We start from the raw sequence: 41,011 nt of genomic DNA on the forward strand, positions 1-41,011 counted from the left end.
TACCCCCCTTTTTTTTCAACAGCCGGTTATGGCACAGGCACAAAAGACGGCGTCGTAAAAGCCGGGGCGGCAACGGGAGAAAAAACAGTCGCGGCGGCGGAGAGCGCCGCCGGCAAAAGGGAAAGATTCACTGACGGGGTTGTTAAAGGACCGCACCAGGGCGCGGCGGGGGGAGAAGTAGAAACAAATTTGTCGCCACCGACAAATCCCCCCTCACCCCCCTCCGCCACACTGCCGGCGGACAGGTTTGTCAAAGGGGGGGAAGCTGTGGCCCCCTCCTCGCTGATCGGAGGTTCCTCTACGAGATCGGGTGGGGGCGAAAGGGCGCCCTTATTTGGATCGATTGGATCGGCCATAAGAGTGAATGATTGGAATATCACCCTTTATCGGCCGAGGGCAAAAAAAGTTGCCCCCTTTTTTGCCAAAAAAATTATTGCTAACGTTATAAACGTTAGGTATCTTAACGTTATGGACGTTAGGGAAATTAACAACCTTTTAAGCCGGGGGGAAATCGACCGGCCGGGGCTTATGCCTCATCTGGCCGAACTGGAGGCCAAAACGCTCCGTTTTCGGTTCGAGTTCGGCCTCGATGAACTCCCCGTTCAGCCCGGCCTTATCACTATCCGCGGCCCGCGGCAGTACGGAAAAAGCACCTGGCTCGAACGGGAATGCGTCAACACGATCCGAAAATTCGGCAAAGGCTCGGCCTGTTATTTGAACGGCGATGAGATCGTCTCGCCGGAGCATTTCGGCGAAAGCCTTTTGGAGGTAGGCCAACTCTATCCTGCCGGGACGCAGGTCCGGCGCCTTTTTATCGACGAGGTCACCGCTGTTTACGGCTGGGAAAAGGTCATTAAAAAAATCCTCGACCGCGGACATTTGCGGGATGTGCTGATTGTCACCACCGGCTCCCGCGCCGCCGACTTGCGGCACGGCTCGGAGAGGCTCCCCGGACGAAAGGGAAAACTGGCCAAAAGCGAATACCTTTTCCTCCCCGTTTCGTACCGTCAGTTTCACGCGCAGACCTCGGACAAACCGGGCCCAAAAACCTGGATCGCCTACCTCTTGACCGGAGGTTCCCCCGTTGCGTTGAACGAAATGCATCAGTCCGGGCGTCTTCCCGAATATTTCATCCAGTCGATCCGCGACTGGATTTTCGGTGAAATCGTCTCGTCGGGACGGTCGCGGATCGCCCTTTCCAATCTTTTGGCCATCCTTTTCAAGCAGGGGGGCAAACCGGTCGGCTTTGCCAAGCTGGCCCGCGAGTCGGGCATGGCCAACAACACGGTGGCCGCCGGCTATATCGAGCAGTTGGGCGATCTGATGTGTGTCCTTCCCGCATGGCCCGTCGATGGAAACAATTTTCTCCCCCAGCTCCGCAAGCCGTCCAAATTCAATTTTATCAATCTGGCGGCGGTTGTGGCCCTCCATCCGGCGGGGATCCGCGCTGTTTCAGACTGGGAGGCCCTTTCTGAGGAGGAACAGGCCGTTTTTCTGGAGTGGGGGATCGCCCAGGAAATCTGGCGGCGCTCCGTGCTGGCCGGCGTTGAAAATCCGGAGGCGATTCATTTCTGGCAGTCGAAGGAGCACGAAATCGACTTTTTCACGCCCGCCGGGGAATTTGTCGAGGTCAAACGGGGGGCGTCCGGTCCGATGGATTTTGCCTGGTTTCCGAAGATATTTCCCAAAAAAAAGCTCAACGTCGTCTGCGCCACCCCTTTTAAGTCGTCAGCTGTCGAAGGGATTGCCCTTGAGGACTTTTTTTTAAAAGACCGGTGATCCCGGCGATCACAACTCTATCCCGGCAGGCGGCGGGAAAAGGCGGGACTTTGTCAACAGCCGGTTACGGCACATAACCGGGATTGACCCGTACTTCCCCTTCAAGATTTCCCGTCTCACTAATCTCCTCGGCGCGCACGATTCCGTTTTCAACGACAAACCGGTATTTTCCCCAGACCACCGTGCGTTGAAAATAGCCCGCCAGCCACACAAAAGGGAAAAGAAGGTCGGCGATCAGAACCGAGAAGAAGTAGAGAAAAGGAATGCCTTGCCGATAGATAACCCGATCGAGAAAAGAAGGCATGACGGTTCGATAAGCAATCACCATCAGCAACATTCCCCACGAATAAGGGCTTCCCGGCTCCAAAAACAAAAGAAGGAGGGCAAACAGGGACTGGCAGGTCAAAATAAAAAAATGATACGCAACAGGAGAGGCGACACGAACCGCCACCATCCACCGGAGAGTATGCCCCGCATGGCCGATGATGCCCTGGTTTCTTTCGTGCGTCCGGATGAGATACGGGGCCACTCGGGTCTTGTACCCCGCCAATGCGAAAAGTTTGGCCAGTTCCTGGTCGGTCGTCAGTTTGCGGGCAATCGCCTTGAACCCCCCTGTTTTCAGATAGGCCTCGCGGCGGAAGGCCATGGCCGGGCCAATCCCCACGGGAGTCAGATATTGAAACAAGACGTCCACGAGCGGAATCATCAGATTGTAGGTGAGCGTATTGGCATACCCCGCCCATCCCCTGGCTCCCACCATCAAGGGAACCGCCGACACAAGGCCAACGCGCCTGTCTTCCAGCGGTTTGATCAGTTGACGGATATAGTCGGGCGTAGCAATGGTGTCGCTGTCGCTCAAGACAAGAATCTCCCCCGAGGCCTCCAAAAAGGCATTGTAAAAGTTGCAGACCTGCCTGTTGGGGCCCAATTGCGAGGGCCTGACGACAAGTTTTATGGGACAGTGGGGATGATTGTCCATGAAACGTTTCAGGAGGGGAATCGCCGGATCGTCGCCGTCCAGAACGGACAGAATCAACTCATAATGGGGGTAATCGATCCGCGTGAAACTTTCGAGATTTTCGGCCAACCCCTCTTCAACGCCGTAAAAGATCTTCAGGATGGAAACACGGGGGGAAAAAACGGTTTCCTTTATTTTTCGGCGGCGGAAAAAAAAGAGAAAATTTGCAAAGGCGACAGACCAGGCAAAAAGATTCACCAGAATGAGGGAGAAAAGGATTTGGGAGGGGGACAGCATGAATCGAAAAATTGGTGCGATTCGACCACACCAGGCGGGCTTAGTCAAAGGATAAAAAAATTAATAAATTCAAGCCCTGTTTATTTCCGGAAAATTTTCGGCTTCAATTTTTTTGCCTCGGCAATAAAAAAATGCTGCCAGTCGCTGTCGTTGAGTTTTACAATCATGTTGAAGGGTCAGGATTTTCGATTCCATAATTTTGCATGTTTCACTCGGTGGTGAAACACCGACTGCAATGAAATACGCCACCTTCTTCGATGGGACGAATTTCACAGCAAGAGAAATGACAGGAAACGGCGGCGATCGGGATCGAGTTGAAGTTCCTTCCAGTAACGGAGGAGTTGTTTTTTCGAAATTTTGGAACGGGCCAATCCAAAATTGACCTTTTGTTCGAGTTCAAAAAGCGCGGCTCCCTTCCTTGAATGGTCCCTTAATTTTTTGATGTCGCAACTCCAATTATGCACAAAATCATTATAATCCAACCCCGCCGATTCGCAACGGGTATTATCACCGGCGGCCGGGCCGTTTGAAAGATCCCCTTTCATAAGGGAACCGAAAAAGCCATTACAGGCATGAAGGGTTGCGCCTCGAAGATGGGTGCGAAAACCGGGGTAAAAGCCGGAGCGGTTGCGACAATGGCTCCGAGCGGGACGGAAAGATTCACCGACGGAATTAAAGGAGCACACCAGGGCGCGGCCATACCGCCCGAATAAAGTTCCAACCCTGTTGCAAGGGGGCCGCTGTTCATCCCGCTTGCAATGACCGGGTCAGGGACCACACCGGCAGACAATGTTCCCGGAAAAACGGGGCGTAATGCGGCGGGCGGCGGACCGGCCTTCTTCTCCGACAACTCATCAATCATCGGTTCGTGATCCTCCGTATCTCCTTCGCCGCCGATGATGTCGGGATTGGGATCCGATTCAGGATTCAACGGATCAAACTGCGGATTTCGGGCCCAAATTGCTTTCAACTTTGTTATATCAATTGCCAAATGAGTTTCATATTTTTTGCCGGACCTGAATGTATCGCGGTAGATACCCCCAGGAAGATTCCCAACCCCCACCACACCCATAACAGCCCCATTGACCGTGGCATTGGCAAAAACAACATCGTCAACCCCTTCCTGATTAACCAGTTGTCTCAAGAGCAACAGATCAAAATCGTGTCGGGACACATCGCCGACAAGATAGCGCCGTTCAACTAATAAAAGAAACTTTCCCGGGGGACGCCTGCCGCTTCTACTGTTTTCCAGAATAGTTCTTCCCACAATTTCACCGGTAGCCGTATTCCGCAGGTTGGCCACAAAAATGCTCGGATGAAGGGCCCGCGCGACGGGCTCGCCGTCGGAATTGAAATCACCCGCCGCCGAAAGACGCTGGCAGGTACGAAGGGGATATTCACCCGCCAAGGCGATGTCCGCAAGGCTGTCGGAAATCGTGAGTTCAAAATCGGCCGTTTCAACCTGCCGCGATCCCCCGCCTGCTTGAGTTTTGGCAATCTGGTCGATGTTGTGCAAAATTTCCCCGATGTGGGGATAGTCGGCGTTGACCTCCAAGGCGCCGATCTCCTTTTTCCACCCGTCGAGCCGATCGACCGGAATCGGCTTGCCAAGACGCAGGGTAATTTCGATATTTTGAACGACGGCCTTAAGCCTGTCATTCTCGATCTCGCCGCTCTTTTCAACCCCCAGGTGTTCCAGGATGCTATGGAGAATCTCCAGAAATTGCCCGGAAAGCTGTTCCCCGCCGATTTTCAGGGAGGCCACTGCGCGACCGGGCTTAAGCCCCTCCTTCTTCAACTTTTTATCCTTAACGAGGGCGGCTAAATACCGGATGACGATTTCTTTTCCGATTTCGGTCTGGAAAAAATAATACCCCATCAGTGTCAGAAAAAGATTATCCTTTCGCAAGACCGACTCGGGGTCGGCGTACGTGGCCCTGATTTTCCTTTGAAGTCTGACGGGGAGTTTACAGGCGGCAAAAAAATAATCCAAGACCATCTGATCAAGACGCTCTCCCATTTCTCTAAAGTTCGCGGCGTTAAGGAATTCCTTTTTTCCGCAGGCTGTGCGCCAAAGAGCGATCTGGGTCGTTAATTCATGCAACGGCAATTCGGATAAGACCCTCTGGATGTTGGCCAGCATGCGCGAAAACCGGGCAAAGGCAAGCACGGTGTCGTTGCGATCGGACCGATTGGGCTGGTTCCGGTCGATGGAGGGGATCACGGCGTTAAGAAAATCACCGATTTCTTTACTGCCATAGCGGTGGTCTGGTAGATCGCCCATCCGGAGGGTGACAAGCATGAATTCGGCAATATCGCGCCGCGTATCGCGCGTATTCGACCCTTTGGGGATATGGTTGACCAGCCAGTTCAAATGGTTGCGCATTGCTTCGAGGGGAAATACGGCAATCATCGCCTTGAGCGTTTCAATACCGGGGTTGTAAATGACAAATCGTCTTAAAGTTTCGGCTGGCCCTGGCCACATATCATCATCTGCATAATATCCCCTTCGTTCGATCACTGCCTCAACCATGACCTTCTCAACAGCCCATGAAAGGAGCCTTTGATTTTTAAGGGCGAGGACCTTTGCGGACGGAAGCCTATTGACAACGGAATTGAGCCCGTTGGCAGGTGAATAATATCCTGTAAATTCTTTCAGGAGATCGAAATCTTCCTCCGCGGTTTGATTGATCAGCGCCACAAGAAGGGCCGCCCCATTTCATGCTCCTGCCCCCCAGGAGAGGTATGAATAAAGCTCATCATGTCGATTGTCATTGATCGCTGTTTATTCATAACCAGTCCGGCCTCAAGCAGACGGGCAATTTTTTTGGCCAGAACGGGGTGCTTGCCCAGCAGGGGATGTTGCCGAATGCGCGGTGACAGACCCGATAGTGACTCCTGCTCCAAGCGAATAAACACTTCGGGTAATAGCAGGCGACGCAAGGCCGTTGCTGTGAGCCTGACTTCGTTACGTATGATTAAAACAGGCGCGTTTAAGTGCAACAAACGATCGAACCCAAAGAGCCTCCTACAAAGCTGATCAATTGAAGCATTGGGATCAATGTTTCTTCTAAGACGCGAATTGCCGAGAAGCTCAAGCCAGGTGTCGTTGTTGTAAATATGCAGGTTTTCCTCCGGAATTCCCACCTCCGCCGCATCAGCCTCATCCGGCGGCGGGACATACTCAAAAAACGAGACGATCGCGCGCCGGATCACTTCCGACAAATATCTTGTTCTGACCTCTGCCGGCCCTTCCCGCATGGCCTTCTGTGCCAGCCAGTCGATAAAATCGCCGAGTTCAGCGGTATAATCACGACGCGGTCTCGTCACTGATGAATCAGACCGGGTCAGGACGGAACCGATGCCCGGTTGGCCAAAAGACCCTTCGCCTCTCTGCAACAGTTCCCGAAACGCCCGATAGTCCGCCTCGATCTGGCGGACCATTTCCGGATCGAGCCCCTCTTTGGGCGTCTCTTCGACAAACCGGCGCACCTCCCCTTCATCCAACGGGGCTTCGGGAGACAAACCGAGAGACGCACGCAACAGCGCCTGCTGGTCGGGATTTAAATGCAGTTCAGGCATAAAAGTGAATTGTCCTGAATACCCCCCTTTATCGGCCAATGGCAAAAAAAGTTGCTAACGAAATTGAGGTGGCAGTAAATTTGGGAGAGATAGTAATTTGGGGAAAAACCGTTATTTAAGAGGATCTATCTTTTCCAATGGTTGTTGTCTCAATGTTTTCATTGTAAAACATGGAGACGATAATTCCGTAGAAACGGCTGATTTCAGGCATGGTGATGATGGAGGGTATTCACCTTCTCTTTCCATCGGGCAAACACCCCCTTACCCATAAGAGGAGACAAATCGACCTCGCCTTCCGCGCCATCGGAGAACTTGACCCATATTTTATACCGGGCCAACGGTTTTACATCAATAGGCCTATACATAGTTTTATTCTACCGTATATCTCCCAAATTTCAAATGCCAATTTCAGGGAGGAAATTGATGCCGTTCACCGTTATATACCGACAATATCGGCCGGTGGCAAAAAAAGTTGCTAACGAAATTGAGGCGCAGTAAATTTTTGGAGGGACAGCAATTTTTGGAATTGTAGTGGTTGACACTACAATAGTTTGGCGATATCCTGACAACAAGTTGAAAGAAATCCGATTCGACTGGGACCTGTGGAACGTCCAGAAAAACGAGCAAAAACACGGGGTGTCCGCCCTTGAGGCCGAAAGCTGTTTTTACGATGACAAGGCAAGGATCTTTGAGGACTTAAAGCATGCCACCCGAAACGAGAACCGATTTGTGCTCTACGGCAAGGGGCTGGAAAACAGGGTTTTGATGGTCGGCTTTACTCTTCGGAAATCGAAAGTGCGGATTATCACCGCCCGACCGGCCTCCCGAAAAGAAAGGAAGGTTTATGAAGAAAAAACTTCGCGAAATTAAAGATTATGACGAACAGGATACAACGCCGTGGATTAATCCTTCAAAAAATCTTTCCCTCAAGGAACTGGGGCTAAAACTCCCTCCGGCGCCTCCCACGCAGGTGATTTCAATTCGTCTGCCTACCTCCCTGCTGAATGAATTGCGCGCCAAAGCCAGCGCCGAGGATATTCCCTATCAGGCCTTGATCAAACATCTCCTCTCCAAGACCCTCAAGAAGGCGGCGTAATCAACTGCCGTAGCCCCGCTAAAAAAAATTCTCCCGCCACAACTGGAACATCAAAAGGGAAAAAAGCGGCTTTCGGTTGTTCTTTTTTCCGGAAAGATGCCCCGCGACAAGCCGGTCGATATAATCGGCGTTGAAAATCCCCTCTTCTTTTATCTTTTCACGGTTCAAAAGCGAGGTGAGCATTCCCTTCAATTCCCGGCGAAGCCAGAGGGCAATTGGAATGCCAAAGCCCTTCTTTTTCCGGTGAATGATGGGGGAAGGAAGAACCTTTTCAAGCGCTTTTTTGAGAATATATTTTGTCGCGCGCCCCTTCAGTTTCATTTCGAAGGGAAGTTTCGAGACGTATTCGATAAGATTGATATCCAGAAACGGCGCCCGCACCTCCAGGGAGGCGGCCATCGAGGCCCGGTCGGTTTTGACCAGGATGTCGCCGCACAGATAAAATTTCTGATAGAAATAGAGGACCCGGTCGCCGGGATGGGATGAACGGCAGTTTTTCATGACATCGTCCACCAGCCGTAAAGGATTTCGGGAGATATTTTGATTCAAAAACAATTCATCCTGTTCCTCCTGATGAAACGCCCCCAGCCAGACCTGATTCCGGATGACCGGCGGAAAACAGGCGCCGTAGAGAAACTGCTTTGCCATAAATTCCAAACTCATATCTTTCCGCGAGACCGGGAGTGCATTGGCGACGCGTGTCACCGCACGTTGCGCCATTTGCGGCAAACGCGTAAACCAGCGGGCCATGCGATCGGCGTAAAACGTGGGATAACCGGCAAACAGTTCATCCCCTCCGTCCCCCCCCAGCACCACCGTCACCGTTTGACGGGTGAATCGGGAGAGCAGATAGGTGGGAATAACCGAATAATCGGCAAACGGCTCATCCAAAAATCCCGCCACCTCGGGAAGGATGTCAATCAACTTTTGAGCACTCAAGGTCTGAAAGTGATGGTCGGTAGAAAAATGTTTGGCGACAAAAGACGAATAGGCCGATTCGTCAAACGACGGTTCGTCGAAATTGATGGAAAAGGTCTTGATGTCTTTTCCGCTTCGATGGCGCGCCATGAGGCCCACGACGGCGGAGGAGTCGATTCCTCCGGAGAGGAAGACCCCGAGCGGGACGTCGCTGATCATCCGGTATTCGACGGCGCGATCGAGAAGTTTCATGATTTTTTCACAGGCCTCGGCCTCTCCGACTTCACACTTCTCGTCGGAGAGGGGGACATCCCAGTATGGTTTGATCGTCAGACCCGTTTGATCGTAAACAAGAGAATGCCCGGCCGGTAATTTCCTCACGCCGCGGAAAATGGAATAGGGAGCGGGGACATATTCGTACTGAAAATAGTGGCTTAAGGCTTCCTGATCCGCTTCGGATTTAAAATCGGGATGCCCCTGAAAGGCCTTGCATTCGGAGGCAAAGGCGAAGTGGGAGGGCGCATCCCAGTAGTAGAACGGCTTTTTCCCCATCCGGTCACACGCGGCAAAGAGCCTTCGCTCCTTGTTGTCCCAGACGGCAAACGAGAACATTCCATTGAGCCGCTTAAGACATTTTTTTCCCTCCATCGCATAAAGCGTCAGGAGAACTTCGGTATCGGAATGAGTCTGAAACAGGACCCCCTGTTTTTCCAGATCCGAACGGATTTCCAAAAAATTGTAAATCTCCCCGTTGAAAACAATCGTGTACCGTTTGTCGGGGGTCTGCATCGGCTGATGCCCCGAGGAAAGATCGATGATGGAGAGGCGCCGGTGGCCCAGGCCGACAGACCCCTCCACAAAATAGCCTTCGTCGTCGGGACCGCGGTGGGCGAGACGGCGGTTCATTTTTTGCAGGATGGCAAGATCAACAGGACGGTCGTACTTGTGTAGAATGCCCGTGATACCACACATTAAAAATTCACCCTCTCCTGCACCAGATAAACCGGCTTTCCCTGCGACTCGTGATAGGTCCGCACCAGCAGTTCGGCGATCAGCCCCATCATGACGGAGAGGATGCCCACCACCGAAAGAAAGACAGCCAAGAGGAGCAGGGGATTCCGGTGGGCAAAAACATGATCGGCATATTTCTGGTATAGCACGAAAACTCCCAGAAGAACGGCCGCCCCATTGAGCAAGAACCCCATGCCGCCGAAGAGGTAGAGGGGCGTCGTGGCAAACGAGCCAAGAAACTTGACGGTCAGAAGATCAAGCAGAACCTTGAATGTTCGGCTCAAGCCGTATTTCGATTTTCCCTTTGTCCGCGGAAAATGGTTGACGGCGATTTCGGTGATCCTTGCCCCGGCCAGTCTGGCATAAGCCGGAATAAAACGGTGCATCTGGCCGTAAAGGGTAAAACTGTCCACAAAACGGGCCTCGTAGACCTTGAGGGTGCATCCGTAATCTTTCAACCGACAGCCGGTGATCCGGGAGATGAGGGAATTGGCAAGCCAGGAAGGGAGGCGACGGGTGATGAGGGAATCCTTGCGTTTTTTTCGCCAGCCCGAAACACAGCCGTAACCCTCTTTCATTTTTTCCAGCAGGGCCGGGATATCGTGTGGATCGTTCTGGTTGTCGGCATCCATGGTAAGGTAGACGCGCCCCCGCGCCTCTTTGAATCCCGCCGACATGGCGGCCGTCTGGCCGAAATTGCGGGTAAAGCGGATGATTTTGAGATGGGCATCTTTTTCGGCCAATGTTCGAAGGATCTCGAAACCGCGGTCGGAGGACCCGTCATCGACGAAAATAATCTCGTACGAGATGCCCAGTTTCAAAACAACTTCGGAGATCCGCCGGCAAGCCTCGGCAATGTTTTCCGCCTCGTTGTAGAACGGAACGATCACCGAAAGATCGAGATCTTTTCTGTTTTCCATAGGGAGAGGAAGCCCTACCAAATTGGTTGCAGTGAGACAACTGCTTTGGTAATCCCGCCTTATGAACGTGCTTGTTACGGGAGCCGCCGGATTTATCGGCTCCCATCTTTGCGAAACGCTCCTTCGCGCCTCTCATCGTGTTATCGGCATCGATAATTTCAACGATTTCTATTCACCGGCGTTGAAGCGGCAAAATCTGGAAGAGATCAAAAAAACAGCCGAAAAAACTAAAAACTTTTTCCAGTGCTACTCCGGTGATATTTGCGATACCGCTATGCTGGAGAGTCTTTTTACCGAGCACAAAATCGAGAGCATCATTCATCTGGCGGCCATGGCTGGGGTCCGGCCGTCGATCCAAAATCCCGTTTTATACGAACGGGTCAACGGTCTCGGCACTGTGAACCTGTTGGAGGCCTGTAAAAAAGCGGGGGTTAAAAATTTCATCTTCGGTTCTTCTTCTTCCGTCTATGGCCTCAATAAAAAAATCCCCTTTGTCGAATCGGACCCCGTCCTTCTTCCCTACTCTCCGTATGCGGCAACCAAGCGGGCCGGTGAGCTGACCTGTCATGTCTATCACCTCCTCTATCGAATGAATATCGCCTGCCTTCGTTTTTTTACCGTCTATGGTCCGCGTCAGCGCCCCGATCTGGCGATTCGCAAATTCACCGAGTTGATGTTCCAGGGCAAATCGATTCCCATCTACGGCGACGGATCATTCGCCCGTGACTTTACCTATATCGACGACATCATCGATGGCGTGGTGAAAAGCATCGACTGGTGCCTTAAAAAGACGGATAGGCCGAAATACGACATCTTCAACCTCGGCGAATCGGCGACGACCAGCGTTTTGGAACTGATCAAGCTCTTGGAAGAGGCTACGGGTATTACGGCCAAAAAGGAGTTTCTTCCTCCCCAGCCGGGGGATGTGCCGATCACTTACGCCGACGTCGCCAAATCGAAGAACATTCTCGGTTATAACCCCCGGACCCCGATTCGGGAGGGAATTAAAAAGTTCGTTGAATGGTATCGAAAAGCGGGGGTCTCACCGGCTTGACAATCGGCCATAGAACCCGTAAATCCCCTTCGCTGTGTCCATATCCGCCAATCAACTGCGTCCCGGGAACATCATTCAACATGATGGAAAACTGTGGCTTTGCCTTGAATCGGTCCACAAAACGCCGGGAAACCTTCGCGCCTTTATCCAGGCCAAGATGAGAGGCGTCAAGGATGGCGTCCAGAAGGAATTCCGCTTTTCCTCCACCGAAATGCTCGACCGCGTTTCGCTTCGCGAGCGGGCGATGCAGTTTCTTTACGTCGACGGCGATTTTTACAACTTCATGGACAACGAAAACTACGAGCAGGTCCATCTCTCCAAAGACCTGGTCGGCGAGGCGGCCAACTATCTTCTCCCCGACGCACAGGTAAAAGTCACCTTCTTTGAAGAAAGCCCCATCGGCATCGCCCTCCCCCCGGCCATGGATTTCACCGTGACGGAGGCCGAGCCGGGAATGAAAACCGCCACCGCCTCCGCCTCGTACAAAAACGCCAAGATCGAAACGGGGGTTGCTGTCAAAGTACCCCAGTTCGTCGAGGCGGGCGACCGCATCACCATCAACCCGGCGACGGGAGAATATCTTGAACGCGCAAAAAACAAATAAAGGAGAGTCCCTTCTCTTCCTCTTTCTCCTCTTCCTGTCCCCTCCCGCCTTCAGCCAAGACAAACTCACCATAGCCTTCATCTATCCCGGCGGTGAAGGATCATCGGCGGACGCCCAGCCGATTCTTGACCGTTTTTTCGATCACGTCCAAAAAAACGGGGGGCCCGCCCTGACAGGGGCCTACTACCCGACACTGGAGACGGGGCTGTCGGCGGTCAAGTCGGGGAAGACCCAAGTGGGAATTGTGAGCCTTGAAACCTGGCTCACCTGGAAAAAAAGCGTCCCGATGGAAATCATCCTGTCCACCCTTCCTGCCGCCTCCAACAACCCGAGGGAGCGGTATTTTTTTATGACCACGGCGGCAAATCCGGAAATCATCGAGCCGGCCAGGGCGCCGGTTGCCTACGCCTCGCGGCCGGTGGATCCGGTTTTTTTCAAATCGATTTTGATGACCAACATCCCCGCCGAATTTCAGGCCGATTTTAAATTGCGGACGGCACAAAACCTCTTAAGCGAGCTGAAAAAAATAGCCGCGGGGGAAACTCCGGGATTCGCGCTTCTGGATAATTTTGAATATGCGTCGCTGAAAAAATTAAGGGGCTCGGCCCCGAGTCTCGACTGGGTGAAGGATTTAAGACTCATCTATTCCTCGCCGCTGGTTCCCGCCTCTCCGGTTGTTTTGTTCACACCCATCCCCGAAGAGGAAAAAGAAAAACTCGCCTCCGCCCTTTTGTCTCTTCCCAATTCGCTGGAGGGAAGAGAAATCCTGGCAAATTTAAGGTTGAGAGGTTTTGCCAAGCCACGGATTGAAGAGTATCAGGCCGTGGAGGCAAGTTTTGAGAATGCACGGCTTGCCGCCCCCAGTATTCCCGCAGAATCCCCCAATTGAGAGAGGCGGATCTCCACGCGGGAAGCGGTAACGGCATAGGTTCGGCGCGAGAGTTCTTCTTTGGCGGGGGGGAGCCAAAGGTCGGACGAAAAGATCAGCCCCCCTCCCAGAACGATCCGGTCGATGCCGGTCACATTGGTGAGCGAGGCCAGCCCGATTCCGAGATAATAGCCCATCCGGTTTAAGATTCCCCGCGCCGCCTCGTTCCCCTTTTTTGCCTCATCCGCCAGTTTTCCCGCGACTGTGGAAGGGTCCGCCTCGAGCAAAAGGTGAAGACCGGCTGATCCGGGGATTTCGTCGTCGGCAACCGCTTGCCGGACCATCCGGTTGAGCGCCGTCGCCGACATGAAGGTTTCAAAACAACCCCGGGAGCCGCAGGTACAGAAGGGCCCTTCCGCATCGATGACCATGTGGCCGAACTCGCCGGCAAATCCGCACGGACCGTGATAGATCCGGCCGTCAATCACGATTGCCCCTCCGATGCCGGTGCCGAGGGTCAGCATTAAAAAATCGGGCCAGTCCCGCACCACCCCCAACCAATGCTCCCCCACGGCAATGAGATTGGCATCATTGTCGACGACAACGGGCCGATTCAGCCCCTCTTCGATCCGCCGTTGAAAATCGACATCCTTCCATTGCGGGTAATGGGGAGAGGCGTAGACAATCCCTTCATCCGCCGAAACAATTCCAGGAAGCCCCACACCAATACCCGACGCCTTGATCCCCGCCCCTTTTTCGAGGGATAAAATTTCCCTCTCGATCAGGGAAACAATTTCTTCCGGTTTGCGATGCGAGCCGACAAGCGCCTTTCTCGCGCCGGAAACTTTCCCTTTCCGGTCAACCAGCGCCATCCGAAGATGCGTTCCGCCGACATCGATGCCGATAACGAAGGTCATAGAAATCACACCACCTGATGGGCGGCTTTGAGGATCAATGGGACCAAAACCGCCAGCAAAACCCCGATGAAAAAGACAAACCCCAGACAACAGACAATAACCGGGATCAGGACCGTCAGAATACTCTTCCACCAGGGGCAGTCGTGCAGTTCCTTGAGGCCGATGGCCAAAAGGATCATCTGGTAGATCCCCGCCAACCCCCCGACAATCGGGATGATCACAAAAAGCTGGGCGGTGGCGGCGTATGAGACGGCTTGGAGTGTGGCGTTGAAGCCGTTTTTTGTCCCCTTCAAGATCCAGAGAAAAAAATGATTGATGGCGGCGGACACGAAAACACCGATAAGCGAAAAAATCGGCACGAGAAGAACAATCGCCCCCAACACAAGGGGGATCACAAGGCCGGAGGCAAAATCCCCGACCCGAATCGATTGAAAAAGAGCCCCAAAAATCGCCGGCTCTAAAAAGACAAAAAGGGCCTGATACCCAACGAGAACCAAAGCCCCGACGGTCTGGGCGATAACAGTATAGACCGCAACCGGGAAGAGACGATCACTGACCTTAAGATGCTTAAAAAACAAAACCGGGGAGACGACAATTTCCTTGGCCGTCAGGACAAACGCCTGCAGAGGCTGACGGCGATAGTTTTGTTCCCACTCGGTGGGGTGGCGTTCCATTGTCATAAAATCTGTTTCATCATAGCCGACACAATGATAGATTTAAATAAAATTCATGCCCACCTTTCAGGTCAGACGATCGGAAATCGACAAAGGGCTCTTCACCCTTGCCGGGAGAGAGGCCCATCATTTGACGCATGTCCTGCGAGCCGCCCCCAGAGAGCTTTTGCGCATCACCGACAGAGAGGGAAATCTTTTTGAGGCGCGGGTGGTGGAGGTTGAAAACGGCGTCACCCTTCAGGTGGAACGCCCCCTTCCGGCTCCCCCCCTTCCTTGTCCGGTGCATCTCTTTCTCGCTCTTTTAAAGGCCGAAAAGATGGAGTTTGTGGTGCAAAAGGCGGTTGAGCTGAACATCGAGTCGGTTCATTTTGTGATCCCAAAAAGATCAATCGTCCGGGAAATTTCCCCCCAAAAGTGGAAGCGCCTGCGGACGATTGCCTTCGAGTCGGCAAAACAGTGCGGCCGTCTTGCGGCTTTAAACCTGGTGGAACCTCTGCCGGTTGACGGACTGATGGAGCGATTGCAAAAGTCGATGTCCCATTTTATTTTCAGGGAAAGCGGGGATCGCGAGACCGTCCGTAATCTCCTGAAAAAGTACGATGTAAGCCCCCCCTACGGCCTCTGGATCGGGCCGGAAGGGGGGTGGGAAGAAGAGGAAATCCAAACGTCGCTTCGACTTGGCTTTCTACCGGCCACCCTTGGGCCTTTGACGCTTCGGGCCGAAACGGCGGCGATTCACGCGATCAGCTCGGTTTTGGCCCTTGCCTTTTGAAATATGACCCTTGTCATCGCCCATCGCGGCTCCCGCGCCCATGCACCGGAAAACACCCTTCTGGCCTTTCAAAAGGCCCATGAACAGGGGGCTGACGGGATTGAGCTGGATGTCCACCGGACCGCCGACGGCACGGTTGTGGTCTATCATGACGACCGGATATCGGATGCGGCCGAGCGGACCCTCCCCATCCGCGCGACAAAGTGGGAGATCCTCAAAAAAATCGTCCTGCCGCAAAATCAAACGATCCCCACCTTGCGCGAGGTCTTCGAGCAGTTTGGACAAAAATTTTCGGTCATCAATGTCGAAATAAAATCGACCGGCTATTTTACCAACGGCATCGAGAAGGCGGTGCTCGATCTTGTTTGCCGGTTCCATCTGGAAGACCGTGTGATCATTTCGTCGTTCAACCCTCTGCATCTTTGGCGCATTTGCCGGATGAACCGCCGCGTCCGGACCGGGCATCTGATCTGGCCGCCGCAGTGGTTTGCCCGTCGCCATTTCTGGACACGCCTTTGCCATGTTTATTCCGTCAACTTGGAACACGAATGGGCCGCCAACGGGCATCTTGAGGAATTCGCGAAGCTGGAAAAGAAAATATGGATCTGGACGGTGAACAAGGAGAATGAACTGCGCCGGTGGTTTACGAGGGGGGTGGATGCGATTATCACCGACGACCCCCTGCGGGCGTTGAAGATTCGGAAACAAATCTCTGCATCTTTGCCTTTATAGCACCCTACAAAAAAGTCGTGACTTTTTTGTAGTTCCATGTAAACTAAAAATCATACAGGATATGCGCTCCATCAAACCGGAAGTGGAAGCCACATTAACCGATGACCGGAAGATGGCCTTTATTGCCGGGCCCCGTCAGGTGGGCAAAACCACCTTGGCCCAAGCCATGCTGGCCGGAGGCCCCGGGGATGAAGGCTATTACAACTGGGATATCGAAACCCACAAGAAAATGATCCTGAAGGATCCGGTCTATTTCTGGCAGGCCCCTCCCGACACTCCGCCCCAGCGGATTGTTTTGGATGAAATTCACAAATATCCGAGGTGGAAGCGGTTTTTAAAAGGGCTCTTCGACGCCAACCGCAGGCGCGTGGAAGTGCTGGTCACCGGAAGCGGTCGGCTGGATGTCTATCAAAGGGGGGGCGATTCCCTCTTTGGGCGATACCACCTTTTTCACCTCCTGCCGTTTTCCGTCGGGGAGCTTTTGAAACGCGATGGCCCCCCTCCCTCTCCGGACGATTGTTTGGGCCGGTTTTTTGATTCTTTGCCTTCTCCCGCCACGGACTACTTCGAAACCCTCTGGAAGTTCGGCGGATTTCCGGAGCCCTTTTTCGCCGCCGACGACCGCAAGCTCGTCCAATGGCAAAACGACCATCGCCAGCTGGTCTTGCGCGAAGACTTGAGGGATTTGACCCAGGTGCGGGAGCTGGGACTGGTGGAATCGATGATCCATCTCCTTCCCGAACGCATCGGCTCTCCCCTCTCGATCAATGCCCTCCGCGAAAGCCTCGGGGTTAATTTTAAAACGGCGCAAAACTGGATCAAATCGCTGGAGCGGCTCTATTACCTGTTTTGCCTGCGCCCCTACAGCGCCCGGCTCGACCGCGCTTTAAGGCGCGAGGAGAAGGTTTATTTTTTCGACTGGTCGGTTTTGGAAGATCCGTCAAAACGGTTCGAAAATATGATGGCAGTTCATCTGTTGAAGGCCTGCCTCATCTGGACCGACGCAGGCTACGGACAATTCAATCTGCACTACGTCAGGGACAAGGAAAAGCGGGAGGTCGATTTCGTGATTACCAGCAAAAACAGGCCGTATCTTCTTGTTGAGGCAAAACTGTCGGAAACGGAATCGGACCGTTCTCTCCTTTATTTTCTGGAACGGTTGAAGCCCCAAAAGGGCGCCTGCCAGATCGTGAGAAACGGAGAAGCAACGCGACTGGTTCAAAGAGGTCCTTTGAATATCGCTTCTGCCCCGCGCTTTTTGGCGGCTTTTCCCTGACAAGCCCAAAAAACCGCCTTGGCAATCTGTAAAACCCTGTGGTAGACAGGTCACAAGTCATATGTCGGGACACTCGAAATGGGCGACGATTAAACGGAAAAAAGGGGCGGCGGATGCCAAGCGGGGTCAGCTTTTCACTAAGCTCATCAAGGAAATCACCGTGGCCGCCCGGGCGGGGGGCGGCGATCCATCCGGAAACCCGCGGCTTCGCACCGCCATCGCCATCGCCAAGGCGGGCAGTATGCCGGGCGACAACATCGAACGGGCGATAAAAAAAGGGACGGGAGAGCTCGAAGGGGTCAATTATGAAGAGGTGACCTATGAGGGCTATGGACCGGCAGGGGTCGCAATGCTGGTTACCTCACTCACCGACAACAAAAACCGGACCGTGGCCGAAATCCGGAACCTTTTTTCCAAAAACGGCGGCAACATGGGGGAGTCGGGCTCCGTCGGCTGGATGTTTGAAAAAAAGGGGGTTCTGAATTTCGACAAAAAAACGGTTATCGAAGATAAACTGATGGAGGCGGCCCTCGACGCCGGCGCCGAAGACATTCAAGATGCCGAGGATTCCTGGGACGTTGTGACATCGCCCGCCGACTTTGAAAAGGTGAAAGAGGCGCTCGAAAAAGCCGCCTTCAAGCCCCTCTCGGCCGAAATTTCCATGATTCCCAAAAACACAATCCGCATCGAGGCCGAAGATACCGCCGCCAAGATGCTACGGCTCATGGAGGCGCTCGAGGAACACGACGATGTGCAAAAGGTTTACGCCAATTTCGACATCCCCGCCCAAATCCTCGAAAAACTGTCGGTAGCTTGACTGTCTTTTAAGCGAACCATCGGGCTTTGCCCGTGGTGAGCGCGGGGTTTGGGGCCACCTGCCCGCCGGATTGGCAGGCGGGTTTGAGGCCCGAAATAGATAAACGCGAGTAGCATCAAACGGGCCGAAAGGGCCCCAAGTAAAATGATCATCCTGGGAATCGATCCTGGAAGCCGTATCACCGGATTTGGCCTGGTTGAAAAACAAAAAAACAACGAAGTCAGACACATCGAAAACGGCGCCATTTATTGCGCCGAGGCCCCCTCTTTTGAAGGGCGCCTGGTGCTCATCTTCGAAAAGATCCAGTCGCTCATCAAAGACTTCCGCCCCGCCGCCGTGGCGGTGGAAAATATTTTCTATTCCAAAAATGTCAAAAGCACTCTAAAATTGGGGCACGCCCGCGGGGTGGCGCTGGTCTCCGCCTCTCTTCTCCGGACTCCCGTTTTCGAATACACCCCGTTGCAGGTAAAACAGGCGATTGTCGGCTATGGCGGGGCCTCGAAAGAGCAGGTGCAAAAAATGATCAGGGTTCTGTTGAACCTTCCGCAGATGGCGGAAGAAAACGCCTCCGACGCCCTGGCGGTGGCGATTTGTCACGCGAATACGATGCAGATTAAAGGCTAAAAACGTGCTTACGTTTTGTACGTGCTTACGTTTTTAACGTATTAAACGTATGAACGTATGAACGTAAACACGAAAAAATGATCTCCCAGTTAAAAGGCATCCTTTCCCATAAATCCCCCGACGGGTTGACAATCGACATCAACGGCGTTGGCTACGACGTGACTGTCCCCCTGACCACGTTCTATCGTCTGCCGGAGACGGGGTCGCCGGTCATCCTCCAGATTTATACCCATGTCGCGGAAGGGGCTTTGGCCTTGTTCGGCTTCTCCGATCTTCATGAAAAAAATGTCTTCAAAAAACTGATCGGCGTTTCGGGCATCGGGCCAAAGCTGGCGCTCACGATCCTTTCCGGTCTTCCGGTGCATGAACTGATGGAGGCCATCGCCCGCGACAATCTCGTCAAATTGACCGCCATCAACGGCATCGGCAGAAAAACGGCGGAAAGGCTGATCATCGAGCTCCGCGACAAGCTGGGGCCGCTCTCTTCGACTTTTGCCGCTTCAAGCCCGGCTCCGACGGCAACGGGCAATGGAAAAACCTGGGAAGAGGCCCTTTCGGCGCTTGTCAATCTTGGTTATCATCGCGTCGTTGCCGAAAGGGCGTTGGGACAGATAAAAATCCGTCCCGATTCCAGTCTTGAAAACGTCCTGAAGGAATCGCTGGGGGTACTGGCAAGATAAAATGGCACAAAGAACCAATACAGATTTGCACCTCGAATCGACCGATGATGACCGGGCCTTCGACTTCTCCCTCCGCCCCCGGAATCTCTCGGAGTATATCGGCCAGGAAAAGGTCAAGGAAAAACTCGCCATTTTCATTTCCGCGGCGAAAAAACGGGGGGAGGTGCTTGACCACTGCCTCTTCTGCGGGCCTCCCGGTTTGGGAAAAACCTCTCTGGCCCATATTATCGCGAGGGAGATGGAGGCGCCGATCAAGGCCACCTCCGGACCGGTGCTGGAGCGGGCGGGAGACCTCGCGGCCATTCTCACCAACCTCGAACCCAATTCGGTTTTGTTCATCGACGAGATTCACCGCCTGAATCCGATTGTGGAGGAGATCCTCTATCCGGCAATGGAGGATTACCAGCTCGATATCCTGATCGGCCAGGGGCCGAGCGCAAAATCGATCAAACTCACTCTTCCCCGCTTCACCCTGGTGGGGGCCACGACACGGGCGGGGCTTCTCACCTCCCCTTTGCGCGACCGTTTCGGGATTGTGGAGCGCCTCAACTTCTACGAGCCGGATGAACTGAAAAAAATCCTCGCCCGTTCGGCCGGCATTCTCGGCATTCCCGTCGATGACGAGGGCGCCATGGAGATCGCCGCCCGTTCGCGCGGCACGCCACGGATTGTCAACCGCCTTTTGCGCCGCGTCCGCGATTATGCCCAAGTGAAGGGGAACGGGGCCATCGATCTTAACGAGGCTCAAAACGGGCTTAAACTTCTGGAGGTCGACGAAATGGGGTTTGACGCGATGGACCGGAAAATTATGCTGACCATCATTGAAAAATTCAAGGGGGGCCCCGTGGGCATCGAGGCGCTGGCCAGTTCGATTCACGAGCAAAAGGATACGCTCGAGGATGTCTACGAACCGTATCTTTTAAGCCAGGGTTTCATCGACAGGACCCCGCGGGGGCGGGTTGCAACCCGCAGTGCGTTTACGCACTTCAACAAACAGCCCCCCGCAGAGGATGGAACGAGAAATTTGTTCGCTTAATTGTCATTCCCGCGCAGGCGGGAATCCAGTTTTTTCAATCACTTCTGGATCCCCGCTTTCGCGGGGATGACATAAAAGACAAGTTTGTCAACCCGCTAAAATGAAGTTAATCGAAAAACGCGACACCAATTTCTTTTTTTACGGACTGGCTGTCGCTATTTTTTTCATTTTTCTGGTCTTCACCGTCACCGGTCAGGACGGCCTCGTCCGATTGATCCAGCTCAAACGGATCAAGCAGGAACTGGCGTCCGAATTGCACTGCGTCAGGAGCAGAAAAGCCTCAAGGACCTGAAAGTCATCGAACATCTGGCCCGTAAATCACTGGGGTTGGTTTATCCCGAGGAGACGGTTTTCGTGTTTGACAAAGGGGCCGGCCCATAATACTACTCCGCCATCCGGCAGTTGTTTGCCGGTTTTAAAGCAACAATCATCAAAGAAGGAGAATTGGAAATATGGCTCGCACGAAAGGACGCGTTAAGTGGTTTAACGATGCCAAGGGTTTTGGCTTCATTGAGCAGGATGGGGGCAAGGATGTTTTTGTCCACTATTCCGCCATCGCCGGGGAAGGCTACAAGTCTCTCGCCGAAGGGCAAGAAGTTGAATTCGACCTCACCGAAGGGCCCAAAGGGCCGCAGGCGCAAAATGTCACAAAGGTCGGGGCGTAAGGCGGCAGGGCCCCTCCAATAATGCGTGGCGGGCACAGCGCCAACCAAATGGTCTGAACGGACCTTCAAATGGTTCGCAAACTTCTTCGCAAAATGCGCAACTCATGAGAGTTGGGGTAGCTATTCCCCAATCCCGTAATCTTTCAATTTCTTGAAGAGGGTCGATTTGGCAATTCCTAAAAGATCGGCCGTTTGCGCCTTGTTCCCGCCGGTCTTTTCCAGCGCCTCCAGAATTTTGTATTTTTCCACCCGATCGAGGCTCATCCGTTCCGCCTCCCTCCCCGGATCGCCGCCGATAAGCTCTATATGCTCCGGTCTGATGACCGGACCGTCGCAAAAAACGAGGCTCCGCAAGACCACATTTTTGAGTTCACGAACGTTTCCGGGCCACGAATAGGCGGCCAGCTTGCTTAAAACCTCGGGTGAAAGGGAAAGGGGCGATTGGGGAGATGCCTGACGGAGAAAATAATCGGCCAGAAGGGGAACATCGTCCTTGCGGTCCTTGAGAGGGGGAACCGACAGAGGGATGACAAAAAGGCGAAAAAACAAATCCTCCCGGAAGGTCCCCTTTTTTACCTGCTCGGAGAGGTTTTTGTGCGTGGCGGCGACAATCCGGACATCCACCGGAATTTCCTCATCCCCTCCCACCCGCCGGATGGCCCTGTTTTCCAAAACCCTTAAGAGTTTCGGCTGGAGTTCCAAGGGGAGTTCCCCAATTTCATCCAGAAAGAGCGTTCCGTTGTTGGCCTGCTCGAAGGCGCCGGCCCGCCGGGCGACAGCCCCCGTAAAGGCCCCTTTTTCATGCCCGAAAAGTTCACTTTCAATCAGATGGACCGAAATGGCCCCGCAGTTTAAAATCACATACGGCTTGTCCCGGCGGGGTGAAAGCTCATGGATGGCCCGCGCAACCAACTCCTTGCCGCTCCCCGTTTCGCCGTAAACGAGAACGGTCTGGTCGGTTGGCGCCACGCGGGCGATCCGGCTAAAAAGGAGGCGCATCGATTCGGTCTGCCCCACCAGGCCGCAGAAATGGTTTTGGTCCATCGGAAGCACCGCTTCATCCGCGCCGGCGTCGTCGAACCGGACGCGGGTTTTGCCGATGACAAACTCGATCGGGCGCTTCAAGGCGGCGCGGTTGATGCGCACCTCGCCGACCCAGGTGCCATTGGTGGAATTGAGATCCTCCAAAAAAAAGCCGCCGCCGTCGGGGACAATCCGGCAGTGACGGCCGGAGACGTATTCATCGTCGATGACGATGTCGCAGGAGGCGTTTGACCCGAGGACTACCTTCGATGACGGCAGATCGACCCGCCGGGCCTCCCCCCCCTTTTGGGTGATGACCAGACAGGGTTTGCTGACGATAAATTTGTCCTTTTTCGGATCGAATTTTAAAATCCGCGTGTCCGGTCGGTCCGAGATCCGGGTGATGCAGGTCTCCACCTCGCGGTCGAACTCCCGGTCCTGCCGCGACTTGAGGACAAACAAAAGCCCCCAGTCGCCGATCCGGATTTTCTGGCCGCTTGAGAGTTTTGCCTTCTGGACCGGTTTTTTGCCGAGAACAGTCCCCCCCTTGCCGCGGTTTTCGACAAACCAGGCCTTGTCCTCACAGGTAATGACCGCATGGTCGCGGGAGACACTCTCATCGGGGAGGACCAGATCGTTCTGCGGCGACCGGCCGATGGCAAACCGCGCCCCCGTAAACGGGACGCGGAAGACCGTTCTTCCCTGTTTGGAGACAACGAGTTCCGGCATATTATATATTCAAACTTACTCGATCGCCCGTCTCTACCCCGCTTTCATCGGCAAAACCGGCCTTCACTTCGAGCACGTAGCGAAACACCGAAGTCGGCGTGATCAGCTCTTCGGAAAAAGGTTCGGTGTTTTCCGCCACATAAATGATTCGGTGGTTTTCGTCGATGAAAATAATGTCGAGCGAGAGCGGCGTGTCCTTCATCCAAAACGAGGTCAGCGTGTTTTCGTCGAAAATAAAAAGCATCCCGTCCCGGTCGCTCAAGTCGGTGCGGTTCATGAGGCCGGTCGCCCTTTCGGCGGCCGTGTCGGCGATTTCAACGGCAAATTCGGTGGAACCGGAGCGGGTAATCACGGTTACGGTATCCGGGGTTGTGCCGTTGTCGCCGCAACCGGATTGACATGACCCAAAAATAAAAAGAACAAGAAAAATTCCGAGTATTTTGCTCATGGTGAGCTTTTCGAACCATTTGGAATTTGGCCTTTGGAATTTGGAATTTCCTCGCCCCCTTCCCCATTCTCCTCCTCCTTCTCCACAAGGGTGGCCGCAGAGACCACCTTCTCGCCCGGTTCGCACTGGATGAGGCGCACCCCCTGGGTGTTTCGCCCCATGGTGGAAATCTGCCGGACATGGATGCGGATGATCTTTCCCAGATCGGTGATGAGCATTGCATCGTCCGATTCAAGCACCTGCAGGGTGGCGATGACGAGGCCGGTCTTTTCGGAGGTCTTCATGGTGATGATGCCGCTTCCGCCGCGCCCCTGAATGCGGTATTCGCCGGTGTCGGTCCGCTTCCCGTACCCTTTTTCGGAGACGGTGAGAATGGTCGCCCCCACATTCACCAGACTCATCCCCACGACCCGATCCTTTTCAGACAAAGAAATGCCGCGCACCCCTCCCGCCGCCCGCCCCATCGGCCGCACCTCTTCCTCCTTAAACCGGATGGTCTGCCCCTCGGAGGTGCTCAAAAGAATGTCGCGCGTGCCGTCGGAGAGGGTCACGCCGACCAGTTCGTCGCCCGGTTCGATGGTGATGGCGATGATCCCGCCGGCCCGCGGATTGGCATAGGCCGGCAGGGCGGTTTTTTTGACCGTCCCGTTGCGGGTGACAAAAAAGACATATTTACCTTCATCGAAGTCCTTTACCGGGAGAATTGTGGCCGGCTTTTCATCCGGCTCGAGAGCGATAAGATTGGAAATGGCCTTCCCCCGCGTGGCGCGCCCCGCCTGCGGAATCTCATGGACTTTGAGCCAGTGAACCCTTCCCCGGCTGGTGAAGATCAAAATATAACTGTGCGTGGAGGCGACAAAAAGTTGCTCGACAAAATCCTCCTCGCGCGTCGTCATGCCTGTTTTTCCGCGTCCGCCGCGCCTTTGCGCCCGGTAGAGGCTGATGGGATTCCGCTTGATGTAGCCAAGATGCGACACGGTGACCACCATGTCCTCCTCCTGGATCAAGTCCTCCACCGCGAACTCCCCCACCGCCCCCGCCACGATTTCGGTCCGGCGTTTGTCGCCGTATTTCTGCCTGATCTCGTTCAACTCGGCGACAATCAGGTCGGCGATCAGCTTGTCGCTCGCCAGAATTTCGCCAAGCTGTTTGATGAGCGCCAAAACTTCTTCGTATTCCTGGACAATCTTGTCGCGTTCGAGGCCGGTCAGCCTCTGCAGACGCAGATCGAGGATCGCCTGCGCCTGGATGTCGGTCAGCTCGAAATTTTCCATCAGCCCCCTTTTGGCATCGGGGGGATTGGGGGATTTCTTGATCAGCTCGATGACCCGGTCGATGTTTTCGACGGCGATTTTCAGGCCCTGAAGAATGTGCGCCCGCCTTGAAGCCTCGGAAAGTTCAAAGGCGGTCCGGCGGGTGATGACCTCCCTGCGGTGCTCGATGAAGATTTTTAAAAACTCGCGGAGGCCAAAAATTCGAGGCTGGCCCGAGACGATGGCCAGCATGATGATGCCGAAAGAGGATTGCATGGCGGTGTGCTTGTAGAGCTGGTTCAGGACAACCGCCGCTACCGTCCCCTTTTTTAACTCGATGACGACCCTCAAGCCCTCGCGGTCCGACTCGTCGCGCAGATCGCCGATCCCCTCGATTTTTTCCTCGTTGACCAGTTCCGCGATCGATTCGATCAACCGCGCCTTGTTCACCTGATACGGCAGTTCGGTGACGACAATCGCCTCGCGCTCCCCCTTGGCGATTTTTTCGATGATCGTCCGGGCCCGCATCTGGATGACCCCCCGGCCGGTCCGGTAGGCTTGGCGGATCCCCTCCCTGCCGTAGATAAAACCGGCGGTGGGAAAATCGGGGCCAGGAACGATTTTCAACAATTCGTCTTCGGGGAGATTCGGGTTTTCCACCAGTTTCACCAGCGCCTCGACAATTTCGCTCAAATTGTGCGGTGGAATCCGCGTGGCCATGCCGACGGCAATGCCGTCGGAGCCGTTGATCAACAGATTGGGGACGCGCGTGGGGAGGACAACCGGTTCGGTCGTGGAGTCGTCAAAATTGGGGACAAAATCAACGGTGTTTTTATCAATGTCGGCCATCGTCTCTTCGGCCAAGGGGGTCAAGCGACATTCGGTGTAGCGATAGGCGGCCGGCGAGTCGCCGTCGATGGAGCCGAAATTCCCCTGCCCGTCGATGAGCGGGTAGCGCATGTTCCATTCCTGCGCCATCCGGACCAGCGTGTCGTAGACCGCCGTGTCGCCGTGGGGATGATATTTCTTGAGGACCTCGCCGACGACGCCGGCGCACTTGGTATAGCGTTTGGAGGAGAGAATCCCCTCGCGGAACATCGCATAGAGGATTCTGCGGTGAACCGGCTTCAGCCCGTCGCGCGCGTCGGGAAGGGCCCGCCCCACGATCACGCTCATGGCGTAATCGAGGTAGGAACTTTTCATCTCCTCCTCGATGTTGACGGGGACAACTTCTTTGGAGACAACCATGGATGGAACCTACTCTGCAAATACCGATAAATCAAGTCTCGGCGGACACAAAAAATTTCATCGCCCGCTCTTTTCGCCTTGACATTGTTTGGCGGCGAGCTATCATGCCTTCGCGTAAAAAATCAGCCACTCCCCGATGATGCCCAATTTTTCAGCATTTCCCGTCATCCAATCGATAATTAATAACGATATAGACTGCAAAAGCTTGAAAAATGCACATCGGCGGGTTGTCTGTTTAGAAATATTTAAAACCATCGCACTCATTTCCGGAGCCGGCGTTCTTAAAGTCTTCTCCGGAGATGGGTGATCTTTAAAGTCACCTTAAGGAGGTAGACCATGACAAAATCAGAACTGATCAGCTCGATCGCCCGAGACAGCAAGAGCTCCAAGGCGCTTGCCGAAAAGGCGCTGAACGCGGTCACCGAAAACGTGGCCAAGTGCCTTAAAAGAGGGGACAAAATCACCCTGACCGGCTTTGGAACCTTCGCCACGGCAAGAAGAAAGGCCCGTGTCGGCAGAAACCCGCAAACCGGCGCCGAGATTAAAATCAAGGCGGCCCGTGTCCCCCGGTTTAAGGCGGGCAAGTGGCTCAAAGACCAGGTTGCTTAATAGAACCGATTCGCTTATAAAGAAGGCAGTCCGCCTCCGGTGGACTGCCTTTTTTTTTAAGCGAACCGTCGGGCTTGCCCCGCGGTGAGCGCGGGGTTTGGTCCGCCACAAAGTTTGGCGGACGAAATAGATCAACGCGAGTAGCAACAATCGGGCCGAACGGGCCCCAAATAAAATGATCCCAAGAAAGAAAGAATTTGAGTGGAAAGAGGGGAGCCATCTTGCCCCCGGCGACTACGATCCCCTCGGAAATGTCCGTGATTTGGGTTTTTCCAAGCTGGCCGACGGCATTTACGCCGATCCGGTCCGGCGCAAGGAACAGAGGAAAAAGAAATTGACCCGTCCTTTTGTCCCCAAGCCTGCGGGATTTTTCCTTGAGGAGTCGGAATCAGGCCTCCATCAGGAAATCACCCCCTCCGAGGCGGCAAGGTATATTCACAAGGAGGAAAAAGGGATCCGGGGAATTTTAAGATTCACCAAACCGGCAACGCCGAAGGGAAAAAAGAAATCCCCGACCGGCAAAAAATAGCATGTCCTTCGAATATTGCCTTAAAATCACCAAAAACCACTATGAAAATTTTCCGGTCGCCTCGCTCGCCATCCCCCGGAAATACCGGCCGTTTGTGGCCGCGGTGTACGCTTTTGCCCGCGCGGCGGACGATTTTGCCGATGAAAAGGAATTCGAGGGAACGCGCCTCGACCGGTTGAACGAGTGGGACGAAAAACTCAAAAATTGCGCCGGGGGCAAGGCCGATCACCCTGTCTTTGCGGCGCTGGGGGAGACGATCCGCAAATTCAACCTCCCGGTCTCCCTTTTTTCCGACCTGCTTGCCGCCTTTAAAATGGATACCGTCGTTTCGCGCTACGAAACATTCGATCAGGTGCTCAATTACTGCAGGCACTCGGCCAATCCGGTCGGCCGGATTATCCTCCATCTCTTCGGCTTTCCGGCCCCCCGCCTTTTGGAATATTCCGATTTCATCTGCACCGCCCTTCAGTTGGCCAATTTCTGGCAGGATGTCGCGGTCGATCTGGAAAAAGACCGCATCTACATCCCGCGCGAGGATTTTGTCCGCTTCCGTTACTCGGAGGAGGAGCTTAAAAAAAAGGTTGAAAACGACAATTTCCGCCGGTTGATTCTTTTCCAGGTGGAACGGACAGAGGATCTTTTCGACAGGGGCAAGTCCCTTTGCGGAAAAATTCCGGGGCGCCTCGGGTTTGAATTGCGCCTCACCTGGCTGGGGGGGGCAACCATCCTGAAAAAGATTCTGGCCTTAAACGGCAATATGCTGTCAAACCGGCCGAAGCTGACAAAGAGGGACCTCCCCTCCCTTCTCTTCGGCGCCCTGCAAAAAAGGACTTTTGGATAATCATTGCCATGATTCAGTCTTCCGCCACCAAACCCTTCGCGCTTAATTCCGAGGACGCCAAAACCATCACGGCGCGGAGCCGTTCCAACTTTTCCAGCTCCTTTTTCTTCCTGCCGCCCGAAAAGAGGCTGGCGATTCAACGGGTATACGCTTTTTTCCGCGTTGTGGATGATGTGGTGGATGAAGAGGCCGACCCTGGCCGCCAAAAGGAACTGCTCGATTCGTGGAAACGAGAACTGGTTAAAACCTATGAGGGGATAACGATTGTCCCCCTCCTCAAGGAACTAAAGGCCAGCATCGACCGTTTCCGGATTCCCCGCGACTATTTTCTCAAGCTCATCGAAGGGTGCGAGATGGATATCACCAAAAAGCGATACGAAACATTTCGGGAACTCCATGAATATTGCACTCTTGTCGCCTCGATGGTGGGGCTGGTCTGCATGAAAATATTCGAGTATCACGCCCCCGCCGGCGAAAAGGCGGCGGTGGATCTGGGGATCGCGCTCCAGTTGACCAATATCATCCGCGATGTGGGGGTCGATCTGGAATCCGGGCGGATCTATCTGCCGCAGGAGGAGTTGAATCAATTCCGGGTCGGAATCGGCGATCTCGCCGCCAAAAATCCCGGTCCCGGTTTTTTCCAGCTGATGGAATTTCAGTATCGCCGGGCCCTGTCCTATTACGAAAGCGGCATGGCGGAGTTTAAAAACGACACGGATAAAAAACTCCTCGCGGCGCGGATCATGGGACATGTCTATCGCCGCCTCCTCGAAAAAATCAGGCGGAAAAACTACCCCGTCCTTGACGCGCGGGTGCGCTTGAATTTTGCCGAAAAAATCGCCATTCTCATTCCCATCCTGTATCGGCATTACTTGAGCTTGAGATAGACGTAACAATTCGGTTTCGGGTGGATGTCTTGAGGTTCCGGCGGCTGTTTGAGCGCACCTTAAAAACATCGCCAACCGGAACAAACTAAGCCCTAATCAGCAACTCAAGTGGCGATTAGAAAGACCGCGAGTTCCGCCGGAACCGAAAGCAGACACCGAGACTGAATTGTTACGTAATAGATGTCGATGCCCAAAAATGGAAAATCAGTTGGAATCATCGGAGGCGGATTTGCCGGCTTGAGCGCCGCCGTCTTTCTGGACTCGGCGGGCTTTGACGTCACCTTGTTCGAAAAAAAACCGATTTTGGGCGGCCGGGCGTATGCCTTTCTCGACCGAAAGACCGATACCTGGGTGGACAACGGCCAGCACCTTCTGATCGGGGCCTACCACGAAACGCTCAAGCTCCTGGAAAATATCGGCGCCACGCGGCATCTTTTTTTTCAGAAGGCGGCAGACGTCCCCCTTTTTTCAACAGACAACCGGATGGTTCACTTCAAACCCTTAAACCTCCCCCCTCCCTTCAACATCCTTGCCGGCCTGATACGCATGCCGATTTTTTCGCTGGGGGAAAGAATTCATTTTTTAGGGCTCGGCCGGGAACTGCGGCGGCTTAAAAAGGGCAAACCGCGCGTTTCCCTCGACCAAACGGTTAACGACTGGCTTGGCGCCTTAAACCAGTCCGAGAACACCCGCATCAACTTCTGGGATCCGCTGACGCTGGCGGTATTGAACGATGATCCCGATGTGGCCGGCGCCCGGATGTTGGCGGCGGTCCTGGTAAAGGGTTTTTTGGGGGGCAAAAAGGATTCCCGCCTGATCCTGCCGAAGGAAAACTTGAATGAGTTGCTGGCCAAGCCGGCGCAGGCCTGTCTGGAACTGCGGGGGCAAAAAATCCGTCTGGGGGAGGGGATCGCCAAAATACACATCCTGAACGATCGGATTCAGGGGCTGGAAACCGACAAGGGCGAAATTTTCAGGGCTGATGATTACATGAGCGCCGTCCCTTTTTCGGTCCTTTTGCGCCTGATTCCTCCCGGATTTGTCGAAACGGAGCCCTATTTCGCCAATCTGAAACTCCTGAAATCATCGCCGATTGTGTCGATTAATCTCTGGTTCGACCGCGATATTCTTCCTCATGATTTCATCGGAGTTGCGGGGCGCCGGGTGCACTGGTATTTCAACAAGAACCGGATTTATGATGTAAGCCATCCGCCGTATCATTATATGGGGGTGGCGAGCGGCGCCTATTCGCTGGTCGACAAATCGAGGGAAGAAATCCTCGAAATGACGTTAAAGGAACTGAATGAGGCGGCTCCCGCCTCGGCCTCGGCCCATCTGATTCATTCGCTGGTCAACAAGGAACGAGAGGCCACCTTGTCCCCGCAAGCCGGCTCCGAAAAATTCCGCCCCAAACAGAAGAGCCCTTTTGCCAACCTTTATGTCATCGGCGACTGGACCGATACGGGCCTACCCGCCACCATCGAATCGGCTGTCTTGTCCGCAAGACTCGCGGTCAATGATTTGGAGCGTCTCCTTTAGAATACTGAAGCGGGTGCCACCTGCGGGACATGATAGGGACCGTAGCGTGATTGGCTATGATTTTCTGATTGGCAACAACCGTTTTCTGATTTGATGCCGGTCAATCACAACGACTGCCTTGCCGATCTCTGCCGGTTTAATACGATCCAAAACCCGCGCAAGGAGAATGCGTGTTTCTTCTTCACTGTAATTTCCCCCTCTGAAAAGAATCAAACCGGGTGTTTCCACTTCCAGTTGTGCAAACAGTCTTGGAAAGTCAAGATCGGCCGTAATGACAGTCCGATTTTCACGGCGAGCGCGATCCAGGATCTGATCATCGGGAGATGTCATCAAGCCAACTTCCACAGCGTGAACGGCATCGTGCTTCTGGTCTCGAAGCCATTTGGCCAGCTCAGGAGAGAGAGGCATGTCGATGAGAAATTTCATCGGTAATTTCGATTGTTTCGTCTTCAGCCAAAGAAGCGGCAAAGTTCAAGGCCTCGGCAATATCTCCGTCCTCGAGGTAGGGATAGGCTTTCATGATGGATTCTTTCGTTTCACCTGCCGCCAATAAACCGAGCAGACGCGAAACTGGAAATCGCAGATTCCGGATACAGGGCTTGCCCGTGCAAACTTTTGGATCGAATGTAATACGGGCAAATTTCACATGTTAATACTAACAGCACGGCGCTTATACCGTCAATGTCGATTTATGCCCGGTGGGTTTTCTATATTCTCGACGCAAGGGATAACATAGTATTCAAATCCACCATCTGTTGATGGCAAAGGAATTCCTGCCAGGATCCAAAAAAAACTTTTCGGATATTGTTTCTCTGCCTTTACGCCAACACTGCACGTCGAGTCACCTGGACGGAATGTTTTGACTTGTATGTGTGCAAACTTCGTCCCGGCTTTATCGCTACAGAGAATATCGGTGTTGGGGCAATTTCCTAAGGTAACTACGGCGCTCCAACCACGCCGACATAGCTCTCCAGCTACAAAAAATTGGGATGCATTGCCCCGATGGGACTTGTCCTCTTTTTTATTATTTTCCCCCATGACAAGAATCTCCCCCCTTTGGTTTAAAAGTGATTTAATTCTCTACTTTTTTCACCGATTCCCGATACCTGCAATACTCATACTCAGGATCTGCTTCCGGGAACGTATCATGCGCGAGACAGGCATGGGCCTTGAGAATCGCCGGCCCCACCCAATCATCATCCCCCTTGTAGTCAAGCAACTGGATGTCAAAGGTTAACCGCCCATCGAACCGCTCCGGTGTTTTGAGGACGTTGACGTAGACAAAATAGCCGGTCTCCTCCACGTCAAACCCCATTCCGCGCAAGAGCCACTGATAAATTTCCATCTGCCGCTTGTAGCCTTCCTTCCATTTGCGGATCGAACAGATTTCGTTTTCTGGCCTGTAGCGGCATACGCGCATCTTAGCACACCATCTTCGGCAACGTGAGAAAATTACCGCGCCTTTTTCCATTACCCTGTTGGCCATAAATAAAATCGGGCCAAGTCGTTATCTTATTCGGGGAACGGTTTATCTCTTTGAAACATGCGTGTTACCACGTCTATTTTGAGCTTGGGGCCGCCCGCCGGTCGAACTCGTCTTCGATATCGCCCACCAGTTCCTCAATCACATTTTCCAGCGTGACCATCCCGGTAACCTGCCCCGGCCTTTTTTCCACCATGGCGATATGGACCTTGCGGGTCTGAAATTCAATCAGTGCGGCCTCCAGCGTCTTGTCCTCGCCAAAAAACAAAAGCGGCCGGGCCAGATCGAACAGGTTGATAATCTCCCCATGCTCCAACTGCCAGATGACATCCTTCATGTGGACAAAGCCAAGGATCTTTCCTTTGTTGCTCTCCCGGAGTGGAAAACGGGTATGCCCGGATTCTTTGGCCCTTTTCAAGTTTTCTCCAATCGACTCATCCAGATAAAAACAGACGACCCGCTCGATCGGCACCATGATGCTTCGGACCGTCTTGTGGGAAAATTCCAGGGCGTTGTCCAGAAGGAGCCACTTGCGGACATTGATGGTCCCCTCCTCCAGCGAATCCTCGACAATCAACTTCAGTTCCTCCTCCGTATGGGCCCGGGCCGGGCCGCCAATCGGCTGGATCCGGATCATTCGAAGGATGCCGTTTGAAAGGGAATTCAGTATCCAAAGAAAGGGGAAAAACACGAGGTAGAAGACCCTCAAGGGAACAGCCACGAGCAGGCACACTTTTTCGGCGGTCCGAATGGCGATGGATTTGGGGACCAGTTCCCCCAACACAATGTGAAGCGCCGAGATGAAAAGAAAGGCAACCATGAGCGATGCCGAGCGGAGGGTCACCTCCGAGAGATGCGCACCGAAAAAATTCAGAAGCCCGCCGATAATGAGCGAAAACGCCGGCTCGCCGATCCAGCCAAGGCCGAGGCTCGCAAGAGTGATTCCCAGTTGCGTGGCCGAAAGATAGGCATCGAGGTCGTGGACGATTTTTTTTGAGAGGCGGGCCAGCGGATGCCCCTTTTGGGCAAGAATCTCCAGCCGGGTGGCCCGGATTTTCACAATCGCAAACTCGGCCGCCACAAAAAAAGCGTTCAGCGCAACAAAAACCAACGCCAGAGCGGCATACCAACCGGTTCCTTCGGAGACATTAAAATGGGGCATCGTGCGACTATATACGGAAATTCATTGTCTCGCAAACAAAGAGAGTCCCTTTGTCTTCACAATTTTCGTAAGCCGCTCTGGTTTAGATTGTCTCGCCGGCAGATGTCGCTGGCGGGAACGAAAATTGCTCCGTCAAAAGGACTCTCTTTGTTTGCTCGCGATATTTTGTTTTAGGAGGGGGGTAAAGCCGCTCGCGGCAATCCTTGAAACCGCGAGCGGCTCGGAGGGTAAAGGAGGTATGAAACGTGTGTTTCAACCTGCACCCCCTAATAGTGCAAAGCGCATGCCAAAAGGGACAAAATTGGGGAAATATTTAACTAGCTGAATTTATTTAACTAATCTTGAAATTACCTCAAGGGATTCGACCCTTAAATGGAGGTAAATGGGGGGTGGATTACCCCATGGGGGAATAAAAAACCCCTCCCGACTTCAAGCCGGAAGGGGTTTTCAAAATTCCTGCGCGAAACCTGCGGTATCAGCAATCGTAATAGAGATGGAACTCGTACGGCACCGGGCGGAGCCGGACCGGGTTGATTTCCGTATCGATCTTGTAGGCAATCCAGTTTTCGATGAGATCCTGCGAGAACACGTTCCCCTTGAGAAGGAATTCGTGGTCGCGCTGGAGGGCGTTAAGCGACTCCTCGAGACTGCCGGGGGCGGAAGGAACTTTTTTGAGTTCCTCGTGGGTAAGGCCGTAGATGTTTTTATCCAGCGGCTGACCCGGATCCATCTTCTTTTCGATGCCGTCAAGACCCGCAAGCAACATCGCTGCAAAGGCAATGTAGGGGTTGCACGACGGATCGGGCGTCCGGAACTCCAGCCGCTTTGCCTTGGGCGAAGCCGAATACATCGGGATGCGGACAGCAGCCGAACGGTTCCGGGAGGAATAGGCCAGGTTGATGGGGGCCTCAAATCCCGGGACGAGACGACGGTATGAGTTGGTCGTCGGACAGGCAAACGCACAAATGGCGGATGCGTGCTTTAAAATACCGCCGATATACCAGAGGCCCATCTGGGAAAATCCGGCATATTTGTCCCCCGCAAAAAGCGGCTTGCCGTCCTTCCAGATCGACTGGTGGGTGTGCATCCCCGAACCGTTGTCGCCGAAAATCGGCTTCGGCATAAAGGTGACCGTCTTGTTGTGCCGCTTGGCCACATTTTTGAGAATGTACTTGTACCACATCATCTTGTCGGCCATGTTGACCAGCGAATCGTAAACGAGATCGATTTCGCCCTGCCCCGCCGTGGCCACTTCATGATGATGTTTTTCAACGGCGATCCCCACCTTTTCCATTTCGAGGATCATTTCGGAGCGGATGTCCTGCAAGGTATCGGTGGGGGGAACCGGGAAATAGCCTTCTTTATGCCGCGGCTTGTAGCCCAGGTTCGGCTCCTCGCTCTTGCCGGTGTTCCAGACCCCTTCGCGGGAATCAATGTGATAGTAGCCTTCGCGGGCGTTCTGGTCGAAGCGGATGTCGTCGAAGATGAAGAATTCCGCCTCGGGGCCGAAGTAGGCCGTATCGCCGATGCCGGTGGACTTGAGATAGGCCTCGGCCTTTCCGGCGATGCCGCGCGGATCGCGGCCGTAGGGTTCGCGGGTGATCGGGTCGACGATGTTGCCCGCCAACGACATGGTTTTTTCGGCACAGAACGGGTCGATGCGGGCCGTTTGCGGGTCGGGCATAAGCAACATGTCCGATTCGTTAATGGCCTTCCATCCGCGGATGGAGGAACCGTCGAAACCGTTTCCTTCGGAGAACAAATCCTCGGTCAGCTCGGAGAGCGGCAGGGAATAGTGTTGCCAGGTTCCGATCAGATCGCAGAATTTCAGATCAACAACCTTGACTTTCAAATCTTTCGCGAGCGCGATGACTTCTTTGGCTGTTTTCATAAATACTCCTTGGATCGATTGTTGTTAATAATTAAGCCGGCGCGCCCTTTATGGACGCGCCGGCCGTCAATACCGTAAAAACAATTCACTTGTCCAGCGGTTAAATCGCCGCCTCACCCGCCTCGCCGGTGCGGATGCGGACGATCCCTTCAACCGACAGGACGAAAATCTTTCCGTCGCCGATGGAGCCGGTGTGGGCCGTCTTCTGGATTGTCTCGATGATTTTTTTCACCTCGTCATCCTTGACAATCACTTCGAGCTTGATTTTGGGGAGAAAATCAACCACATACTCCGCCCCCCGATACAGCTCCGTGTGCCCCTTCTGACGACCGAAACCCTTCACCTCGGTCACGGTCATCCCCTTGACCCCCAGGGAAGTCAGCGCCTCTTTGACCTCGTCCAGCTTGAACGGTTTGATAATGGCTTCAACTTTTTTCATAGGTTTCTCCTTTATTATACGTGTGACGCCGGCTGAAAATCGGGATAGGCCACATTGCCATGTTCCCCCCAGTCAAGGCCTTCTTCCTCCTCTTCGGCTTTGACCCGGATTTTCAGCACCAGCTTGATGATCCCCCAAGCAACGAGCGCTCCGGTAAAGGTAAAGGCCCCCACCGCCAGGACGCCGAGCAGTTGGGCGTTGAAAAGGGTCCAGCCGCCGCCGAAGAAGAGGCCGTTTCCGGTGGCCGTCGCGACAATTTTATCCTGGGCAAAAAGACCGAGCGCCAGCGTCCCCCAGATGCCGTTCACCAGATGAACCGAGAGGGCGCCGACCGGATCGTCGATTCTGATTTTATCGAAGAAAAGAACCGCCAGAACTACCAAGACGCCGGCAACCGCGCCGATCCAGAGCGAACTGGACACGCTGACAAAGGCGCAAGGGGCGGTGATTGCCACCAGCCCGGCCAGAGAGCCGTTTAAAATCATGGTGAGATCGGGCTTTTTGAGGACAACCCACGAGGTGACGCATGCCGTGAGAATCGCCATGGCGCAGGCCATGTTGGTGGTCAGGGCGATATGGGCGATATCGACCGGTGCGGCCCCCATGGTGCTCCCCGGGTTGAAACCAAACCAGCCAAGCCAGAGAATGAGAGCCCCAAGCGTGGCCATGCCGAGGTTGTGGCCCGGGATTGGATGCACCTTGCCGTCCTTGAATTTTCCAATGCGGGGTCCCAAAATAAGAATTCCCGCCAGTCCGGCCCAGCCCCCCACCGAATGGACGACCGACGAACCGGCAAAGTCCCACATCCCTTTCGCGGCAAGCCATCCCCCTCCCCAAATCCAGTGACCCGTTACCGGATACATGAAGGCGACCAAGATAAACGAGAAGACAATGAATGAAATGAACTTGATCCGCTCGGCAACACATCCCGACACGATCGTGGCCGCCGTTCCGGCAAAGACCAGCTGAAAGAAAAATTTCGCGTAGAGCGGTATGCCGGTCCAGGCAATGGAGGAATAGGCCCCCTGATAGGCATCCCCCGTCGCCGGCGAATTGTCGGCCCCACCGATAAACCACAACCCTTCACCTCCGGCAAAACCGGTTCCGTTGCCGAACATGATCCCCCAACCGACGACATAGAAGGCCACGCTGGAAATGGCAAAAACAATGAAATTTTTTGCCAGAATATTCGCGGCATTCTTGCTCCGGCAAAGCCCGGCTTCAACCATCGCAAAACCGGCGTTCATCCAGAACACCAGAAAAGCGGTGACCAACGTCCAGACCGTATCCAGCGCAATTTTCAAATCCCCCACCTCCTGCGACCAGCTGACCGCCGGCGACATGAGAATGAGAAAAGTCAAAAACAAAAATAGTTTCCGTCGCATAGGACTTTCTCCTTTTCTTCAATTTTTTGTGAAAGACAAATAAACACACCACCCCTTTAAGGGACTACCCTCCTCCAGATTGGGGAGAGGGGAGCAAGTTCTGTGCCAAATACAGAAAAGAGTCAACTCCATAATTTGGCTTCCGATTTAATTTTAGACAGATGGATTCAAGAGACCAAGATTTATGCACCTGCCGAATATTTGGGCATTCGCTCTTTCGATTTGATCGCGGCATATCGTCGTGTTATGCCAAAACTTAAAATGGCTCACATTATTATTGACGGTTACAACCTGATCCGCCGCTCACATTCGTTGAGCCGGGCGGAGGCGGTTGACTTGGAGCGCGGACGGCTGGAGCTTTTGAAAAAACTTGCCGCTTGGCGGCAGACAAAGCATCACGCCGTCACCGTGGTGTTTGACGCAGGGGAGACGTTAAACCTTTCGGTTGAAGAGGATCGCTTTGCCGGAATTCGCATCCTCTACAGCAAGGGAGGCCAGACCGCCGACAGCGTAATGATTGATCTCGCCCGGAAATTAAGGGAGCAGGCGATTGTCGTCAGTTCCGACAATGAAATTTTGCAGGCCGCCAAGAGGTCCGGATGTTCTTTCCTTTTGGCGGAGGAATTTGAACGGAAATTGAATGCCGTAGGGGCGTCCGCCAATAAGTCGTGGCGGACGCCCCTACCAGAAACGGATCGAGACAGACCGGACGAAAACCGCCCCCTCAACAAGCGATGGATGACGATGAAAAAAGGCCCCGCTAAAAGACTTCCAAAAGCAAAAAGAAGGGCAATGGCGCGGTTGCGGGATTTATAGGTGAATGGGTGACGCAACAATAATAATTAGCTGACCACGGTAATAACTCGCAACATTCCCACGCGTCTGCCGATAACTATATCAGCAGTAATCCTTGGGGGTTTGGGAAAGATAAAAGAGGTCAATCAGTGTTTCAGCTGAAATCATTAGCGATTTCATTATTAATCATTTTTTGTCTGTCATTTACTTACTGCGGTTCGGAGGGAACCGACGAAGGGGCCTCGGGCTCGTATTCAGCCGAGGATCCCTCCGCTTCGGATACGGCAGGCGATACCGGTAATCTGACTGGTTCCCCCTTTGAAGAGACCGAATCGGGTGAGCCCTTCGAATGGGGCAAATTCATCCGCGCCCCGTATCAATCAACCGAAATCACCGAACTCCCCCTTCCCGTTTTTCTCGCCTGGTTTTCCGACGGCGAAAAGGAAGAGGTGCTCGAAGGGATTGCCATCGCCAACGAGGCGGTGGGGTTTGAGGTCTTTGAGGTCGTGGATTCGTGGATTTCCACCGCCCGCGTCATTTACAAGGTTGACGATATTGATTTTAACGATGATGAGGTCTCCGGTGTTTCCGGCTTTGACAGCGTTGTCGGCTACACCTACAACCGCAACGTCTATATTAATGATAAGTATGACGCCGGCCGGGTGGTCACCGATTTTGCCACCGAAATCCGCGCCGATTACGTAAACCACTGGGTGGTGGCCCACGAGCTGGGACATGCGATGGGGATTCAGGCCCATTCCCTGATCGACTACGCAAACGACACCCTCCTTCCGCTGGAGGAAAATTCCCTCATGGGTTCCGCCATCACCTTCGACCCGGCGATGGACGACTACAATTACATGATGCGAATGCAGGGGGAGATTCTTCTGGAATACATGGAGGGGGATTAAAACTTGACTTCCCCGGAACAACCAGCCTAGTTAAAAAACCGATCAAAAAAGGGGTCAATAATGGATTTCTATGAGCGGCCCAACTGACCTTCTTAAAAAAATTTTTGACCCGTTCTACGACAAAGACAGTGACGGCGACTTTGACATTGACGATGCAAACCTTCTAACTGACAACGCGATCGCACTCCCCTTCATTTCAGAATCTTCAGCAGATATCTACGTCGTGGGCACTGATACAATTAAGGATTATCTGGATGATCACATACTCAACACGGTCACATCTCCCACGATTTATTCCCTGCCGAAAAACCTAACCTCGGCTTACTGGTCGCTTTATCAAAATAATTCGCAAGATGTCGATGCCCTTAAGACCGAGCTTTCACGGCTCATTGAAATAGACAGGGGAATAGCCACGGCAATAGCCACGATCAAGTCCGCCGTTGAGAGGCTGGAACAAAGGGAATCGGGAGAGAAAATCGCAGAAGCTCTCGAAATCATTACCAAGCAATGGCCTAACCTTGATCCGGTCGCAAAAGATGAAGGTTCGGCCTCGAAAGATGAATCAAAAGTCTATTCCGATTATATCAACATCCTTGCCCGGAAACGGATCCTCATCTATCTCGACCGCTTTGGTTTATTGGACCCGGACATGGCGCCTGTCAATCTGGTCCATCGGATCACTGTGGGCAACGGCTCTGTCCAGATCGATCAGACCAATTACCCCGGCACGGAAGGGGAGAAAATCCCTGACAAGATCATAAGAGAAATTGGAAAGATCACAACACAAACAGGCAATGAAACATACCCGCTTCAGGGCAAATGGGAGATATTTTTCGCCTTGCATGAAAAAACCCCGAATTACACAGAAGCCCTTACCGCAGTGGATAAGCTGTTTAAAACCGAATCCGAAACCAATCCATGGTCGGTGACTGACGGTGATTTTGATAAAAATCCGGCACGTTATTTAAGGTGGGCCACACTGAATCTTGTCATGGCCTATCTGGATCTGAAAGAAAACAAAAAACAAAAAGATCCCGATCTTGATAAAAAACGCCTTGAGTTCCTAAAACACCTTAACTTCCTGATAGAAAAGACAAAGACTCACCGCATCAGGGACAAGGACTCCGGATTATTCAAAAGCTACGAAGATTTTTGCCGCAAGCTGATCCTTTTGACCGGGCTTATCCAATTCGGCCAATCGACAAAAACCAACGATCAAATCGAGGCGATTCATCTCATATCCTCACGGCTGGAACAACTCTACGGAAAAGACAATCAACAATATAAAGAAGATGCCCACGAACTGACCTACTACAACCTGGCCCCTTTTCTTGAAGAATTCAACAATACAAGCCTCGATCAGAACTGGGCCGACAAACTGATTTCCCAGTCAAGCCGTTTAAGTCAGGTAAGCGGGTTTGACCGGATTGATCGGTCTCTGACCTCGTTACAAGATAAGCAGGACCTCCTGCGCAGTGAATATCAAAAGACAAATAGTCGGCTCGAACAGTTGGAGGAGCGCTCTGTCACAGAGTATAACGCCGCCCTGAGTGATGCCGGCCATTTTTCCGTCACCTCATTGGCGGCCAAGATCGCCTTTTCGCGCCTCATCAGTCAAAAGTTGTCGCTTGTTAGATTGCACAATGATTCCACAAATTCTTTGACACAAAACACCCCACAACATCGTGACGTTGTCATCGATGTCGCCGGGAAAGTTGTAAAACAAGCCGTTATCACTATTGAAAGCTCCAACAAGGAACACATCAACAGTGTGAGTAAGCTGAAAGAAGTGCTTAACGCCACCCTTGAGCTAAAAACGGTTTCAGAAGACGATATCGAAAAAATTTCAGGCGCGCTTAGGGCTGTTTTCGACGATTCGGGCGTCAAAAACGACCCGAATGCTCTGGCGGTGCTCGCCGATTTAAAAAAAGTTGAATTTGCCGTGGGTTGTTATGATTTTTACCTAAAATTCAACGAACTCATCAGAATTTTCGAAGATCTGCAAAGAGCCTATACAGATTATACCGAAAAGATATCGAGTACTTTTACAAAAAATGCCGGCACTCTTGATCCTCATACCCTTATTCAGACTTGGAATGAACATAAAAAAGACCTCACAAAATCGGAAACGCAAATCGTCACTCAGCTTGATGGCATAGAAAAAAAGTTGAATGAGATGGGCCAGGCCATCCCAAAACCGCCGGAAAACACCAGCGATGAGTCTTTATCCGGTTTTACAAGCGGCCTCGAAAAGACAGTGGATGATATTAAAACCTCGGTGAAATACGCGCGGAAGATCATCGACAACATTTCCATAAGCAAAATTGACGAACAAGTGGTGAACCCAATCGAAAGGAAACTAACAGAGCACGGCAATGTCTCATTGTTATTGGGCATCCCGAATTCGGGAACCCCTCGAAGCCTGGGCCGCCTGGGTTATGAGGTAACTTCTCCAAATTCAGGGCATGTCATGATCGATGGGGCGGTTTTGTTTTCATTCGACAAAGACTTTATCTCGGGCGCCGAAATCGGCGGGACGGTGCTGTTTGGTGATCCTGC

43 protein-coding genes are annotated in these 41,011 nt (G+C 53.3%); 23 read left to right on the top strand and 20 right to left on the bottom strand.

Going from position 1 to position 41,011, the window contains the following annotated elements:
- Nucleotides 1-26: 26 nt before the first annotated feature.
- Nucleotides 27-356 carry a hypothetical protein gene (locus tag HYU99_00810; GenBank protein MBI2338896.1) on the bottom strand — a complete coding sequence of 110 codons (330 nt, stop codon included), beginning with the start codon at nt 354-356 and terminating at the stop codon, nt 27-29.
- Nucleotides 357-468: 112 nt separating this feature from the next.
- Between HYU99_00810 and HYU99_00815 the strand changes: the two genes are divergently transcribed.
- Nucleotides 469-1,779 (top strand): ATP-binding protein, encoded by a 1,311-nt coding sequence (locus HYU99_00815; protein MBI2338897.1) that lies wholly within the window; start codon nt 469-471, stop codon nt 1,777-1,779.
- Nucleotides 1,780-1,843: 64 nt separating this feature from the next.
- Here the strand turns inward: HYU99_00815 and HYU99_00820 are convergent, their stop codons facing one another.
- The 5 genes from HYU99_00820 to HYU99_00840 all read right to left on the bottom strand — a co-directional run bounded on the left by HYU99_00820 (nt 1,844) and on the right by HYU99_00840 (nt 6,981).
- Nucleotides 1,844-3,034: a glycosyltransferase gene (locus HYU99_00820; protein ID MBI2338898.1), complete on the bottom strand. Its 1,191-nt coding sequence runs from the start codon at nt 3,032-3,034 to the stop codon at nt 1,844-1,846.
- Between the two features lie 269 nt (nt 3,035-3,303).
- On the bottom strand, nt 3,304-3,579 hold the full coding sequence (locus HYU99_00825; GenBank protein ID MBI2338899.1) for a hypothetical protein: 276 nt from the start codon (nt 3,577-3,579) through the stop codon (nt 3,304-3,306).
- Nucleotides 3,576-5,735: a hypothetical protein gene (locus tag HYU99_00830; protein MBI2338900.1), complete on the bottom strand. Its 2,160-nt coding sequence runs from the start codon at nt 5,733-5,735 to the stop codon at nt 3,576-3,578. Before HYU99_00830 ends, HYU99_00825 begins: the two co-directional genes overlap by 4 nt.
- Nucleotides 5,726-6,616: a hypothetical protein gene (locus tag HYU99_00835; GenBank protein ID MBI2338901.1), complete on the bottom strand. Its 891-nt coding sequence runs from the start codon at nt 6,614-6,616 to the stop codon at nt 5,726-5,728. The genes HYU99_00830 and HYU99_00835 overlap by 10 nt, the downstream gene beginning before the upstream one ends.
- A 203-nt stretch (nt 6,617-6,819) precedes the next feature.
- On the bottom strand, nt 6,820-6,981 hold the full coding sequence (locus HYU99_00840) for a DUF2442 domain-containing protein (GenBank protein MBI2338902.1): 162 nt from the start codon (nt 6,979-6,981) through the stop codon (nt 6,820-6,822).
- Between the two features lie 208 nt (nt 6,982-7,189).
- Between HYU99_00840 and HYU99_00845 the strand changes: the two genes are divergently transcribed.
- Nucleotides 7,190-7,486 (top strand): BrnT family toxin, encoded by a 297-nt coding sequence (locus HYU99_00845; protein ID MBI2338903.1) that lies wholly within the window; start codon nt 7,190-7,192, stop codon nt 7,484-7,486.
- Nucleotides 7,461-7,712: a hypothetical protein gene (locus HYU99_00850; GenBank protein ID MBI2338904.1), complete on the top strand. Its 252-nt coding sequence runs from the start codon at nt 7,461-7,463 to the stop codon at nt 7,710-7,712. The genes HYU99_00845 and HYU99_00850 overlap by 26 nt, the downstream gene beginning before the upstream one ends.
- Nucleotides 7,713-7,730: 18 nt before the next feature.
- Here HYU99_00850 and asnB read toward each other — a convergent pair whose 3' ends face one another.
- Nucleotides 7,731-9,602 carry an asparagine synthase (glutamine-hydrolyzing) gene (asnB, locus tag HYU99_00855; GenBank protein ID MBI2338905.1) on the bottom strand — a complete coding sequence of 624 codons (1,872 nt, stop codon included), beginning with the start codon at nt 9,600-9,602 and terminating at the stop codon, nt 7,731-7,733.
- Complete coding sequence (locus HYU99_00860) at nt 9,602-10,561, bottom strand: glycosyltransferase family 2 protein (protein ID MBI2338906.1); 960 nt, start codon at nt 10,559-10,561, stop codon at nt 9,602-9,604. The genes asnB and HYU99_00860 overlap by 1 nt, the downstream gene beginning before the upstream one ends.
- Nucleotides 10,562-10,622: 61 nt before the next feature.
- On the opposite strand from HYU99_00860, the gene HYU99_00865 reads away from it, so the two are divergent.
- From HYU99_00865 to HYU99_00875, 3 genes are read left to right on the top strand one after another with little or no spacing between them, the layout of a single operon-like run.
- Nucleotides 10,623-11,615 carry a GDP-mannose 4,6-dehydratase gene (locus HYU99_00865; protein ID MBI2338907.1) on the top strand — a complete coding sequence of 331 codons (993 nt, stop codon included), beginning with the start codon at nt 10,623-10,625 and terminating at the stop codon, nt 11,613-11,615.
- A 34-nt stretch (nt 11,616-11,649) separates the two neighbouring features.
- Complete coding sequence (gene efp / locus HYU99_00870) at nt 11,650-12,219, top strand: elongation factor P (GenBank protein MBI2338908.1); 570 nt, start codon at nt 11,650-11,652, stop codon at nt 12,217-12,219.
- Nucleotides 12,197-13,108: a PhnD/SsuA/transferrin family substrate-binding protein gene (locus HYU99_00875; GenBank protein MBI2338909.1), complete on the top strand. Its 912-nt coding sequence runs from the start codon at nt 12,197-12,199 to the stop codon at nt 13,106-13,108. Before efp ends, HYU99_00875 begins: the two co-directional genes overlap by 23 nt.
- Here HYU99_00875 and HYU99_00880 read toward each other — a convergent pair.
- Together HYU99_00880 and HYU99_00885 are read right to left on the bottom strand one after the other, a co-directional pair.
- Nucleotides 13,036-14,004 (bottom strand): ROK family protein, encoded by a 969-nt coding sequence (locus tag HYU99_00880; protein MBI2338910.1) that lies wholly within the window; start codon nt 14,002-14,004, stop codon nt 13,036-13,038. The genes HYU99_00875 and HYU99_00880 overlap by 73 nt on opposite strands.
- 5 nt (nt 14,005-14,009) lie before the next feature.
- Complete coding sequence (locus HYU99_00885) at nt 14,010-14,684, bottom strand: YIP1 family protein (GenBank protein MBI2338911.1); 675 nt, start codon at nt 14,682-14,684, stop codon at nt 14,010-14,012.
- A gap of 49 nt (nt 14,685-14,733) precedes the next feature.
- Here HYU99_00885 and HYU99_00890 point away from each other — a divergent pair, with 49 nt between their 5' ends.
- From HYU99_00890 to HYU99_00930, 9 genes are all read left to right on the top strand, one after another.
- Nucleotides 14,734-15,450, top strand: coding sequence for an RsmE family RNA methyltransferase (locus HYU99_00890; protein MBI2338912.1), 717 nt, complete (start codon nt 14,734-14,736; stop codon nt 15,448-15,450).
- 3 nt (nt 15,451-15,453) lie between these two features.
- Entirely contained in the window at nt 15,454-16,182 is a 729-nt protein-coding gene (locus HYU99_00895) for a hypothetical protein (GenBank protein ID MBI2338913.1), read from the top strand.
- 61 nt (nt 16,183-16,243) lie between these two features.
- Entirely contained in the window at nt 16,244-17,458 is a 1,215-nt protein-coding gene (locus tag HYU99_00900; protein MBI2338914.1) for an ATP-binding protein, read from the top strand.
- Nucleotides 17,459-17,519: 61 nt separating this feature from the next.
- The gene (locus HYU99_00905; GenBank protein ID MBI2338915.1) at nt 17,520-18,275 is read left to right on the top strand and encodes a YebC/PmpR family DNA-binding transcriptional regulator; all 756 of its coding nucleotides are present in this window, start codon (nt 17,520-17,522) and stop codon (nt 18,273-18,275) included.
- 144 nt (nt 18,276-18,419) lie between these two features.
- Complete coding sequence (gene ruvC / locus HYU99_00910; GenBank protein MBI2338916.1) at nt 18,420-18,899, top strand: crossover junction endodeoxyribonuclease RuvC; 480 nt, start codon at nt 18,420-18,422, stop codon at nt 18,897-18,899.
- 77 nt (nt 18,900-18,976) lie between these two features.
- Entirely contained in the window at nt 18,977-19,579 is a 603-nt protein-coding gene (gene ruvA, locus HYU99_00915; protein MBI2338917.1) for a Holliday junction branch migration protein RuvA, read from the top strand.
- A gap of 1 nt (nt 19,580) precedes the next feature.
- Complete coding sequence (gene ruvB / locus HYU99_00920; protein ID MBI2338918.1) at nt 19,581-20,615, top strand: Holliday junction branch migration DNA helicase RuvB; 1,035 nt, start codon at nt 19,581-19,583, stop codon at nt 20,613-20,615.
- 100 nt (nt 20,616-20,715) lie between these two features.
- On the top strand, nt 20,716-20,907 hold the full coding sequence (locus HYU99_00925; GenBank protein ID MBI2338919.1) for a hypothetical protein: 192 nt from the start codon (nt 20,716-20,718) through the stop codon (nt 20,905-20,907).
- A 160-nt stretch (nt 20,908-21,067) separates the two neighbouring features.
- The gene (locus HYU99_00930) at nt 21,068-21,280 is read left to right on the top strand and encodes a cold shock domain-containing protein (GenBank protein ID MBI2338920.1); all 213 of its coding nucleotides are present in this window, start codon (nt 21,068-21,070) and stop codon (nt 21,278-21,280) included.
- Between the two features lie 120 nt (nt 21,281-21,400).
- Here the strand turns inward: HYU99_00930 and HYU99_00935 are convergent, their stop codons facing one another.
- Genes HYU99_00935 through gyrA form a run of 3 tightly spaced genes read right to left on the bottom strand, consistent with a single transcriptional unit; the run spans nt 21,401 to nt 25,981 of the window.
- On the bottom strand, nt 21,401-23,032 hold the full coding sequence (locus tag HYU99_00935; protein ID MBI2338921.1) for a sigma 54-interacting transcriptional regulator: 1,632 nt from the start codon (nt 23,030-23,032) through the stop codon (nt 21,401-21,403).
- 1 nt (nt 23,033) lies between these two features.
- Nucleotides 23,034-23,480 carry a DUF192 domain-containing protein gene (locus tag HYU99_00940; protein MBI2338922.1) on the bottom strand — a complete coding sequence of 149 codons (447 nt, stop codon included), beginning with the start codon at nt 23,478-23,480 and terminating at the stop codon, nt 23,034-23,036.
- Nucleotides 23,477-25,981: a DNA gyrase subunit A gene (gene gyrA / locus HYU99_00945; GenBank protein ID MBI2338923.1), complete on the bottom strand. Its 2,505-nt coding sequence runs from the start codon at nt 25,979-25,981 to the stop codon at nt 23,477-23,479. Before gyrA ends, HYU99_00940 begins: the two co-directional genes overlap by 4 nt.
- Before the next feature lie 336 nt (nt 25,982-26,317).
- On the opposite strand from gyrA, the gene HYU99_00950 reads away from it, so the two are divergent.
- From HYU99_00950 to HYU99_00970, 5 genes are all read left to right on the top strand, one after another.
- Nucleotides 26,318-26,590 carry an HU family DNA-binding protein gene (locus tag HYU99_00950; protein MBI2338924.1) on the top strand — a complete coding sequence of 91 codons (273 nt, stop codon included), beginning with the start codon at nt 26,318-26,320 and terminating at the stop codon, nt 26,588-26,590.
- A gap of 175 nt (nt 26,591-26,765) precedes the next feature.
- Complete coding sequence (locus HYU99_00955; protein ID MBI2338925.1) at nt 26,766-27,119, top strand: hypothetical protein; 354 nt, start codon at nt 26,766-26,768, stop codon at nt 27,117-27,119.
- Between the two features lies 1 nt (nt 27,120).
- On the top strand, nt 27,121-27,960 hold the full coding sequence (hpnC, locus tag HYU99_00960; protein MBI2338926.1) for a squalene synthase HpnC: 840 nt from the start codon (nt 27,121-27,123) through the stop codon (nt 27,958-27,960).
- A gap of 8 nt (nt 27,961-27,968) precedes the next feature.
- A complete protein-coding gene (locus HYU99_00965) occupies nt 27,969-28,847 on the top strand; it encodes a squalene/phytoene synthase family protein (GenBank protein ID MBI2338927.1) in 879 nt (292 codons plus the stop codon).
- Between the two features lie 180 nt (nt 28,848-29,027).
- Nucleotides 29,028-30,386 (top strand): FAD-dependent oxidoreductase, encoded by a 1,359-nt coding sequence (locus HYU99_00970; protein ID MBI2338928.1) that lies wholly within the window; start codon nt 29,028-29,030, stop codon nt 30,384-30,386.
- Between the two features lie 54 nt (nt 30,387-30,440).
- Here the strand turns inward: HYU99_00970 and HYU99_00975 are convergent, their stop codons facing one another.
- The 7 genes from HYU99_00975 to amt form a co-directional block, all read right to left on the bottom strand.
- Nucleotides 30,441-30,812 (bottom strand): DUF5615 family PIN-like protein, encoded by a 372-nt coding sequence (locus tag HYU99_00975; GenBank protein ID MBI2338929.1) that lies wholly within the window; start codon nt 30,810-30,812, stop codon nt 30,441-30,443.
- On the bottom strand, nt 30,778-31,032 hold the full coding sequence (locus HYU99_00980; protein MBI2338930.1) for a DUF433 domain-containing protein: 255 nt from the start codon (nt 31,030-31,032) through the stop codon (nt 30,778-30,780). The genes HYU99_00975 and HYU99_00980 overlap by 35 nt, the downstream gene beginning before the upstream one ends.
- A gap of 426 nt (nt 31,033-31,458) precedes the next feature.
- Complete coding sequence (locus HYU99_00985; GenBank protein MBI2338931.1) at nt 31,459-31,806, bottom strand: hypothetical protein; 348 nt, start codon at nt 31,804-31,806, stop codon at nt 31,459-31,461.
- Nucleotides 31,807-31,945: 139 nt separating this feature from the next.
- Nucleotides 31,946-33,031 carry an HlyC/CorC family transporter gene (locus HYU99_00990; GenBank protein ID MBI2338932.1) on the bottom strand — a complete coding sequence of 362 codons (1,086 nt, stop codon included), beginning with the start codon at nt 33,029-33,031 and terminating at the stop codon, nt 31,946-31,948.
- 475 nt (nt 33,032-33,506) lie between these two features.
- Nucleotides 33,507-34,922 carry a type I glutamate--ammonia ligase gene (gene glnA / locus HYU99_00995; GenBank protein ID MBI2338933.1) on the bottom strand — a complete coding sequence of 472 codons (1,416 nt, stop codon included), beginning with the start codon at nt 34,920-34,922 and terminating at the stop codon, nt 33,507-33,509.
- Between the two features lie 100 nt (nt 34,923-35,022).
- Nucleotides 35,023-35,361, bottom strand: coding sequence for a P-II family nitrogen regulator (locus HYU99_01000; GenBank protein MBI2338934.1), 339 nt, complete (start codon nt 35,359-35,361; stop codon nt 35,023-35,025).
- A gap of 14 nt (nt 35,362-35,375) precedes the next feature.
- Nucleotides 35,376-36,746: an ammonium transporter gene (gene amt, locus HYU99_01005; GenBank protein MBI2338935.1), complete on the bottom strand. Its 1,371-nt coding sequence runs from the start codon at nt 36,744-36,746 to the stop codon at nt 35,376-35,378.
- A 261-nt stretch (nt 36,747-37,007) separates the two neighbouring features.
- Between amt and HYU99_01010 the strand changes: the two genes are divergently transcribed.
- The 3 genes from HYU99_01010 to HYU99_01020 form a co-directional block, all read left to right on the top strand.
- Nucleotides 37,008-37,562 carry an NYN domain-containing protein gene (locus HYU99_01010; GenBank protein ID MBI2338936.1) on the top strand — a complete coding sequence of 185 codons (555 nt, stop codon included), beginning with the start codon at nt 37,008-37,010 and terminating at the stop codon, nt 37,560-37,562.
- Nucleotides 37,563-37,690: 128 nt separating this feature from the next.
- Complete coding sequence (locus HYU99_01015; GenBank protein ID MBI2338937.1) at nt 37,691-38,452, top strand: hypothetical protein; 762 nt, start codon at nt 37,691-37,693, stop codon at nt 38,450-38,452.
- Between the two features lie 70 nt (nt 38,453-38,522).
- Nucleotides 38,523-41,011, top strand: a 2,489-nt coding sequence (locus tag HYU99_01020; protein MBI2338938.1) for a hypothetical protein, incomplete at its 3' end; no start/stop codon positions are given.

Source organism: Deltaproteobacteria bacterium (assembly GCA_016183175.1).
In the GTDB taxonomy this organism is placed as follows: Bacteria; UBA10199; UBA10199; order UBA10199; family SBBF01; genus JACPFC01.

Excerpts from the sequence above, each read along its gene's own strand:
- HYU99_00810 (MBI2338896.1), bottom strand. The coding sequence starts at position 356 with ATGGCCGATCCAATCGATCCAAATAAGGGCGCCCTTTCGCCCCCACCC.
- HYU99_00815 (MBI2338897.1), top strand. The coding sequence starts at position 469 with ATGGACGTTAGGGAAATTAACAACCTTTTAAGCCGGGGGGAAATCGAC.
- HYU99_00820 (MBI2338898.1), bottom strand. The coding sequence starts at position 3,034 with ATGCTGTCCCCCTCCCAAATCCTTTTCTCCCTCATTCTGGTGAATCTT.
- HYU99_00825 (MBI2338899.1), bottom strand. The coding sequence starts at position 3,579 with ATGAAAGGGGATCTTTCAAACGGCCCGGCCGCCGGTGATAATACCCGT.
- HYU99_00835 (MBI2338901.1), bottom strand. The coding sequence starts at position 6,616 with ATGCCTGAACTGCATTTAAATCCCGACCAGCAGGCGCTGTTGCGTGCG.
- HYU99_00840 (MBI2338902.1), bottom strand. The coding sequence starts at position 6,981 with ATGTATAGGCCTATTGATGTAAAACCGTTGGCCCGGTATAAAATATGG.
- HYU99_00850 (MBI2338904.1), top strand. The coding sequence starts at position 7,461 with ATGAAGAAAAAACTTCGCGAAATTAAAGATTATGACGAACAGGATACA.
- asnB (MBI2338905.1), bottom strand. The coding sequence starts at position 9,602 with ATGTGTGGTATCACGGGCATTCTACACAAGTACGACCGTCCTGTTGAT.
- HYU99_00860 (MBI2338906.1), bottom strand. The coding sequence starts at position 10,561 with ATGGAAAACAGAAAAGATCTCGATCTTTCGGTGATCGTTCCGTTCTAC.
- HYU99_00865 (MBI2338907.1), top strand. The coding sequence starts at position 10,623 with ATGAACGTGCTTGTTACGGGAGCCGCCGGATTTATCGGCTCCCATCTT.
- HYU99_00880 (MBI2338910.1), bottom strand. The coding sequence starts at position 14,004 with ATGACCTTCGTTATCGGCATCGATGTCGGCGGAACGCATCTTCGGATG.
- HYU99_00885 (MBI2338911.1), bottom strand. The coding sequence starts at position 14,684 with ATGACAATGGAACGCCACCCCACCGAGTGGGAACAAAACTATCGCCGT.
- HYU99_00890 (MBI2338912.1), top strand. The coding sequence starts at position 14,734 with ATGCCCACCTTTCAGGTCAGACGATCGGAAATCGACAAAGGGCTCTTC.
- HYU99_00895 (MBI2338913.1), top strand. The coding sequence starts at position 15,454 with ATGACCCTTGTCATCGCCCATCGCGGCTCCCGCGCCCATGCACCGGAA.
- HYU99_00900 (MBI2338914.1), top strand. The coding sequence starts at position 16,244 with ATGCGCTCCATCAAACCGGAAGTGGAAGCCACATTAACCGATGACCGG.
- HYU99_00905 (MBI2338915.1), top strand. The coding sequence starts at position 17,520 with ATGTCGGGACACTCGAAATGGGCGACGATTAAACGGAAAAAAGGGGCG.
- ruvC (MBI2338916.1), top strand. The coding sequence starts at position 18,420 with ATGATCATCCTGGGAATCGATCCTGGAAGCCGTATCACCGGATTTGGC.
- ruvA (MBI2338917.1), top strand. The coding sequence starts at position 18,977 with ATGATCTCCCAGTTAAAAGGCATCCTTTCCCATAAATCCCCCGACGGG.
- ruvB (MBI2338918.1), top strand. The coding sequence starts at position 19,581 with ATGGCACAAAGAACCAATACAGATTTGCACCTCGAATCGACCGATGAT.
- HYU99_00925 (MBI2338919.1), top strand. The coding sequence starts at position 20,716 with ATGAAGTTAATCGAAAAACGCGACACCAATTTCTTTTTTTACGGACTG.
- HYU99_00930 (MBI2338920.1), top strand. The coding sequence starts at position 21,068 with ATGGCTCGCACGAAAGGACGCGTTAAGTGGTTTAACGATGCCAAGGGT.
- HYU99_00935 (MBI2338921.1), bottom strand. The coding sequence starts at position 23,032 with ATGCCGGAACTCGTTGTCTCCAAACAGGGAAGAACGGTCTTCCGCGTC.
- HYU99_00940 (MBI2338922.1), bottom strand. The coding sequence starts at position 23,480 with ATGAGCAAAATACTCGGAATTTTTCTTGTTCTTTTTATTTTTGGGTCA.
- gyrA (MBI2338923.1), bottom strand. The coding sequence starts at position 25,981 with ATGGTTGTCTCCAAAGAAGTTGTCCCCGTCAACATCGAGGAGGAGATG.
- HYU99_00950 (MBI2338924.1), top strand. The coding sequence starts at position 26,318 with ATGACAAAATCAGAACTGATCAGCTCGATCGCCCGAGACAGCAAGAGC.
- HYU99_00955 (MBI2338925.1), top strand. The coding sequence starts at position 26,766 with ATGATCCCAAGAAAGAAAGAATTTGAGTGGAAAGAGGGGAGCCATCTT.
- hpnC (MBI2338926.1), top strand. The coding sequence starts at position 27,121 with ATGTCCTTCGAATATTGCCTTAAAATCACCAAAAACCACTATGAAAAT.
- HYU99_00965 (MBI2338927.1), top strand. The coding sequence starts at position 27,969 with ATGATTCAGTCTTCCGCCACCAAACCCTTCGCGCTTAATTCCGAGGAC.
- HYU99_00970 (MBI2338928.1), top strand. The coding sequence starts at position 29,028 with ATGTCGATGCCCAAAAATGGAAAATCAGTTGGAATCATCGGAGGCGGA.
- HYU99_00975 (MBI2338929.1), bottom strand. The coding sequence starts at position 30,812 with ATGAAATTTCTCATCGACATGCCTCTCTCTCCTGAGCTGGCCAAATGG.
- HYU99_00985 (MBI2338931.1), bottom strand. The coding sequence starts at position 31,806 with ATGCGCGTATGCCGCTACAGGCCAGAAAACGAAATCTGTTCGATCCGC.
- HYU99_00990 (MBI2338932.1), bottom strand. The coding sequence starts at position 33,031 with ATGCCCCATTTTAATGTCTCCGAAGGAACCGGTTGGTATGCCGCTCTG.
- glnA (MBI2338933.1), bottom strand. The coding sequence starts at position 34,922 with ATGAAAACAGCCAAAGAAGTCATCGCGCTCGCGAAAGATTTGAAAGTC.
- HYU99_01000 (MBI2338934.1), bottom strand. The coding sequence starts at position 35,361 with ATGAAAAAAGTTGAAGCCATTATCAAACCGTTCAAGCTGGACGAGGTC.
- amt (MBI2338935.1), bottom strand. The coding sequence starts at position 36,746 with ATGCGACGGAAACTATTTTTGTTTTTGACTTTTCTCATTCTCATGTCG.
- HYU99_01010 (MBI2338936.1), top strand. The coding sequence starts at position 37,008 with ATGGCTCACATTATTATTGACGGTTACAACCTGATCCGCCGCTCACAT.